The following is a 47,392-nucleotide window of genomic DNA, read 5'->3' on the forward strand; positions in this document are numbered from 1 at the left end:
CGGGTTCTGCTCGGTGCTCAGGGTGGCCGCCATCGCGGCAGCCGCACTGTCCGTGGCCGTCGGACCTTTCGTCGCGATCGCGTGGCTGAAGCGACGGCGGCGACAGCGTCGCCGGCGCGCACCCCGCCTCGCCGATCGCATCAGCGGGGGCTGGGCGGAGGTGATGGACCTGGCGACCGACGTCGGGATCCGGGTGCCGCCCCCGGCCACCAGGTTCGAGGCCGCGATGCTGCTGGAGACGCGGGTCCCGCCGTCGACGACGGTCCCGATCGCGCGCCGGGTCGATGCCCACGTGTTCGGCAACGACGAGCCGACCGAGGTCGACGTCGAGGCGGTGTGGAGCGCGGTCGACGCGCTCCGGTCCCAGTTCCGCCAATCCGCCACCCTCGGGGACAGGATTCGGCAACGATTCTCCCTGCGGTCGCTGGTTCGGCGGCCCACCCGGCTGGCGCGGGCCGGGCTCCGCGCGACCACAGGGGGTAAGGGATGAGCCTGTTCCGCCGTGACCGCCGCACGGACGCCGTCGGGCCGCTACCGGTCCTGCCGCCCTCCTCGGCGTTCCTCGCTCCGCCGCCACCGTTCCCGCCGCCGTCCTCCGAGCCGGTCGACCTGTCCACCCGCGAGCAGTTCTCGGGCGGCGGCGTACCGGTCCTCCAGCTCGACCAGGGCTCGGTGCTGCGGCTCGACCGCAGCTGGGTCGTCGGACGCGACCCCGTCGCCCCTCCCGCGCAACCCGACGCCGTGCCGTTCGGCATCGCCGACGCCACGAAGTCCGTCTCCAAGACGCACCTCGCGATCGGACCCGCCGCGGCCGGAGCGTGGGTGATCGACCTCCATTCGACGAATGGGGTCTCGGTGCAGCAGCCCGGCTCCGCGCCCCGGGCCCTGCGTCCGGGGGAGACGGTCACGGTGCCGGTGGGCACCACCATCACGTACGGCGAGCGATCGATCGTGATCCAGGGATGACCCCGATCCGCATCGAGGTGCGCACAGGTGCGGCCACCCACGCCGGCAACCTTCGCAGCGAGAACCAGGACTCGCACCTGGTGCGCCGTCCCGTCTTCCTCGTGGCCGACGGGATGGGTGGGCACGCGTCCGGGCGTGAGGCGTCGGAGCTCGTCGTCCGCGCGTTCGACCACCAGCTCTGGGGACCGTGGGTCACACCCCAGACCCTGAAGGACGCCACCGCCGTCGCCGCGCGCGCAGTGGCCGACCTCGGCAACCGCGTGAGCGGGGCGCCGGGATCCACCCTGACCGGTGCGGGCCTGGCCGTGCACGACGCCGAGCCCTGCTGGCTCATCTTCAACGTCGGCGACTCCCGCACCTACCTCCTCCGCGACGAGGAGCTCGAGCAGGTGACGGTCGACCACTCCCAGCAACAGGCCCTCATGGACGCCGGCCTGACGTCCAGGGCCGCGGCGGCGTCGGCACGGAAGAACGTGATCACCCAGGCGATCGGCGGTGGCCTCGCGAACGAGCCGGTCCTCGACCTGTGGATGTTGCCCGCCCGGTCGGGCGACCGGGTACTGCTGTGCTCCGACGGCCTCACCGGTGAGCTCAGCGACCAGCTGATCGCCGCGACCCTGCTGTCGGTGACCGAGCCGCAGGACGCCGCGGCCGCTCTCGTGTCCGCGGCCGTGGCGGGAGCCGGGCGGGACAACGTCACTGCGGTGGTCGTGGACGCCGTGCTCGTCGAGGGGACCCGCACCGAGCTGCGGGAGTGGTCCTCCGACGACACCGTCGACGACACGTCGGCGGGCCTCGGCGGAGACACCCGCGCGGACCTGGAGGTGGCGCGGTGACGATCTCGACCGTGCGCTACGACAGCGGCGACCACCGCGCCGTCGTCTGGCCGGGCGGAGTCGTGGTCCTCGACAGCTCGGTGCCGGCCGCCGTGGCGTCCGCGACCTGGGAGCGGCTGCGCAACATGCCGGTGCCCAGCACGCTCGACGCCGTGCTCACCGAGGTCGCCGAGGCCATCGGCGCGCGACTGCTCGACCTGCCGCCCTTCGCGATCGCGGTCACCACCGGGCCGGGCGCGGCCCACGTGGCCACGCGTGGCTCGTTCGAGATCGAGGCCACCTCCGCCGACCTGAGCACCACCCGGGTCAGCGGCGGCGGCGTCGCCACGTGGAGCGAACGCCAGCTCGGGTCGGTGGTGAGGATGCGGATCGCCGACGGCGACGAGGACGGCGCCGGCCAGGACGGTGACCAGGGCGAGCTGCCGGTCGGCTCGGCAGTCGTCCTCGCGCGCCAGGTCGTGGTGGCCGAGGCCACAGCCGCACCGGCACCCGCACCGTCGGACGACCTCAGCGGGTTCGGGCGTCGCGACGACCCGGACGCGACCAGCCGCGCGGACGACTCCGGACACTGGATCGCACTGGCGGACGCCACCCCGGCGCGGCCCGAGCCCGCTCCATCGGACCGCCTGGCCTCGGAACCGGTGCCCGAGCCCGAGCCGGAGCCGGAGCCGGAGCCGGTGCCGGTGCCGAAATCGGAGCCCGCGGCCGTGGTGGTGCCTGCCCCCGGCGACTTCGACGACGTCTGGAGCGACTTCACGGTCGCCGGCTCCGTCGAGGGCGCCGCCGTACGTCCGGGCGTCGAGGCGCCCCCCTCGCCGTTGGAGGCGCCCGGTCCCCCGTCACCGACGTCGGACGTCACGTGGATGGAAGACGGCGAGGACAACGCGGACGAGGACCCCGCGGAGATGACGCCGCCACCCCCGCCGCGGGTCGACAAGCCGCCGACGCTGGCGCCTCCGAGCGACTTCATCAGCTCGGTGCCCGGCATGCCGCCCGTCCCGCCACCGGCCACGCCCCCGGTCCCGCCCCCAGCGTTCCCACCGCCACCCGTCGCACCGCCCGTCGTACGGCCGCCCGTCGCACCGCCACCGCCCGTTCCGCCGACCAGTCCGCCTCCCCCGACCGCTCCTCCTGCGCTCGGCGACCACGACGGCGACACGATCGCCGGGCCCGCGCGTCAGGCACCGCCCCGCCATGCCGCGGACCGGGGCGACGGCGCGCCCGAGGTGCTCGGCGTGCTGTGTCCGTCGGGTCACGGCAACCCGCCCCAGCGCGCGCACTGCCGGGTCTGCGGTGCTGCGCTGACCGGCTCACCGACCCGCATCCCGCAGCCCTCGCTGGGAAGGGTGGTCGCCAGCAGCGGCGAGCGCGCCGAGCTGACCGGACCGGTGATCATCGGCCGCGCACCGCGTGCCTCCCGGTTCCAGGGCACGTCGGTGCCGCGGCTGGTGACCCTCCCGCACCCGCACATCTCGGCAAGCCACCTGGCCCTGCGCGTCGAGGGCTGGAGCGTGCTGGTCGTCGACCTCAGCTCGACCAACGGCACGTTCCTGCGTCGCAACGGCGAGCCGCCGTTCCGCATCCTCGAGCAGCCCCAGCTGCTCGTGACCGGCGACGTCATCGACCTCGGCCACGGCGTCCACCTCAGCTTCGAGGAGCTGCCGTGAGCTCGCGCGTGCCCGGGCCGCCGCCGGAGCTGCCCGGCTTCCGGTTCCTCGAGCTGCTCGGCACCGGCGGGTTCGCCGACGTCTTCCAGTACGAGCAGCTCGGGCTCGGGCGCAAGGTCGCGGTCAAGGTGCTGCTCAGCGACATCACCGCTGACGTGCAGGCCTCCTTCGAGGTCGAGTCGAGCGTCATGGCGAAGCTGTCGAACCACCCCTCGATCGTGAGCATCTACCAGGCGGGCGTGACGGCCGACGGGCGTCCTTTCCTGGTCATGGAGTACTGCCCGCCGCCGCACCTCGCCCTGCGCGTGCGCGCCCGTCCGCTCACGGTCACCAAGGCACTGGAGGTGGCCGTCCAGCTGAGTGGTGCGGTGGAGACGGCGCACCGTCTCGGCATCCTGCACCGCGACATCAAGCCGGCCAACATCCTGTTCACCGAGTTCGGCCGGGCCGCGCTCACCGACTTCGGCATCTCGGTGACGACCGTCGGGGCCCAGTCCGGCGAGGGGTTCGGCATGTCGGTGCCGTGGGCACCCCCCGAGCAGCTGACGGTCGGCGCACCGATGGGCCCGAGCGGCGACGTCTACTCCCTGGCGGCCACCCTCTACACCGCACTGGTCGGGCGGGCTCCCTTCAGCGTGCCGGGTGGGGCCAACGACGCGATCGCGATGGCGCCGCGCGTGCGGACCATGGCCCTCCCACCGACCCGGCGCCCCGACGTGCCGGAGTCACTCGAGCGGACCCTGCGGACGGCGATGGCCAAGTCGCCGTACGAGCGCTTCGAGAGCGCCCTCGACTTCGCGCGCGCCCTCCAGCGGATCCAGGCCGAGCTGCACCACCCCGTGACGACGATCGACGCGCGCGACGAGCACGCCATCGACCTCTCCGGACCCGAGGACGGCGGCGGCACCAGGCTGAGCGGGTTCGTGTCGATCGATCCCGAGCCCGCGGCGGCGCCTCCGGCACCTCCTCCGCCGCCGGCCCAGCTCCCCCAGGCCGCACCACCCCCGTTCGCCGTCCCCCAGCCCGCTGCGTCAGCAAGCCCGGCCGGACCGTCGTACGCCCCGGTCGTGGCTCCCGCGGTCCCGGTCGTGCAGCCCGACGGGATGCAGGACCACACCGCGAGGTCGTCATCTCCCCAGGCGCCGGCCTCCCCGCCGGACGTGGACCCGGCTGCCCCCGACAGCGCCCCCGGGCCTCGGCGCGTCCCGCCGGCGGTGATCGCCGCGGCGGTCGCTGTCGTGCTCGTCGTCGCCGGCGTCGTCTGGCTCGGGCAGGGCGCTCCCGACGCCACCACGGGCGACGACGCGCCGACCGTCACGAACGACCCGGGCAACCCGATCGGTCCGGACGACCCGGCGGTGCCGCGGGTGCGGGTGCGCGCGCTCGACGACGGCCGGCTGGACATCACCTGGCGGGTACCCGACCACGAGGACGGCGACCAGTACCTCGTCGTGACCTACGACGCGCGCGACCAGCCGGAGCTCGACGTGGCGGAGGCGACGCCTGTGACGGACCCCTACCTCACCGTCTCCGACGACGAACCGTGCGCCGCCGTCCGCGTGCAGCGCGACAACCAGTACAGCAACGGCTGGGGAAAGGACTGTCTGTGAACGAGGACCCCGGACCCTCCCTCACCTTGGACTTCGCCGGCGAGGTCCTGACGGCCGCCCCGGGCAAGGAGCTCACCGTCGGACGATCGGGCGACCTCGAGATCGACGACAACCCCTACCTGCACCGCGACTTCCTGCGGTTCGAGCACCGTGACGCGATGTGGTGGATCGTCAACGTGGGCGGGCGGCTGGCCGCCTACCTCACCGACGCCCAGGGGCTGATGCGCAGCACCCTGGCCCCGGGCGCGCGGCTGCCTCTGGTCTTCCCGCGCACCCTCGTCACCTTCGCGGCGGGCGAGACGCTCTACGAGATCATCGTCGACGTCCCCGACACCCCCTACGAGTCGGTCCGCCCGCCGCACACGGGCTCCGGCACGACGACCATCGTGCCCGGGCAGTTCACCGAGTCGCAGCTGCTCGCCATCCTCGCCCTGGCCGAGCCGGTGCTCCGTCGGAGCGGCTCGGGTGCCGGCGAGATCCCCAGCACGAGCCAGGCCGCCACCCGGCTCGGCTGGTCGACCAAGCGGTTCGACAAGAAGATCGAGAACATCTGCGACAAGCTGACCGCGGCCGGCGTACGCGGGCTGCGGGGCGCCGGCGTCCGCATGGCGTCGAACCGTCGCCTGCACCTGGTGGAGTACGCCGTCTCGACCCTCCTGGTGACGCCTGAGGACCTGCCGCTCCTGGAGCTGCCCCAGTCGGCGTCGGCGGAGGACGACGAGTGAGGGTCAAGGTCGGTCTGGTCCAGCCGCAGCACGGCTCGGCCCCGGACAACATCCAGATCGTCGCCGACGCCACGGCCACCGTCGGCGACGTCGCGGGCGCGCTGGCGGCCTCCGACCGGCGCCAGGGACAGTTCCAGGCCGACCGCGGCGTCACCCTCGCCCGCGCGGGCCACGGCGGAGCGCTGCAACCGATCGACCCGGACCAGACACTGGTCGACTCCGGCATCCAGTCCGGCAGCACCCTGGCGATCAGCTACGCCGACACCGTCGCGGCGACGCGCGCCGGCGCACCCACCATCGCCGTGCTGCGGGTCCTGGAGGGACGTGACGCGGGTGCCGAGTTCCCGCTGCGTCTCGGCAGCTCGACGATCGGTCGCGCGGCGGGCTGCGACGTGCGGCTGAAGGACCCGTCCGTCTCCAAGCAGCACGCGCGGATCATCGTCGGCGCGCGGGTGGAGGTCGTCGACATCGGCTCGTCGAACGGCGTCGTGGTCGGCGGTGTGCGGGTCAGCAGGATCGCGGTCGCGGTCGGCGACGTGATCGAGCTCGGCGACACCACCGTCTCCGTGGTCTCGCTCGCCGCCACCGGCCCGAGCGCCTCCACCGACGTCGCGTTCATCCGGCCGCCGCGGGTCCTCGCGCGCCCGGTGGACACCCCGATCGAGCTGCCCCAGCCACCTCGGCCGCGCCCGGCGACCCGCTTCCCCTGGCTGATGCTGATGGTGCCGCTGCTCATGGGGGGCGTGCTGTTCTGGCGACTCCAGACGTCGTCCAACAGCCACAGCAGCTCGACCTTCTCGCTGATCTTCATCCTGATGACACCGCTGCTGATGGTCGCGAACTTCATCGAGCAGCGACGGCAGCGCTCGATCACCCTGCGGGAGGAGATCGCCGAGTTCGAGAGCGCTCTCGAGACCTGCCGCCGCCAGCTGGCCGAGGGCCACGACCAGGAGCGCCGCCAGCTCGAGGAGATGCACCCGTCGCTCGCCGTCTGCCTCGACGCGGTCGATCGGCACTCCGACGTCCTCTGGAGCCGGCGCCCCGAGCACCCGGAGTTCGTCAACGTCCGCTTCGGACGCGGCAGCATCCCGCCGCACCACCGGGCCGTGCTGCCTCGCGCGGGCGGGCTGCCCGACTTCCGGTTGCGCTCGGAACAGCTCGCCGCCGAGTACGCCCTCCTGCAGGACGCGCCGGTCGTCGGCAACCTGCGGGTGGTGGGCGGTCTCGGCATCGCTGGGCCGCCGCAGCGGCGGGAGTCCGTTGCGCGCGCCGCCGTCGCCCAGATCGCGATGCTCCACTCGCCGGCCGAGGTGGTGCTCGCCTGCCTTACCTCGTCCACCCACCGCAGCACGTGGGAGTGGATCGAGTGGCTCCCCCACACCTCCTCACCGCACTCGCCCCTGCCGCACCACCTCTCGGCCGACCCCGGCACCGGCACCGTGCTGCTCAACGACCTCGAGGAGCTGATCGGCGTCAGGTCCGGCGGAGGTGGCGCCCGGCTGCGCGGACCGATCGACGACAGTGACCAGCCCGACCCGCCGACCGTGCCGTCGGTGGTGGTCGTCGTCGACGACACCGCGGTCGACATCGCCCGCCTGACGCGGGTCGCCGAGCTCGGCCCGGACGTGGGTGTCTTCGTGCTCTGGATCGCCGACGCGGTGTCCGGTCTGCCCGCGACCTGCCGCACCTTCGCCACGGTCGACGGCGGCAGCGGTGCGGTCGGGATGGTGCGCGAGGAGGTGCGCGTGGGCACGGTCGCCATGGAGACGCTCGAGGCCGGCGACGCCGCCACCCTCGCCCGCCGGCTCGCGCCGCTCGTCGACGCCGGGCGCCCGGTCGAGGACGAGTCCGACCTGCCACGCTCGGTCTCGGTCGTCAGCCTTCTCGGTCAGGACGCCAGCGACGGCGCCGACGTGGTCGTGTCGCGCTGGCGGGAGAACCAGTCGCTCGTCGTGCGCGACGGCTCGGCTCCCGTCGTCCGCGAGCACGCCGCCGACCTGCGAGCGATCGTCGGCCACGCCGGGTCCGAGCCGTTCGCCATCGACCTGCGGTCGCAGGGCCCCCACGCCCTGATCGGCGGTACGACGGGCGCGGGCAAGTCGGAGTTCCTGCAGGCCTGGGTCCTCGGGCTGGCACACGCCTACTCGCCCGACCGGGTCACGTTCCTCTTCGTCGACTACAAGGGCGGCGCGGCCTTCGCGGGTTGCGTCGACCTCCCCCACTGCGTCGGGATGGTGACCGACCTGTCGCCGTACCTCGTCCAGCGCGCCCTCGACAGCCTCCGGGCGGAGCTGCACCACCGCGAGCGGCTCCTCAACGAGAAGGGGAAGAAGGACCTCATCGACCTGGAGAAGAGCGGGGACCCCGACTGTCCGCCCAGCCTGATCATCGTCGTCGACGAGTTCGCCGCCCTGGCCTCCGAGGTGCCGGACTTCGTCGAGGGCGTGGTGGACGTCGCGCAGCGCGGGCGGTCGCTCGGCCTGCACCTGGTGCTGGCCACCCAGCGTCCGGCCGGCGTCATCAAGGACAACATCCGCGCCAACACCAACCTCCGGATCGCGCTGCGCATGGCCGACGAGAGCGACTCGCTCGACGTGCTGGGCAGCAGCGTGGCAGCGCACTTCCCGACCTCGATCCCCGGCCGTGGCGCCGCGAAGACGGGGCCGGGGCGGATCACCTCCTTCCAGTCCGCCTTCCCCGGCGCGCGCACCGCGCCCGACCTCGACATCCCGCCGATCGAGGTCACCGACCTGGACTTCGGCGGCGGTCGGCAGTGGAAGCTCCCCGATCCCCCCAGCATCGGCCAGTCCGTCGCCAAGGACATCGACCGCGTGGTCAGCACCATCCGCGCCGCCTGCGAACGGGCAGCGGTGCCGGCGCCGCGCAAGCCGTGGCTCGACTCGCTCGCGTCGATCTACAGTCTCGCCGGGCTGCGTCCACGGCGGGACACGATGATCCCGCTCGGCGTCGTCGACGACCCGCACCACCAGTCGCAGGTGATCGAGTACTACCGGCCCGACTCCGACGGCAACCTCCTGATCGTCGGCACCGGTGGTTCTGGCAAGACGACGGCCCTGCGCACCCTCGCAGCCGCAGCGGCGATCACGCCCGGCGGTGGTGTCGTGCACGTGTACGGCCTGGACTTCAGCACCGGCGCCCTGGGTTCGCTCGAGGCGCTGCCCAACGTGGGCAGCATCATCAACGGCGAGGACGAGGAGCGCGTGCAGCGGTTGATCGCCCACCTCGGGGAGGTGATCGAGGAGCGCGCCCAGAGGTACGGCGCCGCGTCGGCCGACCTCGACGACTACCGGAAGCACGCGAACCGCCCCCAGGAGCCACGGCTCCTGCTCCTGCTGGACGGCTTCAGCAACTTCCGCACGGCGTACGAGACGACCACCGGTGCGTGGCTCTACCAGCGGTTCCAACGGATCCTGCTCGACGGGCGGGCCGTCGGCGTGCACGTCGCGATGACCGCCGACCGGCCGGCCGCGGTGCCGGGATCGGTGATGTCGGCCTTCCAGCGCCGCATCGTGCTGCGGCAGGCCGACGACGACGCCTACCTCTCGATGGGCGTGCCCCGCGGCATCCTCAATGCCACCAGCCCCGCAGGGCGGGCGATCTGGGAGGAGACGGGCCAGGAGATGCAGGTCGCCGTGCTGCTCTCCGAGGAGCACGTGCGGTCCGCGATCGCCTCCGCGGCGGCGCAGGTGGCGGCGATCGACCAGCTGGCCCTGCGACTGGCCGAGCACCACACGCGTCCCCCCGCCGTCCAGTCGCTGCCCTCGCTCGTCAGCCCGAGCTCCCTGCCGAAGGAGGTGCGCGGCCGTCCGGCCCTCGGCATCTCCGACACCACGCTCGCGCCGATCGGGTTCGACCCGACCGGGGTCATCATGGTCGCTGGCCCGCCGCAGTCGGGTCGCACCAACGCGGTCCGGTGGTTGGCGACCTCCCTCAGGCGGCGGTGGCCGGACCTGCCGATGCTGCACCTCAGCACCCGCCGGTCCCCGCTGTCCGAGCTCGACCTGTGGGAGCAGAGCGCCGACGGCGACGAGGCGGTGCGTGCCCTCCTCGAGTCGCTCGACGCCCGCGGGCCGATCACGCCCGGCGCCGGACCCGACGGCGCGCCGCCCATGGCGCTCGTCGTGGAGTACCTGCCGGACTTCGTCGGCAGCGGCGTGGAGCAGCCGCTCCTCAAGCGGATCCAGGCGATGCGCCGGGCGGGCTGTCCCGTGATCGCCGAGGCCGAGACGCCGGCGTGGACCAGCTCCTGGCCGCTGACCATGGAGATCCGCAACGGCCGCACCGGCCTGCTGCTGCAGCCCGACCAGGCCGACGGCGAGTCGCTCCTGCGCACCGCCCTGCCCCGCACCCGACGCGCAGACTTCCCGGCCGGACGCGGGTTCTGGGTCAAGGGCGGCGCCGTGGCCAAGGTCCAGCTGCCGCTCGTCGAGGAGTGAGGATGCCGGACCAGGCCGCTGCCGATCAGTCCTACGGCCGCTACCAGGTCACCGGCCTCCTGGGGCGAGGGGGCATGGGCGTGGTGCACCGCGCCGAGGACACCGTGCTGGGCCGCCCGGTCGCGCTCAAGCTCCTCAGCTCCGCCCTCTCCGACGACGCGGAGTTCCGTGAACGGTTCGGACGCGAGGCGGCGCTGCTCGCCAAGCTCGACTCCCCGAACGTCGTGCACATCTACGACTTCGGCGAGGTCGACGGCGTCCTCTTCATGGCGACGCAGCTGATCGAGGGCGGCGATCTCTCCGAGATGTTGCGCGACAGCGGCCCGCTCGACCTTCGGCAAGCACTCGATGTCGTGCTGCAGCTGTGCGAGGGCCTCGGCAGCGCCCACGAGACCGGAGTGGTCCACCGTGACGTGAAGCCCAGCAACGTCCTCGTGCGCCGACGGGGCGGCCGCCTCCAGGCGTTCCTCTGCGACTTCGGGATCGCCGCTACCACCGAGAGCGAGATGACCAGGGCCGGCGGTGTCGTCGGCAGCCCGGCCTACATGGCGCCCGAACGCCACTACGGCGCCCGGCCCGACATCAGCGGTGACATCTACTCGATGGGGTGCGTGCTGTGGGCGCTCGTCACGGGCCACCCTCCCTACGCCGGCACCCCGCTCCAGATCGCCCGGCGCCACGTGGAGGACCCGATCCCGCGGCTCGCAGGGGACTCCTCGGTCATCACCGACCTCAACCGGCTGCTCGGCCGCGCGCTCGCCAAGTCGGCCGCTGACCGGCACGCGACCGTGGACGAGCTGGCGGCCGACGTACGCGCGCTGCTGCCGTACGCCGACGGGTCAGCACCGCTCGCCGCCGCATCCTCCGACGACGACATCGTCGACGCGACCGTGGTCTCGGAGTGGGCGGGTGAGGTCACCATGTTCGGCGCGCACACCACGATCGTGCCTCCGACCGCGACGGCCGAGCTCAGCGCGCAGCGCCCGGCGGAGCCGGTGCGCTTCACCGCACGCGACCACCGGCGGATCGAGCGGGCGATCGACGAGGTCCTGACGTCGACCGGGACCACGATCTCGGTCTACATCGGTCGCACGGCACCGCCCCCGCGTCCCTATGCCTTGGGTCTGCACGCCACCTTGGACAGGGCTGCGCACGCGGTGCTGCTGATGATGGATCCGCATGCCCGGGTGTTCGAGATCGTGACCGGCGGAGACATCCGTGGCCGGCTCCCCGACCACTACGTCGCCCGTGTCGCCGACGACATGAAGCGTGCGTTCGGCGCGGGCGAGCTGACCCGGGGACTGGTCGACGGCATCCGGGCGCTGGGCGCCGGGCTGGACCGTTAGTCGATCTGGTTGTCGAGGGAGTCGAGCCCGTGTGCGTCGACGAAGTTCCAGGTGTCGAACCCGGTGTACTGCTGCTGACCCGCGGCGTCAGGAACGCCGTTGACCCCTTGAAGGATCCCGAGTATGTCGTTGGGCTCGTCGTGGTTGACGATGTGACTCGTATCAACACCGAGCAGGGCAGCGTCGTACTGATCCGGAAACATCGGGTTGTGGGTCTCCAGCCACTGAAAGAGGCTGGGCGCCTGACCGCCACCCGCGATGTGGGCGTACATCATCTCGCTCGGGCTGACTCCGGCAGCACTGAATGTTTCAGCAGGGGCGCCTGTGGCGATTGACGACACCGCCGCGAGGCGACCACCCAGCGAATGCCCGGTGAAGTACAGCATCCCAGGTGCCGTCATCGATCCCTTCACCGCCTGCGCCAGTTGCACTGCTTGCTCGCTCTGTCGACTCAACGCCACGGCACCGACGACATCCGCGCGAAGATCCGTGCCCGGCGAGAAATAGGGTCCCCCTGGGCCGAGTCGCACCCGGCCCCAGTCATGAGTGCCTTCGTACGTGACGACGACTCGTCCGTCGGCATTGCGGAAGATCGATGCGGAAAACCCGGTCGACGAGTCCCGCAGCATGCCAGGACTGACCCCCAGCCCCTCCAACTCCTTGGCGTCCGTCACCCGCCGCCATCCATGGCGGAGGAGCTCGTCGTCCCTCTCCTGATCGTTCGCACCGTAGGAGAGATAGAGCATCTCTTGCGAAGACGGAGCCGGAACTGCTTCGCACACCCCCAGGGTCACCCCCCGCACCTGGTCCATGGTCATGCCGCTGACGTCGACCTGGTCCTGCAGCTGCTGGACCACCCACTGGGCACGCGCGGTCAGCTCGTTGGCCACCGCCAGCAGCGCGGGCCGATGCCGCTCGAACCACGTGTTCTGGAAGGCGTCGCAGTCCGGACCGGGCCAGAGCGCGCTCAGGTTGGAGATCGTCCCGTCGAGCTGACCCAGGAGGCTCGCGAGCTCGCCCGACTGCATCGACATCGAGTCGGCTCCGCGTTGGACCGCCGCGAGGTCCATCCCGACGAAGGTCATCGCGCACCGCCCGCAACGGCGCACGCCTCGCGAAGCGCGTTGACAGGGCCGCGCCGGGCCTCGTCGTCTGCCAGGTCCCACGCGAAGAATGAAGCGTCGCTGGTTCGATCCCAGGAACACGCGACGATCGAGGTCGGGTCGGAGAGGGCCATCAGCTCGTCGGCGACCCCGGCTGCCTCGACCGGACGGGACGTGGCGCGGATGGCGGCGGACCTGGAGCCGAGGACGACCTGGGTCACGTCATCGGAGTCGTCGGTGAAGGACAAGAGGCAGAGCTCGTGGGATCCCGTCACCGACACCACTCCCGCTTGCTTCGCGCGCACCATGCGACGCGCTGCCGACACCAGCGCTGCCAGAGCCTCCCCCGCGAGAGCGGGCGCGCCCTCCAACCTGACAGCGAACAGCTCACCGCCCGCCTTCTGGACTTCCGGGTCCCGTAGCCAGAGGCCCGTGGCGACCACGTTCTCCAGGGGTGTCGGTTCACTGGACGGGGCTGCCGCGAGGAATGCGATCTCCCAGGGGGAGAGCTCGATCCAGTCGTCCATCACCATCCTCCTCCGCCACCCGACGTCGGTTCCGGATCGAAGTGGCTCTTGAACTTGTAGCGCAGTCCGTCCGACAGGCTGTGCACGAAGCCCGACGCACCTTCGTAGTGATGCGTGCCCCACTCCGCCTGGGCCGGCGTGCAGTTCTCGGGTGTCCAGCCCGATCCGAATTGAGTGCGCATCGCCAACTCGTACGAGCCCTCGTACTCCTGGTTGTTCGTCGGCAGGACCTGTTGCCCGAGGAGCAACGTGCCTTCGCCGGCGATCTTGACGGGCAGAGGCAGGGGCAGGGTCGCCAGTGCCGCCCCGATGCCGCCGGTGGTGAGCTGCCCCATGTCTTGGTGCAGGTACCCATCGATGATGTCCGCGCCGTCGGCGAAGAGTCCGAGAACACCGAGGGTGCCGTGCAGGTGGCGGAAGATCGCCCGGGACCACGGAATGTTGTCGATCCCACCGTTCGCGAGGCCCCACAGATCGACCGCGATTCCCTCGACAGACCGCAGGACGCCCGTGCGCTCGAGCACGTCGCGCAGCATGCCGACCGGATCGAACCCGACATCGCCCGGCAGCCCGGGCACCGCAGGGATCATTCCGTAGGGCAGCGACTCGCCACTCGCGGCGGCCTGCTCCTCGATCTGCCGATAGAGCACGGCGACGGCGTCACCGAGCTGGGTGGCGGCGGCGCCCATCGAGGAGCGGTACGACGAGAACCACGCGTCGCGGAACGCGTCGGCGTCCGGTCCGGGCCAGGCCCAGCCGGCTTGATCCACCAGGGCGTCGACCTGCTGCACGAGAGCCTGCAGCTCCTCGGCCTGTCGCCCGAGTCCGTCCGCGTGGCCCCGGACCTGGGCGAGATCCATCCCCCAGAACGTCATCACACACCTCTATCCAGTCGAGCCCATCGAGACGGCAAGGGCTCTGTGCCGGCGGCCCCACCGGCCGGCACAGAGCCCGAGAAGACGCGGTCAGGCGCCGGAGACCTGCTCCTGCGCGTCGGCGTTGTTCAGCGCGGACTGGCCCAGACCGGCGATCGCGTCCTGCGCGGCCTGCAGGGCCGGACGGTGCTGGCTGCTCCACCAGTCCGCGAACTGGGTCGCGTCGGTACCGGTCCACGCGGCCGACAGGCTCGACACGATGCCCTCGATCGCCGAGATGACCGAACCGATCTGGTCGGCCTGCGAGTTCAGCTGGCTTCCGAGGCCACGAACCTGCTCGACATCCATTCCCACCATTGCCATGACGATCTCCTCAGATCTTCTGCTGTCCGTTGTCCCCGAGATCTGGGCGAAACGCTAGGGGCCTCCCCCAGTCCTGTCGATGGGGAGAACTCCCCATCGTCCGACCCGTCCGTGACGGGTCAGTAGCTCTCGTCGAACTCGTCCTCCAGGTCGCCGACCACGTCGTCGACGAGGTCGCTGCTGATGTTGTCGACGATCGTGGAGGCGTACTCGACCAGGGTCGCGCCGGGGTCGAGCTGGTAGCCGCCGTCCACCTCGCTCACGACGAAGAACAGGTCGTCGAGGCCGAGGTCGCGGGCCACAGGGGCGTCGCTGACGCACCCGCCCCCCTCGTGGTAGCCCTCGCTGTAGACGTCCACGCAGTCCCCGTCGAGCTCGGCCGAGCCGGTGTCGGCGTCGTAGCCCTCCTCGAAGGCGGTCCCGGTGAAGGTGCCGCTCTCGACGACGACCTTCACCTGGCCGTCGTCGAGGTCCTCGGTCGAGAGCTGCAGGTCGTCCGCCGAGACCGTGAGCCCGATCTCGCCCTCGGCCCATCCGCCCTCGCGCTGGAGGTCGTCGACCACCGGCACGTAGGGCCGCAACGGCTTGACGAGGTCCTCGGGCAGGTTGGCGAGCAGGTTCTCGGCCTTGCCGCTGTTGACGGCGTCGACCAGGTTCGCGATGACGTCCTCGGGGGTGTCGCCCGTGATCGGGTCGACCGCGTCGGACGCCAGGTCCCAGTCGGGGGACGCGAGGTCGTAGTCGCTGTCGTCGGCCGCGCGCTCGGCCTCCTGGTAGGTGTAGTCGGCGGCCGTGCCGAGGAGGCTGACGTACCAGCGGCCGTCGACCTTCACGGTGATGACCGTGGGCTCGTCCTCGAAGAGGTCGACGACGTCGCCGGAGTCGGACTCCTTGTCGCTCTCGTCCTTGAGGAAGTCCAGCCGGTCGGGGAGCTTCTCCGGATCCCAGCTGGCCTTGTAGGTGCCGCCGGTCAACGTCACCCGGGCGATGTCGTCGCCGAGCTCGTCGACGTCGTACTCGAGGCCGTCGAACTCGATGTCCAGCGCGTCGGTGATGCCGTCACCGTCGACGAGCCCCTCGTCCTCGGCCTTCTTGCGCGCCTTGTCGTAGACGTCGTCGAGACCGTCGATCTCCGCGGGACTGACGACGTCGAGGAGTGCGACGGGATCCTGGTCGGCCGCGGCCTCCATCACCTGGGCCGCAGCGTCCTCCGGGGATCCGGCGCCGCTGCGCGGCCAGAAGAAGTGGTAGCCCACGAACCCGGCAGCGACCACCGCGAGCACGATCCCGCCCACCGCAGCGATCACGCCGAGGGGCGCGCGCCCGCTGCGCTCCGAGGCCGGCGGTTGCCACCCGGGAGGCGGCATCGCGGGTGGCGGCGTCGCCGGTGCAGACATGGCAGGCGGCGCCATCGTCGGCGGGACCGCAGGAGGTCCGCTCGGCGGTGGGGGTACGGCGGCGACCGGCGGCATCGCGGGAGCCGCTCCCTCGTCGTGCCGATGCCCGCAGGACGCGCAGAACGCGTCGTTGCCGTTGCCGCGCTGCGCGCCGCAGGTGGTGCAGAAAGCCATCCAGTCCCCCATGGTCCGACCGGCGAGATCGGCCGAGCCTAGTGGCTGCTGCGCCCGCGCGTGGGCGATCCGGTGCGATCCACCACGACCACCGCCACGACGACCACGGCAGCGACCACCGCGGCACCGACACCGGCCAGCGCGACCCACGCGCCGATGCCGAGCCTCGACACCTCGCCGTCGACGACCAGCCAGACGAGCAGCGCGCTCGCGACGGCACCGACCGCCAGCGCCGCCCACCGGAGCGCGGCGGCGATGCGTCCTCGCAGGCCCGCGACGCCGACGAGCACGATGCCGGCCAGCGCCGGCACGAGCAGGCCGATCGCCGCGCCGGACGGGACGATCGAGTCGACCCTCCCCTGCCGCACCAGCTCGACGGCGTCGAGCAACGAGGCGCTGGAGAGCGTCCCGCGCGCCGTCCACGGCAGGAGCAGCGCGCCGATCCAGCAGCAGCCCGACGCTACGGAGAGGACGATCGCGACGAGCCGGGCCACGCCGCCGACCCTAGGCGGTGCGCGTCAGGGCTCGTTCATCACGGTCCCCACCGGCAGCGCCAGCCCGTCGGGGAATTACAGATCTGTAGTTCGTCGTGACGCCTGTTACTGGTGTGAAAGTTGGGGTTATCGTGATTCGCCGCCCGCCCCAACCGCCGCCCGAACCACCCTGGAGTGACATGTCTGCCCGGTCCACCGCCGCAGGCGCCGTACTGGCGCTCGTGGCGGCCCTGTCCCCCTTCCGTCCTGCTGCCGCGGACCCGGCTCCGGTCACGCCCGGCGACTTCAAGGGCTACGGCTTCGACCAGTGCCTGGCGCCGACGCAGAAGGCGATGGACACCTGGCTCAACCAGTCGCCCTTCCTCTCGGTGGGCATCTACATCTCCGGCAACTCCCGCGCCTGTCGCAGCCAGCCCAACCTCACGCCGAAGTGGATCGCCACGCAGCTGCGCAAGGGATGGAAGCTGCTGCCGATCACCCTCGGACCACAGGCCTCCTGCAGCACCCGCTTCCCGCGCTACCACGACGACCCCGTGATCGACGGGCGTCCGGGCACGCACGGCAACTACCCCTACGCACGCCGGATGGGCCGCGCCGAGGCGACCAAGACCGTCGGTGACGCCGACGCGCTCGGCATCGTCGGCGGCAGCACGCTGTGGTACGACATCGAGGCCTTCGACGACAGCAACCGCAACTGCCGTGAGTCCGCGCTGGCCTTCCTCAGCGCGTGGACCAACCGGCTGCACGACCTCGGCTACGTCTCCGGCGTCTACTCCAGCGCCGGCTCGGGCATCGCCGTGCTCGACGACGCCCGGGTCGAGCGCCCGACCGCCTACACGATGCCCGACATGGTCTGGATCGCCCGGTGGGACGGCGTCGCGAACACCTCGACGTCGTACGTCCGCAGCGACGGGTGGGTGCCGGGCGGCCGCGTGAAGCAGTACGAGGGCGGCCACAACGAGACCTGGGGCGGCGTGACGATCAACATCGACCGCAACTTCCTCGACCTCGGCCAGGGCCGCGTCGCGGAGGCCGAGCAGCACTGCGGCGGCGTCAACCTCGACTTCTCGCGGTTCCCCGCACTGCGACCGCCGACCGACGGGTACACCCCCGCCGTCAACAAGGTCCGGGCCCTGCAGTGCGTGCTCCAGGAGCGCGGTGCGTACGACGGCAAGCTGACCGGGCGCTACAACGACGCCACCGTCGCGGCGGTCGCCGCCTGGCAGGCCGACCGCGGCTTCCCGGTGTCGCCGACCTGGAGCGCCGCCAACTGGGTGGCCGCTTTCGGCCAGGGCATGGACTACGCGCAGAAGGTCGGCTCGACCGGCTTCCACGTGCGCCGCGTCCAGCGCGCCCTCAACGCGGCCGACCCCTCGCTCCAGCGCGCTGTCGACGGGATCTACAGCCGGCGTACCGCCAAGGACGTGCGTGCCTACCAGCACCGGGTCGGCCTGCCGACGACCGGCATCGTCAACCCCGCCACCTGGGCGAAGCTGCGCGCGGGGAAGGCCTGAGTCAGCCGCTGGCGGGCGGCCCGACGAGCAGGGCGAGGCCGGTGAGCGCCGCGACGGCGACGGCGAAGCCGATGGCCGCCTGGCGGCGGTGGCTCAGCAGCCAGTGGACGGCACGGCGGGCGGCGGTCGGGCTGTCGTCCCGGGAGTGCCAGTGGTCGTCGAGGCCGTCGCGCGCCTCCACGTGGCGGTCGAACCAGACGGTCATCAGCGGCGGGACCGCCGAGACCAGGCCGAGCACCAGCCGCCCGCGGGACCAGCCCTGGTCGATCGAGACCAGCACCGTCACCAGGCAGTAGCTGATGAACGCGACCCCGTGCACCGGCCCGGCGACCTGCACGCCGAGCTCGGTGGTGCCGACGACGTACTTCACGAACATGCCGGCCAACAGGCACAGCCAGGTGATCGCCTCGGTGACCGCCAGGACGCGGAAGACGTTGCGCGGCGTCATCAGGCGAAGGTCGCCGCGGCGAGCGAGGTGAAGAAGCCGAGACCGTCGACACCCGAGCCGGTGAGCTCCTCGACGGCGTGCTCGGGGTGGGGCATCAGGCCGACCACGTTGCCGCGCTCGTTGCTGATGCCGGCGATGTCGTCGAGCGACCCGTTGGGGTTGACGTCGAGGTAGCGCGCGACGACCTGACCCTCCCCCTTGATGCGGGCCAACGTGTCGGCGTCGGCGACGAACCCGCCCTCGCCGTTCTTCAGCACGATCGTGATCTCGGCGCCCTCGTCGTAGGACGACGTCCACGGCGTGCGGTTGTTCTCGATCCGCAGCCTCTGGTCGCGGCAGACGAACTTGCGGTGGTCGTTGCGGATCAGCGCACCCGGCAGCAGGTGGGACTCACACAGGATCTGGAAGCCGTTGCAGATGCCGAGCACCGGCATGCCGCCGGTCGCGGCGCGGACGACCTCGGTCATCACGGGCGCGAACCGCGAGATCGCGCCGCAGCGCAGGTAGTCGCCGTAGGAGAAGCCGCCGGGCAGGACGACCGCGTCGACACCCTTGAGGTCGGCGTCGCCGTGCCACAGCGCGACCGCCTCGTTGCCCCCGATGCGGACCGCGCGCTGCGCGTCGACGTCGTCGAGCGAGCCGGGGAAGGTGACGACCCCGACCTTCATGCCTCGACGCTCACGACGTAGTTCTCGATCACCGGGTTGGAGAGCAGCGTCTCGGCCATCTTCTCCACCTGGGCGAGGAGCTCGGGCGTCGCGTCGCCGTCGAGCTCGAGCTCGAAGCGCTTGCCCTGGCGGACGTCGCTGACCCCGGCGAAGCCGAGCCGGGGAAGAGCCCCGAGCACCGCCTTGCCCTGCGGGTCGAGGATCTCGGGCTTGGGCATGACGGCAACAACGACTCGGGCCACGGCCCGATTCTAGAAGGTCTCCCCGGTCAGCAGCTCATAGGCCTCGACGTAGCGAGACCGGGTGCGCTCGATCACCTCGGGCGGCAGCGGGGGCGGGGACTCCCCGGAGGCCCGGTCCCAGCCCGACTCGGGCGAGAGCGCCCAGTTGCGCACGATCTGCTTGTCGTACGACGGCTGCGCGCGACCGGGCGCCCAGTCGTCGGCGGGCCAGTAGCGGGAGGAGTCGGGGGTGAGCACCTCGTCGGCCAGCACGATCGTGCCGTCGCGATCGCCGAACTCGAGCTTCGTGTCGGCCAGGATGATGCCGCGCTCGCGCGCGATCTCCTCCGCGCGGCCGTAGACCGCGAGCGTCAGCTCGCGCAGCTGCCCGGCGATCTCCGCACCCACGGTGCCGACCACGGCGTCGTACGACACGTTCTCGTCGTGGTCGCCGAGGTCGGCCTTGGTGGCCGGCGTGAAGATCGGCGCAGGCAGCCGGCTGCCGTCGACGAGGCCGCCCGGCAGCGCGATGCCGCACACCTCGCCGGTCGCCTGGTAGTCGAGCAGGCCGGACCCGGTCAGGTAGCCGCGGGCGACGCACTCCACGGGATACATCGCGAGCCTGTCGCAGATGACCGCGCGGCCGGCGACCTCGGGCGGCACGTCGGTGGAGACGATGTGGTTGGGCACCAGGTCGCTCAGCTGCTCGAACCACCACAGCGAGGTCCGGGTGAGGATCTCCCCCTTGTCGGGGATCGTCGTCTCGAGCACGAAGTCGAAGATCGAGAGCCGGTCGCTGGCCACCATCAGCAGCTTGCCGGCGTGCTGGCCGTCGGTCAGCTCGTAGAGGTCGCGCACCTTCCCCGAGTGGAGATGACGGGAGCCCGGGAGCACCGGAGCGAGCGGGATGTTCGCGAGGGCCACGGCAGCAGTCTAGGGCGAGCCCCCTCCGCCGTCGTACCTGACGTACGCGTCCTGATTTGCGTGAATTAGGACCGGAACGTCAGGTACGACGGCCTCGGCAGGCCGCACTGCCCCGGAGAGGGGGTCGCGGGCCGGCGGCCGGGCGCCGGATGGCACAGTGTCGCCATGCCGCTCTCGCCCGCCGAGGCCTACGAACAGATCGTGTCCGCCACCCGTCCCTCGCTCCAGGACGGCTGCCCGGAGTGCTTGCGCGCAGCGACGGACCGGACCGTCTGGGAGGACGAGCACTGGATCCTCACCGACGCCGAGCACGGTGACGACGTCGCCGCCGCGCTGCTCCTGCAGACCCGCGAGCACACCAAGGTCGGCCAGCTCGACGACGAGCTCGCGTCGCAGTTCGGCCGCATCTCCAACCGCCTGGTGCGGATCGTCGAGAGCACCCCGCAGGCCGAGTACGTCGACGTCAGCCGCTACGGCGCCGACCGCGGCCACTTCCACGTGTGGTTCTTCTCCCCCGCCGCCGGCGACGGCAAGGTCGACATCCACACCATCGCGACCAAGCTCGCCAACTGGGGCGGGGACTCCCGGGCGTAGCCCTCGGCCCCGGTGGGCCGTTGAGGTCATGTGACCTGGAGCTCCCGCCGTGTCCTGCTCGCTGCGCTGTGCGCGCTGACGGTCCTCGCCGCCGGCACCCCCGGTGCGTCCGCCGACCCCGCGGGCCCCACCGCCCCGGCCGGGTACGACGCCGTGGCCGACCTCGCCAACATGCGCGACGCCTACGGCCGGATCATCGGACCCGGCGGCCAGCTGCGGAACCCGGCCTACCTCCCGGCGCTGGTCAAGGAGAGCACCGTGGTCACCACGGCCCAGCTGCTCCAGCAGGCCGCGAACCCCGGCCACCTCGCCCTCACGCCGGCCGTCGCCGTGCCCGGGTGGAACGTCGGCAACCCGCTGCGCGCCGGCTGGTCCGGCACCCGTGGCCGTAGCAAGCCGATCTCGTTCACCAACCGCTTCGGCGCCCTGCTGCGCGGCACGCTCTACGCGCCGAGGGCCGACGCGCGCGATCCCTACACCGGACGGCCGATCAGGGCGCCGTACCCGGGCGTGATCATCACGCCGGGCTCGGTAGGCGGCTCCCAGGGCATGTACCAGTGGCTGGCGGAGGACCTCGCCGAGCGCGGCTACCTGGTGCTGCTCTACGACGTGCAGGGCGAGGGCACGAGCGAGACCCTGCCGCACACGGGCGACCCGGTCTTCCCGTTCTGCAACCCGTTCGCGCCGGTCGGCGGCGACCCGGACCTCGGCACCCAACAGATGACGCCGTGCCCCGGCGTGCCCTTCCAGCAGCTCGCCAACTTCACCACCGGCACGGTCGACGCGATGGACTGGTTCCTGTCCTCCGCCAACCCGTGGCTCGGCCTGTTCGACAGCTCGCCGATCCCCGACCCGATCACCCCCGGCCGCACCACGCGGCTCGCGATCATCGGCCACTCGATGGGCGCCGCCGCCGTCTCCTACGTGCAGGGGTACGACGACCGGGTGGCCACCGTGGTGGCGCTCGACAAGCTCCAGTACGCCGGCACCGGGGTCACGGGCAGCACCCCGACGAGCCCGAAGGTGCCCGCGTTGGCACTGCAGGCGGAGTACGGCTTCACGGTGACGCCGTCCTTCCTCTCCGGCGGCTCGTCACTGGTACCGGCGGCGGGCAACCCGGACCCGATGCGGGAGCGCGCCACCGGCTTCGACGCCTGGCGCGACCACGGCCTCGACACGATGCTCGTGGTGCCGCACGCGACGACGCACCTCGACTTCACCGACATCCCGCTCGTGCTGCCGGCGAGCCGGTGGGGTCAGGCGCTGAGCAGCGTCTACACCCAGGCCTGGCTCGGCCACTACCTCCAGGGCACCACGCCCGCGAGCGCGCTGCTGGCCCCGCGCTTCCGCTACCTGGAGCCCGTCGGCCAGGGCCGCTGGAAGCCGGTGACCCTCACCCGCGACGCGCTCCTGAGCACGCGCTACTGCTCGGGCTACCGGCTGCACACGGCCGCGGGCCTGCGGGAGAGCGGCGACATCACCGGCGTCGGCTGCTGAGGTCCCCGTAGGCTCGGGCCATGTCCGTCGTGAAGATCAACGCCATCCACGTGCCGGAGGCCGCCGGGCCCCACCTCGAGGAGCGGTTCGCGGCGCGAGCCGGCACCATCGACGGCTCGCCGGGCTTCCTCGGGTTCCAGCTGCTGCGCCCCGTCGCCGGCGACGACCGCTACTTCGTCGTCACCCACTGGGAGGACCAAGCCTCCTTCGAGGCCTGGCGCGACGGCTCGGGCATGGCCGCGCACGCCGCCAAGCCGGGCGAGGAGCAGCAGAAGCCGGTCTCGACCGGAGCCGACCTCCTGGAGTTCGAGGTCGTCCTGGACGTCAAGCCGTCCTGAGGGTCGCCCCCGGCCTCAGTGCCGGACCCGGCCGCCCTTGACGAGCCGCGCGTGGCACTGCCCGTCCACCACGACGATGCGGTGGTCCTTCCGCACGAGGTAGAGCTTGTAGCCGCGACCCTTGCCGTGCTCGAGCCGGCGCACGCGGTCGATCGGTCCGTCCTTCCGGTCACGCAGCACCCGGAGGCACTCGTCGAGGTTCTTGAGCGTGATGACCCGCCCGGTCCGCAGCCCGTTCCTCCGGACGCCGTCGCGGTGCGGCTCCTTGACCGCCTGGGTCGGCTCGGTCGCCGTCTCCTGCGACGTCTCGGCCGTCGTCGGGTCCGTCGGGTCGACCGAGGCAGCGGCGACGGGAGCGTCGTCCTTGCCGTCGTCGCCGCCGGCGCTGATCGCGGCCCAGGCTCCGCCGACCACCAGCAGCAGGGCGGCGGCGATGCCGACCGGCACGAGGAGACGACGGGTGGACGACGGGGACTGCTCGGGGCCGGGCTGGGACACGATCTCCTCCAGGAGCTCTTGGCGCGCGTCGTGGAGGGGCCAGGTGTCGATCAGCTCCCGCGGGTAGGGATCTGGCGACTCGATCATCGGCTCTCCCCGATCACGTGGTCGAACGGGACTGCCTGCACATGTCCGGGCACCGACGCTGCGTCACAACCGGGGTGGAGGAGGTCCTGAAAACGCTGCCGCGCGCGGGCCAGCCGCATCCGCGCGGTGCCCGGGGCGACGCCGATCACGCCGGCCGCCTCTGTCGGGGTCAGGCCGTCCCATCCCACGAGCATCAGCAGCTCACGGTCGTCGGGACGGAGCTTGAGCAGCAGCCGCCGTACGCGGTCCCACTCGGCGACGCCCGTCGCCGGATCGGATACGACGTCGCGGCCGATCGCGTCGCGCAGCCGGCCGCCGAGGCGCTGCCGGCGGCGCTGGCCGCGGTGGTAGTTGGCCAGCAGGTGCCGGGCGATCCCGAACAGCCACGGTCTCCCGTCGCCGGGCGGGGCCTCGTCGAGGCGGCGCCAGGCAACGAGGAACACCTCGCTCACGACGTCGGCCGCGTCGGCCGGCTGGTCGACCCGGCGCAGGGCGTAGCCGAGCACGGCGGCGAAGTTGCCGTCGTACAACGCACGGAACTCCTGCTCCGGGTCGTGCTCCGGCTGCCGGGGCGCGGAGGAAGGGGTCATGCCCGTCCATGTCCGCCTCGGCATCGAGCGTCACATCCCGCTAGAGGATCGCGCCCGGCGCGTAGCTCGCGGCGTCCGGGTGGCGCTCGACGACCGCCGCGACCTGCCGGCAGACCGCCTGGGTCTGCGCGACCGCCGCGCCGGTGAACGTGATCGGGTCGGCCACGAGGGTGGCCAGCTGATCGGAGGTGAGCCCCAGCCGCTCGTCGGCGGCGAGCTTGGCGAAGACGTCGTTGTCGGCCTGGCCCTTGCGCATCGCCAGCGCGGTGCCGACGGCCGCCTCCTTGATGGCCTCGTGCGCGGACTCACGGCCGACGCCGTTGCGCACCGCTGCCATCAGCACCTTGGTCGTCGCAAGGAAGGGCAGGTAGCGGTCGAGCTCGCGCTGGATCACCGCCGGGAAGGCGCCGAACTCGTCGAGCACGGTGAGGAAGGTCTGGAAGAGGCCGTCGACGGCGAAGAACGCGTCGGGCAGTGCCACCCGTCGCACGACGGAGCAGGAGACGTCGCCCTCGTTCCACTGGTCGCCCGCGAGCTCGCCCACCATCGAGAGGTAGCCGCGCGTGACGACGGCGAGCCCGTTGACCCGCTCGCAGGAACGGGTGTTCATCTTGTGCGGCATCGCCGAGGAGCCGACCTGGCCCTCCTGGAAGCCCTCGGTGACCAGCTCGTTGCCGGCCATCAGCCGGATGGTCGTCGCGAGGTTGGAGGGGGCGGCCGTCAGCTGGACCAGCGCCGACAGCACGTCGAAGTCGAGGCTGCGCGGATAGACCTGACCGACGCTCGTCAGCACGCGCTCGAAGCCGAGGTGGCCGGCGACGCGCTGCTCGAGGTCGGCGAGGCGGTCCTCGTCGCCGCCGAGCAGGTCGAGCATGTCCTGGGCGGTGCCCATCGGGCCCTTGATGCCGCGCAGCGGGTAGCGCCGGAGCAGGTCCTCGGTGCGGTCGAGGGCGATGAGGAGCTCGTCGGCGATGGTCGCGAAGCGCTTCCCGAGCGTGGTCGCCTGCGCGGCGACGTTGTGGGAGCGGCCGGCCATCACGGTGAGCTCGTGCTCCGACGCCAGGCGCGCGAGCCGGGCGAGCGTCGCGACCGTGCGGTCGCGGAGCAGCTCGAGGGACTGCTTCACCTGCAGCTGCTCGACGTTCTCGGTGAGGTCGCGCGAGGTCATCCCCTTGTGGATGTGCTCGTGGCCGGCCAGCGCGGAGAACTCCTCGATGCGCGCCTTCACGTCGTGACGGGTGACCCGCTCGCGAGCCGCGATCGACGCCAGGTCGACCTTCTCGACGACGTCCTCGTAGGCCTCCACGACACCGTCCGGCACGTCGATGCCCAGGTCGCGCTGCGCCTTGAGCACCGCGATCCACAGCTGCCGCTCCAGCACGATCTTGTGCTCGGGCGACCAGATCTCAGCGAGGTCGGCGCCTGCATAGCGGGTGGCCAGGACGTTCGGGACGGTCACGTGCCTGATTGTCCCACGGCGGGCGGGGGCGTCTCGAACCGTCATCCGCGGCCGACCGCGACCGGCCGCACCATCACCAGCTCGCCCGTGTCGTTGGTCCCCCGCACCTCGGTGAAGCCGGCCTTCGCGGCGAGCGCGAGGCTCGCGGCGTTGTCCGGGGCGATGCTGGCGCGGACCCGGACCCCCTCGCGATCGCAGTGGGTCAGCGACCACAGGACCGCGCGCGTGCCGATCCCCTGGCCGCGCACCTCATCGACGAGGCCATAGCCGATCTCGACCTCCGGCACGCCGTCGGCGGCCGGCTCGGGCGGTCCGAAGAAGCCGATGGAGCCGACGACCAGACCGTCCACGACGATCGAGCGCGGACCCCAGGGATCGTTCTCGCGCCAGACGCTCGTGGCGTCGACGTCGTCGTCGCGCGGGAAGGACGGGTGCCAGCCCTCGAGCCGGTCGCCCGACCGCAGCGCCTGCACCATCGCGGCGTCCCAGAGCGGCATCACCACGTCAGGCCTCCTTGATCGAGGCGCCCTCGACGACGCCGAGCGGTTCGGCCGCGATGTCGGAGCGGCGCTGCAGGCCGTCGAAGGAGATCAGGTCGGCGGCGGCGTAGGCGCGGGCGCGGGCGTCGGCGACGTCGTACCCCTGGGCGCGGACGGCGAGCACCCGTCCCCCCGCCGTGACCAGGTGCCGGTGGTCGGGGTCGCCCTCCTCGGGGGCGGCCACGATCGCCGTACCGGCGTGGATGACGTCGACGTCGTTGACCCCGTTGGCCGCACCGACGCCGGTGATGATGTCGCCCTTCGAGGACGACTCCGGGTAGCCGGCCGACGCGAGCACCACGGTGACGGCGGCGCCGTCGGAGAACACGGGCGCCGGCACGTCGGCCAGGCGGCCCTCCGCGGCCGCGTGCAGCAGCGCACCGAGCGGTGACTCGAGCACCGCCAGCACCGGCTGGATGTCGGGATCGCCGAAGCGGCAGTTGAACTCGATCACCCGCGGGCCCGCATCGGTCAGCGCGAGCCCGACGTAGAGGCACCCGACGAACGGCGCACCGCGCCGCCCCATCTCGTCGAGGGTCGGCTGCACCACGGTGTCGAGCACGACCTGCGGCAGGTCCGGCTGGGCCCAGGTCAACGGCGTGTAAGAGCCCATGCCGCCGGTGTTGGGGCCGCGGCCGCCGTCGAAGATGCGCTTGAAGTCCTGGGCGGGCTGGAGGGCGTAGGCCGTCCGCCCGTCGCAGACCGCGAAGACCGAGACCTCCGGGCCGTCGAGGAACTCCTCGATCACGACCCGGCCGCACGCCGCCGCGTGCGCGACCGCCTCGTCGCGGTCGTTGGTGACGACGACCCCCTTGCCTGCGGCGAGCGCGTCGTCCTTCACGACGTACGGCGCCCCGAGCTCGTCGAGCGCAGCCTCCACCTCGGCGGCCGTGGTGCAGGTCTGCGAGCGCGCGGTCGGCACGCCGGCCGCCGCCATGACCTCCTTGGAGAAGGCCTTCGACCCCTCCAGCCGGGCGGCAGCACCCGACGGGCCGAAGACCGCGATGCCCTTGTCGCGTACGGCGTCCGCGACCCCCGCGACGAGCGGCGCCTCGGGCCCGACGACCACCAGGTCGGCGCCGATCTCCGCCGCCAGGTCGGCGACCGCCGCGCCGTCCATCGGGTCGACCTCGTGCAGCGTCGCGACCGCGCCGAGGCCCGGGTTGCCCGGCGCCGCGTGGACCTCGGTCACCCCCGGGTCGCGGGAGAGGGCCAGGCCGAGCGCGTGCTCACGGCCACCGGTGCCGATCACGAGGGTCTTCACGGACCCCGATCCTAGGGTCAGCGCAGCGGGTGGAGCACGACGGCCTGCTCCCGCTCGGGTCCGACCCCGACGACCGACATCCGGGCACCGGACATGCCCTCGAGCGCCCGCACGTAGGCCTGCGCGTTGGCGGGCAGGTCCTCGAGGGTCCGGGCGGTGGAGATGTCCTCGGTCCAGCCGGGGAAGTACTCGTAGACCGGCACGGCGTGGTGGAAGTCGCTCTGGTTGGCGGGCATCTCGTCGTAGCGCGCGCCGTCGACGTCGTAGGCCACGCACACCGGGATCTGCTCGAGCCCGGTGAGCACGTCCAGCTTGGTGAGCACGAAGTCGGTCACGCCGTTGACCCGCGCGGCGTAGCGGGCGATGACGGCGTCGTACCAACCGCAGCGACGCGGTCGGCCGGTCGTCGTGCCGAACTCGAAACCGGTGTGGCGCAGGAAGTCGCCGTTGTCGTCGTGCAGCTCGGTCGGGAACGGCCCCTCGCCCACGCGGGTCGTGTAGGCCTTCACGATCGCGATCACCTGGTCGATGCGCGTGGGCGGGATGCCCGACCCGGTGCACGCGCCGCCGGCGGTCGCCGACGACGAGGTCACGAACGGGTAGGTGCCGTGGTCGACGTCGAGCAGCGTGGCCTGGCCGGCCTCGAGCAGGACCGTCTCGCCGCGGTCGAGCGCCTGCCCGAGGAGCAGGGTCGTGTCGCAGACGTACGGCGCCAGGCGGTCGGCGTGCGCGAGCAGCTCCTCGACGGTCTGCTCGACCGACGGCGCACGCCGGTTGTAGACCTTGGCGAGGATCTGGCTCTTCAGCTCCAGGGCGCCCTCGACCTTCTGGGCGAGGATCTTCTCGTCGAAGAGGTCCTGCACCCGGATGCCGATGCGGTTCATCTTGTCGGCGTAGGTCGGGCCGATGCCGCGGCCGGTCGTGCCGATCTTGCGCGAGCCGAGGAAGCGCTCGGCGACCTTGTCGAGGGTGCGGTTGTAGTCGGCGATGACGTGGGCGTTGGAGCTGACCTTGAGCGAGGAGGTGTCGGTGCCGCGCGCCTCGAGCCCGTCGATCTCGTGGAAGAGGACGTCGAGGTCGACGACGACGCCGTTGCCGATGACGGGCGTGCAGCCGGGGGTGAGGATCCCGCTCGGCAGGAGGTGCAGCGCGTACTTCTCCTCGCCGATGACCACGGTGTGGCCCGCGTTGTTGCCGCCGTTGAACTTCACCACGTAGTCGACGCGGCTGCCGAGGTGGTCGGTGGCCTTGCCCTTGCCCTCGTCGCCCCACTGGGCGCCGACGATCACGATCGCTGGCATCGGTGTGCTCCTTCGCTACGGGGACGGAGTCCCTCCGGCCACTCCGGACCGGCTGCTCGACGCACCACTTGCTTCTCGAGTTGTCGTGAAAGCGAAAGCCCCGGTCGCAAGACCGGGGCTCTTGCGACGCAACGTTACCAAATCGATGGGCCGGGCGCGTCCACGGCGGCGCTACCGGTCGCGAAGGTGGTGCGCCATCTCGGCCGCCACCGCGCGCGCCAGGTCGGCGGGGGTGTCCCCGTCCGGCTCGGGCACCACGGCGTGCACCTCTCCCCCGGCCAGCAGGTCGACCGCGCGCACGCCCTGGGCGGCGGCCATCTCGGCGGCGTGGTCGACGTCGCCGTAGCGGATCACGCTCGCCCCCTCCGGCGGCAGCGGCGACAGCCACGCGTGCTCCGTCGCGAGCACGGTCTGCGCGGGGAGCAGGGCGAGCGCACCGCCACCGCAGCCCTGACCGAGGATGACCGAGACCGTCGGCACGGTCATCGTGACGAGCGTGGCGATGCAGCGCGCGATCTCACCCGCGATCGCGCCCTCCTCGGCCGCCGGCGACAGCTCGGCGCCGGGGGTGTCGACGACGGTGACGAGCGGCAGTCGCAGATCCTCGGCCAGCCGCATCGCGCGCCGGGCCTCGCGCAGCGCACCCGGCCCCATCGGGGTCGCCGGCGTCTGCCGGGTGCGGTCCTGCCCGACCAGGACGCACGGGATCCCGTCGAGCCGGGTCAGCGCGACGATCACCGTCTCGTCGCGCTCGCCCTCGTCGGTGCCGCGCAGGCGCAGGGTGCCCTCGGCGCCGTACTTCAACAGGTCGCGTACGCCGGCCCGCCCGTCCGTCCGCGTGCGGGTGATCGAGTCCCACGCCTCCGGACCGGGGGCACCGGCGGCGAGCGGCTCGCGGCGCTCGAGCGTGGCGGGTCCGGCGGGGTCGACGGTCACCGCGAGGGCCTGGTCGAGCAGCCAGCGCAGGTCCTCGGCGTCTACGACGGCATCGATCACGCCCTTGGCGGCGAGGTTCTCCGCGGTCTGCACGCCCGCCGGGAAGGGCTCGCCGTTGAGCGCCTCGTAGACCTTCGGCCCGAGGAATCCGACGAGCGCGCCGGTCTCGGCGACGGTGACGTGCCCGAGGGACCCCCACGAGGCGTAGACCCCGCCGGTCGTGGGGTGCCGCAGGTGCACGATGTAGGGCAGCCCGGCCGCCCGGTGCTCCATCAGGGCGCGGGAGATCTCGATCATGTGCACGAAGGCCCGGGTGCCCTCCTGCATGCGGGTGCCGCCGGAGGCCGCGCTCGCGACGACCGGGATGCCCTCGGCGGTCGCGCGGCGGACCGCGCTGGCGATCCGGGTCGCGGCCGCGATGCCGATCGACCCCGCCAGGAAGCCGAACTCGTTGACGATGAACGCGACCGGCCGCTCGTTGACCCGACCTCGGCCGGTCAGCACCGACTCGTCGGTGCCCGCCTTCTCGGCGGCGGCCCGGAGCTCCGCCTGGTAGTCGGCGGGATGACCACCGATGTCGACCGGCTCGTCCCACGACTCGAAGGAGTCGTCGTCGAGCACCAGGTCGATCAGCTCACGTGCGGTCCAGCGGCGGCTCGTCCCCATGGGAGGGAATGCAACCACGCCGGTCCGGGACGTGCCGCCTAGAGTGGCCCGATGCCCACACCCGAGCCCCTGCTCGTCATCACCAACAGCGATGCGGGGACCGCCGACGACGAGGCCCTCGAGGCCGCCCTCGGCGTCCTGCGTGGCGCCACGTCGGTGGAGGTCGCGGCCACCTCCGACCCCGGCGAGCTCGACGGGGCGCTGCACCGGGCGGGCAGCCGCCAGGTGGTGGTCGCCGGCGGCGACGGCAGCCTGCACGCGGTGATCTCCGCCCTGCACCGCCGCCACGAGCTCGGCCCCGACCGGGTGCTGGGCCTGATCCCGCTCGGCACCGGCAACGACTTCGCCCGCACGCTGGGCATCCCGCTCGACCCGGTCGAGTCCGCCACCTCGCTCGTCGCCGGGCACGTGCGGCCCATGGACCTGCTCGTCGACGAGGTCGGCGAGGTCGTGGTCAACCAGGTGCACCTCGGCGCGGGCGCGGAGGCCGGCAAGCGCGGCGAGCCGTGGAAGAAGCGGCTCGGGTCGGTCGGCGTCGGCCCGGTGAACCTCGGCCGGCTCGGCTACCCGATCGGCGCGGCGCTGTCGGCCATCGACCCCCCGGCGCTCCGGCTCCGCGTCGAGGTCGACGGCGAGGTCGTCACCGACGTCGACCACCCGGTGCTGATGGTCGCGCTGGGCAACGGCGCCACCGTGGGCGGCGGCCTGGAGCTCACCCCCGACGCCGACCCGGGCGACGGCCGGATCGACGTCATGATCGCGCGCCCCAAGGGCTCGTGGTCCCGCCTCGCGTACGTCGCGCGGCTGGGCATCGGCACCCACGCCGAGCACCGCGACGTCGTGACCCGCCGCGCCACGACCGTCACGGTCAGCGGCACCGAGTTCTGGTGCAGCGCCGACGGGGAGATCTACGGCCCGGAGCGCCACCGCAGCTGGCGGGTCGAGCCGTCGGCGTACTCGATGATCGTCCCCGCCTGATCCCCCACTAGAGTTGCCGGGCGTGGCACGAGGAGCGCGCGGCGATGACCGAGGGACCGACCCGATCGACTGGGTGACCCGCACCGCCGACCTGGCGCTCCGACACGCGGAGACGGTCAACGGCGGCACCCTGCCCGCCCTGGTGACCTGCGCGTCCGGCATCAGCCCGTCGGGCCCGATCCACCTCGGCAACCTGCGCGAGTTCCTCACCGTGCACTTCGTCGCCGAGGAGATCCGCCGCCGCGGGATCAGCGTGCGCCACCTGCACAGCTGGGACGACTACGACCGGTTCCGCAAGGTGCCGGTCGGGGTCGACCCCGCGTGGTCCGAGCACATCGGGCGGCCGCTCTCCGCCGTACCGGACCCGTCGGGTGAGTTCCCCAGCTGGGCCGAGCGCTTCAAGGCCCCGCTGCGGGCCGCCCTCGCCGAGCTCGGCTGCGAGATGGTCGAGGTCGACCAGACCGCGATGTACCGGGCCGGCACCTACCGCGAGCAGGTGCTCACCGCCGTGCGCCGCCGCGGCGAGATCGAGTCCGTGATGGCGCGTTACCGCACCAAGAGGACGGACGGCGGCGAGGGCGAGGAGGAGGTCGACCACGGTGCCACCGAGGACCTCGCGCGCTTCCCGTTCAAGCCCTACTGCCGCGGTTGCGGCCGCGACACGGTCACCCTGACGTCCTACGACGACGACACCACCGACCTCGCCTACACCTGTGACGTCTGCGGCGGCTCCTACGTGACCAACCTGGCGACGCAGGACGAGGGCAAGCTGGTCTGGAAGGTCGACTGGCCGATGCGCTGGACGTTCGAGGGCGTGCACTTCGAGCCCGGCGGCGTCGACCACGCGAGCCCGGGCTCGTCCTACACCGTCGGCAAGGAGATCGTCGGCCCGATCTTCGGCGGCACCGCGCCGTCGTTCGTCGGCTACTCCTTCGTCGGCGTGGCCGGCATGCCGAAGATGTCGTCGTCCAAGGGCGGCGTGCCGACGGCGGCCGAGGCGCTGCGGATCCTCGAGGCGCCGATCCTGCGGTGGCTCTACGTCCGCCGCCAGCCCAAGCAGGCGTTCAACGTCGACTTCGGCCAGGAGGTCCTCCGGCTCTACGACGAGTGGGACGCGCTGACCAGGAAGGCGGCGATCCCCGAGAAGCGCGACGCCGCCGTGCTCGCGTGGGAGCGGGCTTCCTCGACCGCGGCCGCCGGCACCCTCCCGACCCCCGCCGTCGTCGTGCCGTTCCGGATGCTCTCCTCGGTCGCCGACGTCACCGCCGGCTCCCGCGCGATCACCGCGCGCACGGTGGGGGCGAGCGAGGCCGACCTCGAGCCGCGGCTGGCCAAGGCCGCGACCTGGATCACCGACTACGTCGACCCGGAGGACCGCACGACGGTCCGCGAGTCCGCGGACGCCGCCCGCCTCGCCGACCTCGGCGAGGACGAGGAGCTCTGGCTGCGTCAGCTGCTCGACCGGCTGCCCGACTCGTTCGCCGACGCCGACGAGCTCACCACGCTGATCTACGGCGTGCCCAAGCTGGGCCGCGGCCTCGAGCTCGACGACGCCCCGACCGACGAGGTGAAGGCCGACCAGAAGGCCTTCTTCCGGCTGCTCTACAACCTCCTGGTCGGTGCCGACCGCGGCCCGCGGCTGCCCACCCTCTTCGCAGCGCTCGGACCCGACAAGGTGCGCGAGCTCCTCACGCCGCCCGCCTGAGCGGCCCGGCCGCCCCGCTGCCGCGGATCAGTCGAGGAGCTCGGCAGCGGCCGTCGGGCTGGAGTCGCGCAGGAACGCCGAGCAGCGCTCCCACTCGTCGGTCTCGCCGATCGCGCGGGCACGGGTCGCGAGGAGCGCCAGGCAGCGCAGGAAGCCGCGGTTGGGCTCGTGCTCCCACGGCACCGGCCCGTGCCCCTTCCACCCGTTGCGGCGCAGCATGTCGAGCGAGCGGTGGTAGCCGACGCGCGCGTAGGCGTAGACCGTCACGTCGTCGGCGCCGTCCGCCGCCGCCGCGTCCGCGAGCGTGGCCCAGGCCAGCGGCGACGCCGGGTGCCGGCGTACGACGGCCGCCGGCTGCTCGCCCGCGGCGATCTCCTCCGCGGCGGGGTCCACGGGGAGGTGGGTGGGCGGCGGGCCGGCCATCAGGTCAACGTGACTCATGACCCCAGCCTGCCAGAGGGGGAACAGGTGTCGGCACCGAGTGGTTGACTCCTGGATGTGACCCAGACCAGCCCCCAGCAGTCCCAGCAGTCAGGCGTCCCCGACGACGTACGTCCCTGGCCCGCGCTCGCGGCGCTGTGCATCGGGTTCTTCATGATCCTGGTGGACATGACGATCGTGACGGTCGCGACCCCCGACATCGTCGAGGAGCTGCACGCCTCGCAGAACGCCGTGCTGTGGGTGACCAGCGCCTACCTGCTGGCCTACGCCGTGCCGGTGCTGATCACCGGTCGCCTCGGCGACACGATCGGCCCGAAGTGGATGTACCTCGCAGGGCTGGCTCTCTTCACCGCGGCCTCGTTGTGGTGCGGGCTGAGCGGCTCGATCGAGATGCTCATCGCCGCCCGGGTCGTGCAGGGCGTCGGTGCCGCGATGATCACGCCGCAGACGATGGCGGTCATCACGCGTATCTTCCCGGCCGAGCGACGCGGCAAGGCGATGGCGCTGTGGGGCGCCACGGCCGGCGTGGCGACCCTGGTCGGTCCGATCCTCGGCGGCGTGCTGGTCGACGGCCTCGGCTGGGAGTGGATCTTCTTCATCAACGTGCCCATCGGCCTGATCGCCCTCTACCTCAACTGGCGCCTCGTGCCGGTCCTGTCGACCAACGACCACAGCTTCGACTGGCTGGGCGTCGCGCTGAGCGGGGCCGCGATGTTCGCGCTGGTCTTCGGTATCCAGAACGGGGAGCAGCGCGACTGGGACGCCGTGGTCTGGGTCCTGATCGTCGGCGGGCTCGTCCTGATGGCGCTGTTCGTGCTGTGGGAGGCGCGCAACCGCAAGGAGCCGCTGGTCCCGCTGAGCATGTTCTCCGACCGCAACTTCTCGGTCTCCAGCTTCGGCATCTCGTGCATGGGCTTCGCTGCCGTCGCGATGGGCTTCCCCCTCATGCTCTACGCCCAGCTCGTCCGCGGCCTGTCGGCACTCGAGGCGTCCCTGCTCTTCGTGCCGATGGCACTGCTGTCCCTGGTGATGGCGCCGGTCGTGGGCCGCTTCACCGACAAGGTGCACCCGCGGCTGCTGACCGCGGGCGGCTTCGCACTGACGAGCATCGCGGTGTTCTGGACCTCGCGGGGTCTCGAGCCCGACGCCTCCTACTGGCGGATCCTGGTCCCGATGGCGGTGCTCGGCCTCGGCATGTCTGCCGTGTGGGCACCGCTCGCCGCGACCGCCACCCGCAACCTGCCGATGCACCAGGCCGGCGCCGGTGCGGGCGTCTACAACGCCACCCGACTGGTCGGCTCGGTGATCGGGTCGGCCGGCATCGCGGTGCTGATGGAGAACCGTCTCGCCGCCGAGGGTCTCTCGGGCGGCGGCTCGGAGGCGGCCGGCCAGTCGCTGCCCTCGCAGGTCTTCGCGCCCTTCAGCCAGGCCATGTCCGACGCGATGCTGCTGCCCGCGATCGTGCTGGCGCTCGGGTTCGTGGCGGTCCTCTTCTTCGAGGCTCCCCGCCACTTCGGGTCGGCGGCGGTCACCGCTCCCGCTGCCCCCGCGGAGTGACGGGCCGGCCGTGAACCCCTACGACCGCTACCTGCTGCCGCGGGTGATCGACAAGGTCTGCGGCACCGGACCGATCCAGAAGCGACGGAGCGCGCTGGTGCCGCGGGCCCACGGCCGGGTGCTCGAGGTCGGCATCGGCACGGGGCACAACCTGCCCTTCTACGACACCGGCAAGGTCAGCGAGGTGATCGCCCTCGACCCCGCGCAGCAGATGCACCGCCGCGCGCGTGACCGCGCGGCCGAGGCCGGGGTGACCGTGCGGGTGCTCGGGCTGCCGGCGGAGACGATCCCCCTGGAGGACGACGACGTCGACACCATCGTGATGACGTTCACGCTCTGCACGATCCCCGACCCGGCGCAGGCGCTCTCCGAGATGCGCCGCGTGCTGAAGCCGGGAGGCGAGCTGCTGTTCTGCGAGCACGGCGCGGCCTCCGACGCCGGGGTCCGGAAGTGGCAGCGCCGACTCAACCCGGTGCAGCGCCGTCTGGGCGGCGGCTGCCACCTCGATCGCGACATCTCCGGCCTGATCCGCGGGTCCTTCGAGATCTCCGACCTCGACGAGGGCTACGCGGAGGGTCCTCGGTTCGCGGCGTACCTCTACCAGGGCACCGCCGTCTGAGCGTCCGGGAGGACGGTCAGCCGATCGCTCGGCCGGCGGAGCGCAGGTTCTCGCAGGCCTCGACGACGCGCGCGGCCATGCCGGCCTCCGCCGCCTTGCCCCACGCGCGCGGGTCGTAGCTCTTCTTGTCGCCGACCTCGCCGTCGACCTTGAGCACGCCGTCGTAGTTGCTGAACATGTGTCCCGCAACGGGGCGGGTGAACGCGTACTGGGTGTCGGTGTCGACGTTCATCTTCACCACGCCGTAGTCGACGGCGGCGCCGATCTCCTCGGCGGTCGAGCCCGAGCCGCCGTGGAAGACCAGGTCGAACGGGCGCGAGCCCTCGGCCTGGCCGAGCTCCTTGGCGGCCGCCTCCTGCGCCGCCTTGAGGATCTCGGGACGCAGCTTGACGTTGCCCGGCTTGTAGACGCCGTGCACGTTGCCGAAGGTGAGGGCCGTGAGGTAGCGGCCGTTGGTCATCGGGTCCCCCAGGGCCTTGATCGTGGCGATCGCGTCCTCGGGAGTGGTGTAGAGCTTCTCGTCGATCGCTCCGACGATGCCGTCCTCCTCGCCACCGACGACGCCGACCTCGATCTCGAGGACGATCTTCGCCGCCGCCGCCTTGGCGAGCAGCTCCTCGGCGATCCGGAGGTTCTCGTCGAGCGGCACGGCCGAGCCGTCCCACATGTGCGACTGGAACAGCGGGTCCTCGCCGCGGGCGACCCGCTCGGCCGAGATCTCGAGCAGCGGGCGGACGAAGCCGTCGAGCTTGTCCTTCGGGCAGTGGTCGGTGTGCAGCGCGATGTTGACCGGGTAGCTCTTGGCCACCTCGACGGCGTACGCGGCGAAGGCCAGCGAACCCGTGACCATGTTCTTCACCGACGGGCCGGAGAGGTACTCCGCGCCGCCCGTGGAGATCTGGATGATGCCGTCGGAGCCGGCGTCGGCGAAGCCCTTCAGGGCCGCGTTGAGGGTCTGCGAGGACGACACGTTGATGGCGGGGAAGGCGAAGGCCCCGGCCTTCGCGGCGTCCAGCATCTCGGCGTACTTCTCGGGGGTGGCGATAGGCATTGCTCCGCTGCTCCTGATCACAGGGGTCTGGTCGTCGGGCCCACCCTAGTGCGGTGGGAGCTCGTCGCCGCACCAGGGCAACCGATCGGACACCGGTCGCGTACTACCGGGTGAGGGACACCCGATCCACGGAGGACGCCATGCCCGACATCGCCGAGCAGCTCGACGCGGCCATCGGCAGCCCGCCCGACCCCGCCCCCGCGCTGGACCGGACCCTGGTGGCGGGCCGCCGGGCCCTGCGCCGGCGCCGGCTGGCCTACGTCGCCGGGGCGGCCGCGACGGTCGTCGTCGTCGGAGGTACGGCGTGGGCGGCCGCCCCGGGCGACGGACCGCACCGCTCCGACGGACCGGGCTTCAGCGCGCCGGCGACGGCCACGCCGACGGCCGCCGGCACGCCCGAGCAGGCTCCGGACGACGGCCTGCCGGTCCAGCCCGACTGGATGGGCCAGGACGCCGTGATGCTCGGCCGCGGCGGGGAGGTCCTGGTCAGGCCGGGGTGGACCCTGACCGACCGGGTCGACGAGGTCAACGGTCCCGGCACGATCGGGCTCGAGGTCGTCAAGGGCGATCGCCGCCAGTGGTTCCTCTTCGGTTCCGCGATGACCATCTCCAGCCTGCACGCGCCGTCCGAGGGCTACGCCACCTTCCAGGAGTGGATCGACGTCAACGGTCCCCTCATCGAGGCCCACCCGCCGAAGCACCACCGCCACCGCGGCCCGGACGGCACGGAGGACGGGTGGCCGGGCGTGCAGCGCGACGACCTGGTCGCGTTCGGCTCCGGCGAGACCCTGGTCGCCCTCGACGGCGCGACGATCCTCGAGCAGCGGCCGTCGCCGGACGTGGGCGACGCCTTCGCGACCGCCGCGGACACCAGCGCCGTAGCGCTCGTCCGTGCCGACGGCAAGGAGTGGTACGTGCTGGCGCGCCGGACCGACGGTCCCGCGCAGTACATCGCCGTCCCCCGCGCCGAGAGCGGCGCCGACCTCGACGCGTTCCTCGCGTTCGCCCGCGACCGCTACGCCGAAGGTGGCGGTGGCCTGTTGTGAGCGCGTCCGACCGCGAGACGTCTTACGTCGACTACGTCACCGCCCGCCGCGAGCACCTGCGGCGGGTGGCCTATGCCCTGTGCGGCGACTGGCACCGCGCCGACGACCTGCTGCAGATCGCCCTGGTGAAGCTCTACGTCGCCTGGCCGCGCGTCCGGCGGGGCGGCAGCGAGGACGCCTACGTCCGCCGGATCCTGGTGCGCGCCAGCATCGACGAGTCCCGTCGGCCGTGGCGGCGCGAGCGTCCCACGGACACCCTGCCGGATCAGCCGGCCGCGGCCCCGACCGGCGTGGAGGACCGATCGGCGTTGTTCGACGCGCTCCAGGCGCTCCCACCACAGCAGCGCGCCGCGGTCGTGCTGCGCCACTGGCTCTGCCTCTCCGTCGCCGAGGCGGCCGCCGAGCTCAGGATCAGCGAGGGCACCGTGAAGAGCCACACCTCCCGCGGGCTCGCCGCCCTCCGGGGCGCCCTCGCCCACAGCGAGACCGGCTGACCCTCCCCCACCGGCCCCGCACCACCCCCATCCACGAAACAAGGAGCACCTGTGAAGCTGCGACTCGGCGCTGCCGTCCTCACTGCCGCACTCATCCCGCTGACCGCGCTCACCGGCGCGGCGCCCGCCCGCGCCGGGACGGTCGACGTCACGCCGCCGGAGGTGGGCAGCTGCCACCAGCTGACCTGGCACCAGGTGGCCGGCCAGTCCGACGCGCGGCCCTCGGTCCCGTGCACGGACGAGCACGACCTGGTCACGACGAGGGTGATCACCTTCGACACCGCGCCCGACTGGACGAGCGACGAGCTCTACTACCGGGTGGCGCGGCAGTGCTACCGCTCGATCAACGACTTCTTCGGCGGCGACGCGAAGGACGTCCAGCTGTCGACCTACAGCACGTGGTTCTTCTACCCGACGGCCGCGCAGCAGGAGGCGGGGGCGGCCTGGGCGCGGTGCGACCTCGGCCTCCACACGACCACGGGCCGCGCCCACCGCGACGCCCTGAAGCAGCTCCCGACCGACGGGCAGCCCACCCTCGGCACCGCCCCGCTGGACGACTCGATCGCGCGCTGCCGACTCGGCGGCGGCGGCGACTTCGCCGTCACCACCTGCGACCACGCCCACCGATTCCGTGCCGTGCGGGCCTTCCGCTTCCCGGGGGCGACCTACCCGGGACTGAAGCGCATCACGCACTGGTCGGTGCACCGCTGCGACCACGCCCTCGGCGACGACTTCGGCTACTTCGACGCCCCGACGAAGTTCCTCTGGAGCGCCCACCGACGGTTCACGATCTGCTTCACGCGGACGCGGAGCTGACCCTTCTGCCCGTTCCTGCCCGCAGGTGCACCTTGACGACCTAGAGTCGGCGGCTCCGTCATCCGAACCCTGGGGGATCTCTCGTGAAGCTGCGACTCGGCGCCGCCGTACTGGCTGCCGCGCTCCTGCCACTGACCACCTTCCTCGTCCCGGCGCCCGTCTCCGCGGGCACGGTCGACACCACCCCGCCCACCGTGGGGAGCTGCCATGCGCTGTCGTGGAAGCAGTACATGGCCAGGACCGAGGCCGCACCGGCCGTCGACTGCTCGGCCCGCCACACCTCGCTCACCGTCCGGGTGACGCAGCTCGAGACCGCGCCGACCAGCTGGGACGACGTGTACGCCGACGAGTACGTGCCGTGCCTGAAGGACGCCGTCCAGGCGACCGGGGGAAGCGCCGCGAAGTACCAGATGACCGCCTACGGCGTGACCTTCTACCGTCCCACCGCAGCCCAGATCGACGCGGGCGCGGCGTGGCTGCGGTGCGACATCGTGCTCATCGGCGGTGACGAGGCCCTCGCGCCGGTCCCCCAGGACACGGTCATCGGCGGCGCACGCCCGTCGGCCGACGTGCGCAAGTGCCGCGAGGGCAAGCGGGCCGACTACCGGCTGACGGTCTGCACGCGGCCGCACAAGTACGTCGCCTACACCACCGCCCGGATGCGCAACCGCAGCTACCCGGGCGAGAAGGCGGCCAAGCGGTTCGCGGCGCGCCGGTGCAACGACCTGATCGGCGGCGGCGGCGTCTTCCTCTACGAATGGGTGACCAGCCGCTACTCCTGGCGCGCGGGCCTCCGCAACGCGGTGTGCCTCCCCGAGGACAAGTGACCACGCGTCTCCGGCGGGTGGGGGCCGCCGGCGTGCTGCTGATGGCCGTCCTCGCCTCCGTGGTCGCCGTCGACCTCGCGACGCCGGCGACGGCGGGCTCGGCGGCGACGACCGGCGACGACACCACCCCGCCGGCCGTCGGCACCTGCCACGACCTGCACCTCGATGCGGCCTACGCCGACACCGACGACCGGCCCGCGGTCCGGTGCAGCCACCGGCACTCGACCTACACCTACAAGGTGCTGGTCCTCGACGAGGCGCCGAACTGGTGGGACGCCGACGAGATCGCGGCGATCGAGGCACGGTCGTGCCTGCCCGACTTCGTCGCGACGCTCGGCGGCAACGGCAGGACGGTGATGCGGTCGGCGTACTTCTCCAAGACGTTCCTGCCGACCACGGAGCAGCGCCTTGCGGGCGCGACCTGGATCCGGTGCGACGTCGAGCTCGCTGGCGGCAACCGCCCGGCGTGGCTGCCGCAGGACCTGACGCTCCCCCGCCTTCCGCTGCCCGACTCGCTGGCACGGTGCCGCAACACGTCCTACCGCGACTACGCGCTGACGGTCTGCGACCGGCGACACCGGTACCGCGCGGTGGCGTCCGTCGCCTACCCACGGGACTCCTTCCCCGGAGCGAAGGCCGCGAAGGCCTACGCGCTGGAGAAGTGCTCGCGCCGGCTGCCGCGCCAGGCGTTCTTCTACGAGTGGCCGTCGAGGGTCACCTGGCGCGCCGGGCTGCGAACGGCCGTGTGCCTGGAGAAGACCGGCAGCTGAGGGAGCGACCGAGCAGGTCGACCGACCTGGCCGGCGTAACCCGACACCGCTGGAACACGTTTCACCACTGAGTGCACGGAAAGTCCGCTCGGAGCTCCCCGAGGCGTCCACCCCCCACGCCGCCGCACTCGAAGGAGCGCTGCGCGGCGGCGGCCCACCCAGCCGACCGTCGCGACGCCGTACGACGGCCTCGGCGGTGCCGTTCCTGCTCGGCGCCGCCGTGGTCCGTACGACGGTCTCAGCCGCGCCAGGCCGGCGGCCCGGAGTCGCCGGTGAGGTCCGCGTGCGTGCGGATCCAGGCGTGCATCGCGATGGCGGCGGCCGCCGAGGCGTTGATCGACCGCGTGGAGCCGAACTGAGCGATCGAGAAGGTGCCGTCGCAGGCCTCGCGCGCTGCCTCGGACAGGCCCGGCCCCTCCTGGCCGAAGAGGAAGCAGACCCGGCGCGGGACCTCCATGGTCTCCAGGTGGAGGGAGCCCGGCAGGTTGTCGATGCCGAGCAGCGGCACCGGCCCGTCCTCCAGCGTCGCGAGGTGCGCGTGCAGGTCCGCGACGGTCGCGTGGTGACGCACGTGCTGGTAGCGGTCGGTCACCATCGCGCCGCGACGGTTCCACCTGCGGTTGCCGACGATGTGCACCTCGCGCGCGAGGAACGCGTTGGCCGAGCGCACGATCGTGCCGATGTTGAAGTCGTGCTGCCAGTTCTCGATCGCCACGTGGAAGTCGTGCCGGCGGGTGTCGAGATCGGCGACGATCGCCTCCAGCGACCAGTAGCGGTAGCGGTCGACGACGTTGCGCCGGTCGCCCTCGGCGAGCAGCTGCGGGTCGTAGTGGTCGCCGGCCGGCCACGGCCCCTCCCAGGGACCGACACCGACCTCCGCGGGGCCGTGCGGCATCGGGTCGTACGGCGCCCGACCCGGCTCGGTCGTCCGCTCATCCACGGGTACCCACCTCTCCTCAGGACGCTCCGACTACTGTTTCGACGTGCCCGAAGTCCTGGCCCAGGTGTCGACCCTGGCCATCAGCCTCCACGACCTCACCCGTTGGCTCAGTCCGGACTTCTTGCTGAAGGAGTTCGGCACCGCGCTGTTCTGGGTGGGCATCATCGTCCTCTTCGTGGAGTGTGGGTTGCTCTTCCCGTTCCTCCCGGGCGACACGCTGCTGTTCGCCATGGGGCTGTTCATCGCCGAGAGCAAGGTCGACATCGTCCCCGGCGGGCACTTCGGCGACCTGGTCGTCTGCCTGGTGATCTACTCCCTGGCCGCCTTCGCCGGCAACGTCACCGGCTACGAGCTGGGCGCCAAGATCGGACCGCGCATCTACGAGCGCGACGGCCGCATCGTGAAACGGGTCTACCTGGAGCGGACGTCGGAGTTCTTCGACCGTCACGGCCACTCCGCCCTGATCGCGGGTCGGTTCGTGCCCTTCGTCCGCACCTACATCACGCTGGTCGCCGGCGTGACCGGCATGAAGCGCCGGGTCTTCCTCGTGTGGAGCGCCGTCGGCGCGGTCGCCTGGGTGACCTCGCTGACCGTGATCGGCTACGTCCTCGGCCAGACCTTCCCGAGCCTCGGCAAGTACATCGACCTGGTGACCTACGGTCTGCTCGCCGTCACCGTGGTCGCACTGGCCTTCGAGATCTGGCGCAAGCGCCACGAGGACAAGGACGAGCCCGCTCCGACGTCCGAAGCCACCGCGGAGTGACGCTCAGGCCCCGGCGGCGGCCCGGGCCGCGTCGAGGTCGGCCTTCGTGAGGACGGCTCGCACCTCGAGCCCGACGTCGGCGAGCGGGTTCACGTCGGCCGGGCTGCGGTCGATCGCGCACACCACGGTCTCGACGATCGCGCCGCCCTCGCGCAGGGCGTTGGTCGCGTCGCGCACCGCCCCGCCGGTCGTGATGACGTCCTCGATGAGGGTGATCCGGCGGCCGTCGTACGGCGTCCCCTCGGCGAGCTTGCAGGTGCCGTACTTCTTCGCCTCCTTTCGCACGAAGAGGGCGGGCATCCCGATCAGCTGACTGATGGTCGTCGCGATCGGGATCCCGCCCATCTCGAGCCCGCCGAGCAGCTCGGTCTCGGCCGGCAGCAGCTGCGCCATCTCCCGCGCGACGCGGGCGAGGAGCAGCGGGTCGGCCTCGAAGAGGTACTTGTCGAAGTACTCGTTGCTCACCTGGCCCGACCGGAGGGTGAACTCCCCGGTCAGGCGGCAGGTGGCATCGATGTCGGCGGCGAGGTCCGGGTCCGTGGAGGTCACGCCCCGAGGCTAGACGACCTGGACGTTGGTGCTGAAGGCGGACATCGGGCTGGTGCCGGCGGCGTTGGTCGCCCGCACCTTGCAGTGGTAGGTCTTGCCCGAGGTCAGCCCGGTCACCAGGATCGGCGACGACGCTCCGGTCCGCGAGCGGGTGACACCGCCGTTGGTGGAGACGCACTGCGCGAGGTACGACGTGATCGCGCTGCCACCGTCCGAGGCCGGCGGCGAGAAGGACACCTTCACCCTGCCCGCCGTGCTCGGCGCGGCCGTCACGTTGGTCGGTGCGCCCGGCCGGGTGGCCGGCTGGGTGAACGCCGCGGACAGCGCCGAGAACTGGCCGTTGCCGACGGCGTTGGCCGCCCGCACCTTGCACTGGTAGGCCTTGCCCGGCGTCAGGTTGCGCACCGTGATCGGCGAGGCCGTGCCGGTCGCGGCCCGGGTCGTGCCGCCGTTGCCGGAGACGCACTGCGCGACGTAGCCGGTGATCGGGCTGCCGTTGGCGGCGGGCGGGGTGAAGGACACGTTGGCCGTCGTCGCCGACGTCGGCGTGCCGGTCACGTTGGTCGCCCTGCCCGGCACCGTCGCGGCAGCGGGCAGCGTGATGGTCGTGGACTGCGTCGACCAGGAGCCGGGGCCCACGGCGTTCTTCGCACGGACCTGGCAGCGGTAGGACTTCCCGGGGGTCAGGCCGGTGACGTTGATCGGGCTCGCGGTCCCGCCGCCCACCTGGCTGACCCCGCCGTCAGGGGAGGTGCAGCTGGCGTCGTAGCCGGTGATCGCCGATCCTCCGTTGTTGGCCGGCGGGGTGAACGACACCTGGGCGCTGGTCGACGAGGTCGGGTTGGCGGTGACGTTCGTCGGGGCGTCCGGGGCGCTGGTGCGCGGCGCACCGGTCCAGAACGGCACGCTCAGCTGGAGCGGGTCGCTGCCGTTGCCGTCGGCCAGGTCGAGCTGGACGCGGAGCTGCGAGCCGTTCTGCTGCGTGGTCGTCTTGATCGGCACGAGGAACTCCCAGGCCGACCCGAACGTGAAGTTCGGTCCCGAGGGCAGTGGCCAACCGGAGTACCAGCCGGAGTACGAGTTGGAGTAGCGGCCGTCGGCGGCGACGTTCGACCACTGCGGGCACTGCTGGGCCTGCGTGATCTGGTACTGCGTGCCGCCCGGAGGGGTGTAGTAGCACTTGATCGGCGCGGTGGTGTCGAACTGGACGCCGGACGGCAGCACGAACTTGGGGAAGATGAACGGCGTGCTGCAGTGGTTGCCGACGAGCTCCGCGTAGAGGTCGAGGTAGGTGGAGTCACCGGTCCGGGGCGAGATCGGGCTGGCCGAGCGATCGCCGTAGTACGACGCGAACGCGCCGATGCCGAACTCCTGGTAGGGGCTACCGAGGATGATCGACGAGCAGTTGGTGATCGTCGTCTCCTCGAGAGGGCCGGAGATCCAGCCGTCGGCCGCGTGCGCAGGCGCCGCAGGCGAGAGGGTGACGGCCGCGAGGGCAGCAGCGGCGGCCGCCGGGATGCTGAGCAGCCGGCGGAGGGACAGGCGCTTCATGGGGTTGCCTTTCTCGAGACAGGTGGTGGTGCGGGGCCGGCCGGGACGGGCGCCTCGGGAGGACGCCCGCCCGGCCGTGGGAGGTTCAGGCCACGCGGAAGGTGGCGCTGAAGGTGGAGAAGGGGCTGCTGCCGGCCGCGTTGGTCGCCCGGACCTCGCAGTGGTAGCTCTTGCCCGAGGTGAGCCCGGTGACGGTGAGCGGCGAGGCCGCCCCCGAGACCGACCGCGTCGTGCCGCCGTCGGTGGACACGCAGTGGACCAGGTACGACGTCACCGCGCTACCCCCGTTGGAGGCCGGCGGCAGGAAGCTGGTCTTCGCCGTCGTGCCGCTCGGTGCGACCGTCACGCTGCGCGGCGCGCTGGGCGCCTCCGCGGCCAGCGCGAAGGACGGGGTGAGCGCGGAGAACACGCCGCCGCCGACCGCGTTGATGGCGCGGACCTGGCACTGGTAGTGCTTGGTCTTGGTCAGGTTCGGCACGGTGATCGGCGACGTCGTACCGCTCTTGGTCCGGGCGGTGCCACCGTCGGGCGACGTGCAGCGGGCCAGGTAGGACGTGATCTCGCTGTTGCCGTCACGGGCCGGCGGGGCGAAGGACACCCGCGCCGACGTCGAGGTGGCGCCGACGGCGCTCACGCCGGTCGGGGCACCCGGACGGCTCACCGGCAGCACGGGCTGCCAGTCCGGCGTCCAGCCTGCCGTCAGCGGCCGCAGGTCGCTGCCGTCGACGGCGACGGTGCTGATCGACGGGTGGGTCCACGTCGAGCCGGTCCAGGTGTTCTGCGCGAACGCGAAGCGGGTCTGGTCCGGTGACCAGGTCAGGCCGCGGAGGACGCCGTCGCTGCCCTGCAGGAAGTAGATCCGCTCGGTGTCCTCGACGCCGGGGGTCTGCACGGACAGGCCGAGCTCCTCGAAGGCGATCTTCTTGCCGTCGGGCGACCAGCGGGGGGTGTGGCCGAAGCTGTCGCTGATCTTGATGTCGCCGGTGCCGTCGGGCCGCACGGTGTGGATCGTGGCGGCGCCGGGGCCGGTGGCGCGGAGGTAGGCGATGCGCGCTCCGTTGGGGCTCCAGTCGGGCGACTCGAGGTAGTAGCCGGGCTCGACCTGCGGGACGACCTCGTGGGCGTCGGTGCCGTCGGCGTCGACGGTCCAGATCGCGCCGTTGCGGGAGTAGGCGAGGTGCGCGCCGTCGGGCGACCAGCTGATCGAGACGTCGTCGCTGAAGTCGGCGACCTGGTGCGCGTCGGTGCCGTCGGCGTCCATCACCCAGAGGTGGCTGTCGTGGAGGTAGGCGATCTGGCGGCCGTTCGGCGACCAGCGCGGCTGGAGGTCCGGGGCGGGGTCGTTGGTGAGGCGCTGGAGGCCGGTGCCGTCGGCGTGGATCGTGTAGATCTCGCGGTTGCCGTCACGGTCGTCGGAGAAGGCGATCACGCCGTTGGTGGTGCCGGCCTGGAAGGCCGACGGGGCGATCGGTGCCGCGTGGCTCGGAGCCGCGGTCGCGAGGAACGCTCCCGAGAGCGCCGTGGCGAGCGGCAGCGCGCCGGCGACGATGCGGCGGGTGCGGTTCGTGGTCATCGTGGTGCTCCTTGGTTCTCTCTTTTTCGGTTGAGGAGACCTTGCCCCGACCCACTTCAGGACGACTTGGGCGCGACTTGAGGCGCCCTCAAGTGGCGGGCGCGGGGGGTGACCGAGTGGTGTTGGATGGCGAGGTGACCGAGATGAGCCGCCAAGCCCGCCGACTCGACGGGATCGGGACCACGATCTTCACCGAGATGTCCGCGCTCGCCATCCGCACGGGCGCGGTGAACCTCGGTCAGGGCTTCCCCGACCGGGACGGCCCGCCCGAGGTGATCCGCCGGGCGGTCACCGCCCTCCAGGACGGTGCCAACCAGTACGCGCCCGGCCCCGGCATCCCCGCCCTGCGCCAGGCGATCGCCCGCCACCAGCACCGTCACTACGGCATCACGCTGGACCCGGACGTCGAGGTCGTGGTCACGACGGGCTGCACCGAGGGCATCGCCGCCGCGCTCCTCGGCCTGGTCGACCCGGGCGACGAGGTGGTGGTGCTCGAGCCCTACTACGACTCCTACACCGCGATGATCACCTTCGCCGGGGGCGTACGGCGCCCCGTCACCCTCCGCGCCCCGGACTTCCGGCTCGACGTCGACGCGCTGCGCTCGGCCGTCGGGCCCCGCACCAAGCTGATCCTCCTCAACTCACCCCACAACCCGACCGGGACCGTGCTGACCCGGGCGGAGCTGGAGGCTGTCGCCGCGGTCGCCATCGAGCACGACCTCCTCGTGGTGACCGACGAGGTCTACGAGCACCTCGTCTTCGACGACGCCGCGCACGTCCCGATCGCGACGCTCCCTGGGATGTGGGAGCGGACCCTGACGCTGTCGAGCGCCGGCAAGTCCTACTCGTTCACCGGGTGGAAGGTGGGCTGGGCGACCGGCCCCGCACCGCTGGTCCGAGCACTCCTCGGAGCCAAGCAGTGGCTGACCTTCACCTCCGGCGCGCCGCTCCAGCCCGCCGTGGCCACGGCCCTCGACGACTGCCCCGACTACCCGGCGACCCTGGCGAGGAGCCTGCAGGAACGGCGCGACCATCTCGTCGAGGGGCTGGCATCGGCCGGGCTGCCCGCGTTCGTGCCCCAGGGGACCTACTTCGCCGCGACCGACATCAGCCACCTCGGCTGGGCCAGCAGCCGCGAGTTCTGCCTGGCGCTCCCGGAGCGGGCGGGCGTCGTCGCCGTACCCCTCGAGGTGTTCTACGACGACCCCGACGCCCCCGGCGCCGGCCGCCAGCTGGTCCGCTGGGCTTTCTGCAAGGAGACCTCGGTCATCGACGACGCCCTGCGCCGCCTCTCCTCCGCCCACCTCGCCGCCCGCTGACGCGACCTCCGCCCGACGAGCCGCCTCGCTCGCTCGTCCCCCGCCCGCTCGTCGAGTAGCCGCCCCACCCGCTCGTCCCCCGCCCGCTCGTCGAGTAGCCGTCGCGAGGAACGAGCGACGGCGTATCGAGACGCCGCGACGTACCCACCGGCCTCGCCTTGGGTGGTCGGTCCGAGTTTTTGGATAACGGGGTTGCGCGCCGCTGGGGTCGAGGTGCGGTCCCCCGGGCCCTACCTCGGGTGGGAGGAGGCTTGAGGTGCTCCTGGTGGTGACGGACGCAGGAGTACGACGAGTAGCTGCCGCGAGGAA

The 47,392-nt window shown here is 72.2% G+C and carries 46 protein-coding genes (1 of these 46 only partly in view); 23 read left to right on the forward strand and 23 right to left on the reverse strand.

Annotated elements, in window-relative coordinates:
- The 8 genes in view from ACAX67_RS14100 to ACAX67_RS14135 are tightly spaced (at most 2 nt apart) and all read left to right on the forward strand, a layout consistent with a single transcriptional unit that may run on beyond the window.
- Positions 1-490, forward strand: the end of a protein-coding gene (locus ACAX67_RS14100; protein ID WP_370704482.1) for a transglutaminase TgpA family protein. 1,922 nt of this gene lie to the left of the window's left edge; the window shows 490 of its 2,412 coding nt (coding positions 1,923-2,412); its start codon lies off the left edge, out of view; the stop codon is at positions 488-490.
- Positions 487-966, forward strand: a complete 480-nt coding sequence (locus ACAX67_RS14105) for an FHA domain-containing protein (protein WP_370704483.1) — start codon at positions 487-489, stop codon at positions 964-966. Before ACAX67_RS14100 ends, ACAX67_RS14105 begins: the two co-directional genes overlap by 4 nt.
- Positions 963-1,802, forward strand: coding sequence for a PP2C family protein-serine/threonine phosphatase (locus tag ACAX67_RS14110; protein ID WP_370704484.1), 840 nt, complete (start codon positions 963-965; stop codon positions 1,800-1,802). Before ACAX67_RS14105 ends, ACAX67_RS14110 begins: the two co-directional genes overlap by 4 nt.
- On the forward strand, positions 1,799-3,469 hold the full coding sequence (locus tag ACAX67_RS14115; protein WP_370704485.1) for an FHA domain-containing protein: 1,671 nt from the start codon (positions 1,799-1,801) through the stop codon (positions 3,467-3,469). The genes ACAX67_RS14110 and ACAX67_RS14115 overlap by 4 nt, the downstream gene beginning before the upstream one ends.
- On the forward strand, positions 3,466-5,079 hold the full coding sequence (locus ACAX67_RS14120; RefSeq protein WP_370704486.1) for a serine/threonine-protein kinase: 1,614 nt from the start codon (positions 3,466-3,468) through the stop codon (positions 5,077-5,079). Before ACAX67_RS14115 ends, ACAX67_RS14120 begins: the two co-directional genes overlap by 4 nt.
- Complete coding sequence (locus ACAX67_RS14125; RefSeq protein WP_370704487.1) at positions 5,076-5,804, forward strand: FHA domain-containing protein; 729 nt, start codon at positions 5,076-5,078, stop codon at positions 5,802-5,804. The genes ACAX67_RS14120 and ACAX67_RS14125 overlap by 4 nt, the downstream gene beginning before the upstream one ends.
- The gene (locus ACAX67_RS14130) at positions 5,801-10,261 is read left to right on the forward strand and encodes a type VII secretion EssC family protein (protein WP_370704488.1); all 4,461 of its coding nucleotides are present in this window, start codon (positions 5,801-5,803) and stop codon (positions 10,259-10,261) included. The genes ACAX67_RS14125 and ACAX67_RS14130 overlap by 4 nt, the downstream gene beginning before the upstream one ends.
- Before the next feature lie 2 nt (positions 10,262-10,263).
- On the forward strand, positions 10,264-11,607 hold the full coding sequence (locus ACAX67_RS14135) for a DUF5130 family protein (protein WP_370704489.1): 1,344 nt from the start codon (positions 10,264-10,266) through the stop codon (positions 11,605-11,607).
- Here ACAX67_RS14135 and ACAX67_RS14140 read toward each other — a convergent pair.
- The 6 genes from ACAX67_RS14140 to ACAX67_RS14165 all read right to left on the reverse strand — a co-directional run bounded on the left by ACAX67_RS14140 (position 11,604) and on the right by ACAX67_RS14165 (position 16,540).
- Positions 11,604-12,692, reverse strand: coding sequence for a Tle-like phospholipase domain-containing protein (locus ACAX67_RS14140; RefSeq protein WP_370704490.1), 1,089 nt, complete (start codon positions 12,690-12,692; stop codon positions 11,604-11,606). The genes ACAX67_RS14135 and ACAX67_RS14140 overlap by 4 nt on opposite strands.
- On the reverse strand, positions 12,689-13,237 hold the full coding sequence (locus ACAX67_RS14145) for a hypothetical protein (RefSeq protein ID WP_370704491.1): 549 nt from the start codon (positions 13,235-13,237) through the stop codon (positions 12,689-12,691). Before ACAX67_RS14145 ends, ACAX67_RS14140 begins: the two co-directional genes overlap by 4 nt.
- A complete protein-coding gene (locus tag ACAX67_RS14150; RefSeq protein ID WP_370704492.1) occupies positions 13,237-14,097 on the reverse strand; it encodes a WXG100 family type VII secretion target in 861 nt (286 codons plus the stop codon). The genes ACAX67_RS14145 and ACAX67_RS14150 overlap by 1 nt, the downstream gene beginning before the upstream one ends.
- 105 nt (positions 14,098-14,202) lie before the next feature.
- On the reverse strand, positions 14,203-14,475 hold the full coding sequence (locus ACAX67_RS14155; RefSeq protein ID WP_370704493.1) for a WXG100 family type VII secretion target: 273 nt from the start codon (positions 14,473-14,475) through the stop codon (positions 14,203-14,205).
- Positions 14,476-14,594: 119 nt separating this feature from the next.
- A complete protein-coding gene (locus ACAX67_RS14160) occupies positions 14,595-16,046 on the reverse strand; it encodes a hypothetical protein (protein WP_370704494.1) in 1,452 nt (483 codons plus the stop codon).
- 38 nt (positions 16,047-16,084) lie between these two features.
- Positions 16,085-16,540, reverse strand: a complete 456-nt coding sequence (locus tag ACAX67_RS14165; RefSeq protein ID WP_370704495.1) for a hypothetical protein — start codon at positions 16,538-16,540, stop codon at positions 16,085-16,087.
- A gap of 179 nt (positions 16,541-16,719) precedes the next feature.
- On the opposite strand from ACAX67_RS14165, the gene ACAX67_RS14170 reads away from it, so the two are divergent.
- Positions 16,720-18,054 carry a glycoside hydrolase domain-containing protein gene (locus ACAX67_RS14170; RefSeq protein ID WP_370704496.1) on the forward strand — a complete coding sequence of 445 codons (1,335 nt, stop codon included), beginning with the start codon at positions 16,720-16,722 and terminating at the stop codon, positions 18,052-18,054.
- A gap of 1 nt (position 18,055) precedes the next feature.
- Here the strand turns inward: ACAX67_RS14170 and ACAX67_RS14175 are convergent, their stop codons facing one another.
- Genes ACAX67_RS14175 through ACAX67_RS14190 form a run of 4 tightly spaced genes read right to left on the reverse strand, consistent with a single transcriptional unit; the run spans position 18,056 to position 20,315 of the window.
- Positions 18,056-18,502, reverse strand: coding sequence for a DUF3817 domain-containing protein (locus ACAX67_RS14175; RefSeq protein ID WP_370704497.1), 447 nt, complete (start codon positions 18,500-18,502; stop codon positions 18,056-18,058).
- Positions 18,502-19,170, reverse strand: a complete 669-nt coding sequence (purQ, locus tag ACAX67_RS14180; protein ID WP_370704498.1) for a phosphoribosylformylglycinamidine synthase subunit PurQ — start codon at positions 19,168-19,170, stop codon at positions 18,502-18,504. The genes ACAX67_RS14175 and purQ overlap by 1 nt, the downstream gene beginning before the upstream one ends.
- Positions 19,167-19,412: a phosphoribosylformylglycinamidine synthase subunit PurS gene (gene purS / locus ACAX67_RS14185; protein WP_370704499.1), complete on the reverse strand. Its 246-nt coding sequence runs from the start codon at positions 19,410-19,412 to the stop codon at positions 19,167-19,169. Before purS ends, purQ begins: the two co-directional genes overlap by 4 nt.
- 9 nt (positions 19,413-19,421) lie before the next feature.
- On the reverse strand, positions 19,422-20,315 hold the full coding sequence (locus tag ACAX67_RS14190) for a phosphoribosylaminoimidazolesuccinocarboxamide synthase (protein WP_370704500.1): 894 nt from the start codon (positions 20,313-20,315) through the stop codon (positions 19,422-19,424).
- Between the two features lie 165 nt (positions 20,316-20,480).
- Here ACAX67_RS14190 and ACAX67_RS14195 point away from each other — a divergent pair, with 165 nt between their 5' ends.
- The 3 genes from ACAX67_RS14195 to ACAX67_RS14205 are packed head-to-tail and all read left to right on the forward strand — an operon-like array spanning position 20,481 to position 22,744.
- On the forward strand, positions 20,481-20,909 hold the full coding sequence (locus ACAX67_RS14195; protein ID WP_370704501.1) for a hypothetical protein: 429 nt from the start codon (positions 20,481-20,483) through the stop codon (positions 20,907-20,909).
- A gap of 30 nt (positions 20,910-20,939) precedes the next feature.
- On the forward strand, positions 20,940-22,406 hold the full coding sequence (locus ACAX67_RS14200; protein ID WP_370704502.1) for a dienelactone hydrolase family protein: 1,467 nt from the start codon (positions 20,940-20,942) through the stop codon (positions 22,404-22,406).
- 20 nt (positions 22,407-22,426) lie between these two features.
- Positions 22,427-22,744 carry an antibiotic biosynthesis monooxygenase family protein gene (locus ACAX67_RS14205; RefSeq protein WP_370704503.1) on the forward strand — a complete coding sequence of 106 codons (318 nt, stop codon included), beginning with the start codon at positions 22,427-22,429 and terminating at the stop codon, positions 22,742-22,744.
- Between the two features lie 15 nt (positions 22,745-22,759).
- On the opposite strand, the gene ACAX67_RS14210 is transcribed toward ACAX67_RS14205, so the two are convergent.
- The 7 genes from ACAX67_RS14210 to ACAX67_RS14240 form a co-directional block, all read right to left on the reverse strand.
- Positions 22,760-23,329: a hypothetical protein gene (locus tag ACAX67_RS14210; protein ID WP_370704504.1), complete on the reverse strand. Its 570-nt coding sequence runs from the start codon at positions 23,327-23,329 to the stop codon at positions 22,760-22,762.
- Positions 23,326-23,919 carry an RNA polymerase sigma factor gene (locus tag ACAX67_RS14215; protein WP_370704505.1) on the reverse strand — a complete coding sequence of 198 codons (594 nt, stop codon included), beginning with the start codon at positions 23,917-23,919 and terminating at the stop codon, positions 23,326-23,328. Before ACAX67_RS14215 ends, ACAX67_RS14210 begins: the two co-directional genes overlap by 4 nt.
- Before the next feature lie 40 nt (positions 23,920-23,959).
- Entirely contained in the window at positions 23,960-25,378 is a 1,419-nt protein-coding gene (gene purB, locus ACAX67_RS14220; protein ID WP_370704506.1) for an adenylosuccinate lyase, read from the reverse strand.
- 41 nt (positions 25,379-25,419) lie between these two features.
- On the reverse strand, positions 25,420-25,875 hold the full coding sequence (locus ACAX67_RS14225) for a GNAT family N-acetyltransferase (RefSeq protein WP_370704548.1): 456 nt from the start codon (positions 25,873-25,875) through the stop codon (positions 25,420-25,422).
- 7 nt (positions 25,876-25,882) lie between these two features.
- A complete protein-coding gene (gene purD, locus ACAX67_RS14230) occupies positions 25,883-27,181 on the reverse strand; it encodes a phosphoribosylamine--glycine ligase (protein ID WP_370704507.1) in 1,299 nt (432 codons plus the stop codon).
- A gap of 17 nt (positions 27,182-27,198) precedes the next feature.
- The gene (locus tag ACAX67_RS14235; RefSeq protein WP_370704508.1) at positions 27,199-28,482 is read right to left on the reverse strand and encodes an adenylosuccinate synthase; all 1,284 of its coding nucleotides are present in this window, start codon (positions 28,480-28,482) and stop codon (positions 27,199-27,201) included.
- Between the two features lie 171 nt (positions 28,483-28,653).
- Positions 28,654-30,084 (reverse strand): carboxyl transferase domain-containing protein, encoded by a 1,431-nt coding sequence (locus tag ACAX67_RS14240; protein WP_370704509.1) that lies wholly within the window; start codon positions 30,082-30,084, stop codon positions 28,654-28,656.
- Between the two features lie 51 nt (positions 30,085-30,135).
- Between ACAX67_RS14240 and ACAX67_RS14245 the strand changes: the two genes are divergently transcribed.
- Both ACAX67_RS14245 and lysS read left to right on the forward strand, forming a co-directional pair.
- Positions 30,136-31,062 (forward strand): diacylglycerol/lipid kinase family protein, encoded by a 927-nt coding sequence (locus tag ACAX67_RS14245; protein WP_370704510.1) that lies wholly within the window; start codon positions 30,136-30,138, stop codon positions 31,060-31,062.
- A 22-nt stretch (positions 31,063-31,084) separates the two neighbouring features.
- Positions 31,085-32,767, forward strand: coding sequence for a lysine--tRNA ligase (lysS, locus tag ACAX67_RS14250; protein ID WP_370704511.1), 1,683 nt, complete (start codon positions 31,085-31,087; stop codon positions 32,765-32,767).
- A gap of 27 nt (positions 32,768-32,794) precedes the next feature.
- Here lysS and ACAX67_RS14255 read toward each other — a convergent pair whose 3' ends face one another.
- Positions 32,795-33,208 (reverse strand): DUF3151 domain-containing protein, encoded by a 414-nt coding sequence (locus ACAX67_RS14255; protein ID WP_370704512.1) that lies wholly within the window; start codon positions 33,206-33,208, stop codon positions 32,795-32,797.
- Between the two features lie 57 nt (positions 33,209-33,265).
- On the opposite strand from ACAX67_RS14255, the gene ACAX67_RS14260 reads away from it, so the two are divergent.
- Both ACAX67_RS14260 and ACAX67_RS14265 read left to right on the forward strand, forming a co-directional pair.
- Entirely contained in the window at positions 33,266-34,765 is a 1,500-nt protein-coding gene (locus tag ACAX67_RS14260) for a DHA2 family efflux MFS transporter permease subunit (RefSeq protein WP_370704513.1), read from the forward strand.
- A 10-nt stretch (positions 34,766-34,775) separates the two neighbouring features.
- Positions 34,776-35,384 (forward strand): class I SAM-dependent methyltransferase, encoded by a 609-nt coding sequence (locus tag ACAX67_RS14265; RefSeq protein WP_370704514.1) that lies wholly within the window; start codon positions 34,776-34,778, stop codon positions 35,382-35,384.
- 16 nt (positions 35,385-35,400) lie between these two features.
- On the opposite strand, the gene fbaA is transcribed toward ACAX67_RS14265, so the two are convergent.
- Positions 35,401-36,435, reverse strand: a complete 1,035-nt coding sequence (gene fbaA / locus ACAX67_RS14270) for a class II fructose-bisphosphate aldolase (RefSeq protein ID WP_370704515.1) — start codon at positions 36,433-36,435, stop codon at positions 35,401-35,403.
- Positions 36,436-36,575: 140 nt separating this feature from the next.
- Between fbaA and ACAX67_RS14275 the strand changes: the two genes are divergently transcribed.
- The 5 genes from ACAX67_RS14275 to ACAX67_RS14295 all read left to right on the forward strand — a co-directional run bounded on the left by ACAX67_RS14275 (position 36,576) and on the right by ACAX67_RS14295 (position 40,388).
- Positions 36,576-37,481: a hypothetical protein gene (locus ACAX67_RS14275; RefSeq protein ID WP_370704516.1), complete on the forward strand. Its 906-nt coding sequence runs from the start codon at positions 36,576-36,578 to the stop codon at positions 37,479-37,481.
- Positions 37,478-37,975 (forward strand): SigE family RNA polymerase sigma factor, encoded by a 498-nt coding sequence (locus ACAX67_RS14280; protein ID WP_370704517.1) that lies wholly within the window; start codon positions 37,478-37,480, stop codon positions 37,973-37,975. The genes ACAX67_RS14275 and ACAX67_RS14280 overlap by 4 nt, the downstream gene beginning before the upstream one ends.
- A 51-nt stretch (positions 37,976-38,026) precedes the next feature.
- Positions 38,027-38,791 (forward strand): septum formation family protein, encoded by a 765-nt coding sequence (locus ACAX67_RS14285; RefSeq protein WP_370704518.1) that lies wholly within the window; start codon positions 38,027-38,029, stop codon positions 38,789-38,791.
- 83 nt (positions 38,792-38,874) lie between these two features.
- Entirely contained in the window at positions 38,875-39,618 is a 744-nt protein-coding gene (locus ACAX67_RS14290) for a septum formation family protein (RefSeq protein ID WP_370704519.1), read from the forward strand.
- A complete protein-coding gene (locus ACAX67_RS14295) occupies positions 39,615-40,388 on the forward strand; it encodes a septum formation family protein (RefSeq protein WP_370704520.1) in 774 nt (257 codons plus the stop codon). Before ACAX67_RS14290 ends, ACAX67_RS14295 begins: the two co-directional genes overlap by 4 nt.
- A 238-nt stretch (positions 40,389-40,626) precedes the next feature.
- On the opposite strand, the gene ACAX67_RS14300 is transcribed toward ACAX67_RS14295, so the two are convergent.
- Positions 40,627-41,283: a TrmH family RNA methyltransferase gene (locus ACAX67_RS14300; RefSeq protein WP_370704549.1), complete on the reverse strand. Its 657-nt coding sequence runs from the start codon at positions 41,281-41,283 to the stop codon at positions 40,627-40,629.
- A gap of 88 nt (positions 41,284-41,371) precedes the next feature.
- On the opposite strand from ACAX67_RS14300, the gene ACAX67_RS14305 reads away from it, so the two are divergent.
- Positions 41,372-42,091, forward strand: coding sequence for a DedA family protein (locus ACAX67_RS14305; protein WP_370704521.1), 720 nt, complete (start codon positions 41,372-41,374; stop codon positions 42,089-42,091).
- Between the two features lie 3 nt (positions 42,092-42,094).
- Here the strand turns inward: ACAX67_RS14305 and pyrE are convergent, their stop codons facing one another.
- The 3 genes from pyrE to ACAX67_RS14320 all read right to left on the reverse strand — a co-directional run bounded on the left by pyrE (position 42,095) and on the right by ACAX67_RS14320 (position 45,764).
- A complete protein-coding gene (gene pyrE, locus ACAX67_RS14310) occupies positions 42,095-42,640 on the reverse strand; it encodes an orotate phosphoribosyltransferase (protein ID WP_370704522.1) in 546 nt (181 codons plus the stop codon).
- Between the two features lie 9 nt (positions 42,641-42,649).
- Positions 42,650-44,191, reverse strand: a complete 1,542-nt coding sequence (locus ACAX67_RS14315) for a fibronectin type III domain-containing protein (protein ID WP_370704523.1) — start codon at positions 44,189-44,191, stop codon at positions 42,650-42,652.
- An 85-nt stretch (positions 44,192-44,276) separates the two neighbouring features.
- Positions 44,277-45,764, reverse strand: a complete 1,488-nt coding sequence (locus ACAX67_RS14320) for a fibronectin type III domain-containing protein (RefSeq protein ID WP_370704524.1) — start codon at positions 45,762-45,764, stop codon at positions 44,277-44,279.
- 143 nt (positions 45,765-45,907) lie between these two features.
- Here ACAX67_RS14320 and ACAX67_RS14325 point away from each other — a divergent pair, with 143 nt between their 5' ends.
- Positions 45,908-47,083 (forward strand): pyridoxal phosphate-dependent aminotransferase, encoded by a 1,176-nt coding sequence (locus ACAX67_RS14325; protein WP_370704525.1) that lies wholly within the window; start codon positions 45,908-45,910, stop codon positions 47,081-47,083.
- Positions 47,084-47,392: the final 309 nt, after the last annotated feature.

Source organism: Nocardioides candidus, assembly GCF_041321175.1.
Taxonomy (GTDB): Bacteria; Actinomycetota; Actinomycetes; order Propionibacteriales; family Nocardioidaceae; genus Nocardioides.

Coding starts and splice junctions, on each gene's coding strand:
- ACAX67_RS14105 (WP_370704483.1), top strand. CDS start 487: ATGAGCCTGTTCCGCCGTGACCGCCGCACGGACGCCGTCGGGCCGCTA.
- ACAX67_RS14245 (WP_370704510.1), top strand. CDS start 30,136: ATGCCCACACCCGAGCCCCTGCTCGTCATCACCAACAGCGATGCGGGG.
- ACAX67_RS14170 (WP_370704496.1), top strand. CDS start 16,720: ATGTCTGCCCGGTCCACCGCCGCAGGCGCCGTACTGGCGCTCGTGGCG.
- ACAX67_RS14140 (WP_370704490.1), bottom strand. CDS start 12,692: ATGACCTTCGTCGGGATGGACCTCGCGGCGGTCCAACGCGGAGCCGAC.
- ACAX67_RS14195 (WP_370704501.1), top strand. CDS start 20,481: ATGCCGCTCTCGCCCGCCGAGGCCTACGAACAGATCGTGTCCGCCACC.
- ACAX67_RS14135 (WP_370704489.1), top strand. CDS start 10,264: ATGCCGGACCAGGCCGCTGCCGATCAGTCCTACGGCCGCTACCAGGTC.
- ACAX67_RS14175 (WP_370704497.1), bottom strand. CDS start 18,502: ATGACGCCGCGCAACGTCTTCCGCGTCCTGGCGGTCACCGAGGCGATC.
- ACAX67_RS14320 (WP_370704524.1), bottom strand. CDS start 45,764: ATGACCACGAACCGCACCCGCCGCATCGTCGCCGGCGCGCTGCCGCTC.
- purQ (WP_370704498.1), bottom strand. CDS start 19,170: ATGAAGGTCGGGGTCGTCACCTTCCCCGGCTCGCTCGACGACGTCGAC.
- ACAX67_RS14240 (WP_370704509.1), bottom strand. CDS start 30,084: ATGGGGACGAGCCGCCGCTGGACCGCACGTGAGCTGATCGACCTGGTG.
- ACAX67_RS14215 (WP_370704505.1), bottom strand. CDS start 23,919: ATGACCCCTTCCTCCGCGCCCCGGCAGCCGGAGCACGACCCGGAGCAG.
- ACAX67_RS14275 (WP_370704516.1), top strand. CDS start 36,576: ATGCCCGACATCGCCGAGCAGCTCGACGCGGCCATCGGCAGCCCGCCC.
- ACAX67_RS14150 (WP_370704492.1), bottom strand. CDS start 14,097: ATGGATCTCGCCCAGGTCCGGGGCCACGCGGACGGACTCGGGCGACAG.
- ACAX67_RS14145 (WP_370704491.1), bottom strand. CDS start 13,237: ATGGACGACTGGATCGAGCTCTCCCCCTGGGAGATCGCATTCCTCGCG.
- ACAX67_RS14210 (WP_370704504.1), bottom strand. CDS start 23,329: ATGATCGAGTCGCCAGATCCCTACCCGCGGGAGCTGATCGACACCTGG.
- ACAX67_RS14235 (WP_370704508.1), bottom strand. CDS start 28,482: ATGCCAGCGATCGTGATCGTCGGCGCCCAGTGGGGCGACGAGGGCAAG.
- ACAX67_RS14255 (WP_370704512.1), bottom strand. CDS start 33,208: ATGAGTCACGTTGACCTGATGGCCGGCCCGCCGCCCACCCACCTCCCC.
- ACAX67_RS14315 (WP_370704523.1), bottom strand. CDS start 44,191: ATGAAGCGCCTGTCCCTCCGCCGGCTGCTCAGCATCCCGGCGGCCGCC.
- ACAX67_RS14110 (WP_370704484.1), top strand. CDS start 963: ATGACCCCGATCCGCATCGAGGTGCGCACAGGTGCGGCCACCCACGCC.
- fbaA (WP_370704515.1), bottom strand. CDS start 36,435: ATGCCTATCGCCACCCCCGAGAAGTACGCCGAGATGCTGGACGCCGCG.
- ACAX67_RS14300 (WP_370704549.1), bottom strand. CDS start 41,283: ATGCCGCACGGCCCCGCGGAGGTCGGTGTCGGTCCCTGGGAGGGGCCG.
- ACAX67_RS14155 (WP_370704493.1), bottom strand. CDS start 14,475: ATGGCAATGGTGGGAATGGATGTCGAGCAGGTTCGTGGCCTCGGAAGC.
- ACAX67_RS14160 (WP_370704494.1), bottom strand. CDS start 16,046: ATGGCTTTCTGCACCACCTGCGGCGCGCAGCGCGGCAACGGCAACGAC.
- ACAX67_RS14205 (WP_370704503.1), top strand. CDS start 22,427: ATGTCCGTCGTGAAGATCAACGCCATCCACGTGCCGGAGGCCGCCGGG.
- ACAX67_RS14225 (WP_370704548.1), bottom strand. CDS start 25,875: ATGCCGCTCTGGGACGCCGCGATGGTGCAGGCGCTGCGGTCGGGCGAC.
- ACAX67_RS14325 (WP_370704525.1), top strand. CDS start 45,908: ATGAGCCGCCAAGCCCGCCGACTCGACGGGATCGGGACCACGATCTTC.